The 52636-nt window shown below is 67.6% G+C and carries 56 protein-coding genes; 33 read left to right on the plus strand and 23 right to left on the minus strand.

Features of this window, described 5'->3' with window-relative positions:
- The coding region (locus tag ABIS05_RS16205) for a peptide deformylase (RefSeq protein ID WP_348009526.1) at positions 1-417 on the minus strand (417 nt) is incomplete at its 3' end.
- Positions 418-478: 61 nt separating this feature from the next.
- Between ABIS05_RS16205 and ABIS05_RS16210 the strand changes: the two genes are divergently transcribed.
- From ABIS05_RS16210 to ABIS05_RS16250, 9 genes are all read left to right on the plus strand, one after another.
- On the plus strand, positions 479-1435 hold the full coding sequence (locus ABIS05_RS16210) for an MBL fold metallo-hydrolase (protein ID WP_348009527.1): 957 nt from the start codon (positions 479-481) through the stop codon (positions 1433-1435).
- Positions 1436-1728: 293 nt separating this feature from the next.
- Entirely contained in the window at positions 1729-4263 is a 2535-nt protein-coding gene (nirB, locus tag ABIS05_RS16215; RefSeq protein ID WP_348009528.1) for a nitrite reductase large subunit NirB, read from the plus strand.
- A 16-nt stretch (positions 4264-4279) separates the two neighbouring features.
- Positions 4280-4603, plus strand: a complete 324-nt coding sequence (nirD, locus tag ABIS05_RS16220; protein ID WP_348009529.1) for a nitrite reductase small subunit NirD — start codon at positions 4280-4282, stop codon at positions 4601-4603.
- Between the two features lie 33 nt (positions 4604-4636).
- Complete coding sequence (locus tag ABIS05_RS16225; protein WP_348009530.1) at positions 4637-5452, plus strand: formate/nitrite transporter family protein; 816 nt, start codon at positions 4637-4639, stop codon at positions 5450-5452.
- Positions 5449-7170 carry a protein kinase domain-containing protein gene (locus tag ABIS05_RS16230; protein ID WP_348009531.1) on the plus strand — a complete coding sequence of 574 codons (1722 nt, stop codon included), beginning with the start codon at positions 5449-5451 and terminating at the stop codon, positions 7168-7170. The genes ABIS05_RS16225 and ABIS05_RS16230 overlap by 4 nt, the downstream gene beginning before the upstream one ends.
- 84 nt (positions 7171-7254) lie before the next feature.
- Complete coding sequence (locus ABIS05_RS16235; RefSeq protein WP_348009532.1) at positions 7255-7557, plus strand: type II toxin-antitoxin system RelE/ParE family toxin; 303 nt, start codon at positions 7255-7257, stop codon at positions 7555-7557.
- The gene (locus ABIS05_RS16240) at positions 7554-7853 is read left to right on the plus strand and encodes an addiction module antidote protein (protein ID WP_348009533.1); all 300 of its coding nucleotides are present in this window, start codon (positions 7554-7556) and stop codon (positions 7851-7853) included. Before ABIS05_RS16235 ends, ABIS05_RS16240 begins: the two co-directional genes overlap by 4 nt.
- A gap of 90 nt (positions 7854-7943) precedes the next feature.
- Positions 7944-8291: a hypothetical protein gene (locus ABIS05_RS16245; protein ID WP_348009534.1), complete on the plus strand. Its 348-nt coding sequence runs from the start codon at positions 7944-7946 to the stop codon at positions 8289-8291.
- 73 nt (positions 8292-8364) lie between these two features.
- Positions 8365-8946, plus strand: coding sequence for a DUF6988 family protein (locus ABIS05_RS16250; RefSeq protein WP_348009535.1), 582 nt, complete (start codon positions 8365-8367; stop codon positions 8944-8946).
- Here ABIS05_RS16250 and ntrC read toward each other — a convergent pair.
- The 10 genes from ntrC to ABIS05_RS16300 all read right to left on the minus strand — a co-directional run bounded on the left by ntrC (position 8922) and on the right by ABIS05_RS16300 (position 19007).
- The gene (gene ntrC / locus ABIS05_RS16255) at positions 8922-10397 is read right to left on the minus strand and encodes a nitrogen regulation protein NR(I) (protein ID WP_348009536.1); all 1476 of its coding nucleotides are present in this window, start codon (positions 10395-10397) and stop codon (positions 8922-8924) included. The two genes, ABIS05_RS16250 and ntrC, sit on opposite strands and share 25 nt — an antisense overlap.
- 33 nt (positions 10398-10430) lie before the next feature.
- On the minus strand, positions 10431-11528 hold the full coding sequence (gene glnL, locus ABIS05_RS16260; RefSeq protein ID WP_348009537.1) for a nitrogen regulation protein NR(II): 1098 nt from the start codon (positions 11526-11528) through the stop codon (positions 10431-10433).
- 32 nt (positions 11529-11560) lie between these two features.
- Complete coding sequence (locus ABIS05_RS16265; protein ID WP_348009538.1) at positions 11561-12052, minus strand: hypothetical protein; 492 nt, start codon at positions 12050-12052, stop codon at positions 11561-11563.
- A 99-nt stretch (positions 12053-12151) separates the two neighbouring features.
- Positions 12152-13567 carry a type I glutamate--ammonia ligase gene (gene glnA / locus ABIS05_RS16270; protein WP_348009539.1) on the minus strand — a complete coding sequence of 472 codons (1416 nt, stop codon included), beginning with the start codon at positions 13565-13567 and terminating at the stop codon, positions 12152-12154.
- Positions 13568-13731: 164 nt separating this feature from the next.
- Positions 13732-14523, minus strand: a complete 792-nt coding sequence (locus ABIS05_RS16275; RefSeq protein WP_348009540.1) for a molybdopterin-binding protein — start codon at positions 14521-14523, stop codon at positions 13732-13734.
- Between the two features lies 1 nt (position 14524).
- Complete coding sequence (locus tag ABIS05_RS16280) at positions 14525-15358, minus strand: EI24 domain-containing protein (RefSeq protein WP_348009541.1); 834 nt, start codon at positions 15356-15358, stop codon at positions 14525-14527.
- Between the two features lie 35 nt (positions 15359-15393).
- Complete coding sequence (locus ABIS05_RS16285) at positions 15394-16368, minus strand: sterol desaturase family protein (protein ID WP_348009581.1); 975 nt, start codon at positions 16366-16368, stop codon at positions 15394-15396.
- Entirely contained in the window at positions 16368-17144 is a 777-nt protein-coding gene (locus ABIS05_RS16290; protein ID WP_348009542.1) for a polysaccharide deacetylase family protein, read from the minus strand. Before ABIS05_RS16290 ends, ABIS05_RS16285 begins: the two co-directional genes overlap by 1 nt.
- Entirely contained in the window at positions 17141-18124 is a 984-nt protein-coding gene (locus tag ABIS05_RS16295; protein ID WP_407074820.1) for a YncE family protein, read from the minus strand. The genes ABIS05_RS16290 and ABIS05_RS16295 overlap by 4 nt, the downstream gene beginning before the upstream one ends.
- 67 nt (positions 18125-18191) lie before the next feature.
- Positions 18192-19007, minus strand: coding sequence for a TIGR00266 family protein (locus tag ABIS05_RS16300; protein ID WP_348009543.1), 816 nt, complete (start codon positions 19005-19007; stop codon positions 18192-18194).
- 105 nt (positions 19008-19112) lie between these two features.
- Between ABIS05_RS16300 and ABIS05_RS16305 the strand changes: the two genes are divergently transcribed.
- The 6 genes from ABIS05_RS16305 to ABIS05_RS16330 all read left to right on the plus strand — a co-directional run bounded on the left by ABIS05_RS16305 (position 19113) and on the right by ABIS05_RS16330 (position 22267).
- Positions 19113-19694, plus strand: a complete 582-nt coding sequence (locus tag ABIS05_RS16305) for a MarR family transcriptional regulator (RefSeq protein ID WP_348009544.1) — start codon at positions 19113-19115, stop codon at positions 19692-19694.
- Positions 19695-19764: 70 nt separating this feature from the next.
- Positions 19765-20190 carry a DUF393 domain-containing protein gene (locus ABIS05_RS16310; protein ID WP_348009545.1) on the plus strand — a complete coding sequence of 142 codons (426 nt, stop codon included), beginning with the start codon at positions 19765-19767 and terminating at the stop codon, positions 20188-20190.
- A gap of 21 nt (positions 20191-20211) precedes the next feature.
- Positions 20212-20598, plus strand: a complete 387-nt coding sequence (locus ABIS05_RS16315) for a hypothetical protein (RefSeq protein ID WP_348009546.1) — start codon at positions 20212-20214, stop codon at positions 20596-20598.
- Between the two features lie 3 nt (positions 20599-20601).
- Positions 20602-21432 carry an NAD-dependent epimerase/dehydratase family protein gene (locus ABIS05_RS16320; protein WP_348009547.1) on the plus strand — a complete coding sequence of 277 codons (831 nt, stop codon included), beginning with the start codon at positions 20602-20604 and terminating at the stop codon, positions 21430-21432.
- A 5-nt stretch (positions 21433-21437) separates the two neighbouring features.
- The gene (locus ABIS05_RS16325) at positions 21438-21794 is read left to right on the plus strand and encodes a DoxX-like family protein (RefSeq protein WP_348009548.1); all 357 of its coding nucleotides are present in this window, start codon (positions 21438-21440) and stop codon (positions 21792-21794) included.
- Positions 21791-22267 carry a DUF2269 domain-containing protein gene (locus tag ABIS05_RS16330; protein ID WP_348009549.1) on the plus strand — a complete coding sequence of 159 codons (477 nt, stop codon included), beginning with the start codon at positions 21791-21793 and terminating at the stop codon, positions 22265-22267. The genes ABIS05_RS16325 and ABIS05_RS16330 overlap by 4 nt, the downstream gene beginning before the upstream one ends.
- On the opposite strand, the gene ABIS05_RS16335 is transcribed toward ABIS05_RS16330, so the two are convergent.
- From ABIS05_RS16335 to flgA, 4 genes are all read right to left on the minus strand, one after another.
- Positions 22268-24208 carry a methyl-accepting chemotaxis protein gene (locus tag ABIS05_RS16335; protein WP_348009550.1) on the minus strand — a complete coding sequence of 647 codons (1941 nt, stop codon included), beginning with the start codon at positions 24206-24208 and terminating at the stop codon, positions 22268-22270.
- A gap of 384 nt (positions 24209-24592) precedes the next feature.
- Positions 24593-24985 carry a hypothetical protein gene (locus ABIS05_RS16340; protein WP_348009551.1) on the minus strand — a complete coding sequence of 131 codons (393 nt, stop codon included), beginning with the start codon at positions 24983-24985 and terminating at the stop codon, positions 24593-24595.
- A 13-nt stretch (positions 24986-24998) separates the two neighbouring features.
- Positions 24999-25334 carry a flagellar biosynthesis anti-sigma factor FlgM gene (flgM, locus tag ABIS05_RS16345; protein WP_348009552.1) on the minus strand — a complete coding sequence of 112 codons (336 nt, stop codon included), beginning with the start codon at positions 25332-25334 and terminating at the stop codon, positions 24999-25001.
- 138 nt (positions 25335-25472) lie between these two features.
- Positions 25473-26180, minus strand: a complete 708-nt coding sequence (gene flgA, locus ABIS05_RS16350; protein WP_348009553.1) for a flagellar basal body P-ring formation chaperone FlgA — start codon at positions 26178-26180, stop codon at positions 25473-25475.
- 146 nt (positions 26181-26326) lie between these two features.
- On the opposite strand from flgA, the gene flgB reads away from it, so the two are divergent.
- The 7 genes from flgB (at position 26327) to ABIS05_RS16385 (ending at position 31536) form a co-directional block, all read left to right on the plus strand.
- Complete coding sequence (flgB, locus tag ABIS05_RS16355) at positions 26327-26740, plus strand: flagellar basal body rod protein FlgB (protein WP_348009554.1); 414 nt, start codon at positions 26327-26329, stop codon at positions 26738-26740.
- Between the two features lie 6 nt (positions 26741-26746).
- A complete protein-coding gene (gene flgC / locus ABIS05_RS16360) occupies positions 26747-27163 on the plus strand; it encodes a flagellar basal body rod protein FlgC (RefSeq protein WP_348009555.1) in 417 nt (138 codons plus the stop codon).
- Positions 27163-27822, plus strand: a complete 660-nt coding sequence (locus tag ABIS05_RS16365) for a flagellar hook capping FlgD N-terminal domain-containing protein (RefSeq protein WP_348009556.1) — start codon at positions 27163-27165, stop codon at positions 27820-27822. The genes flgC and ABIS05_RS16365 overlap by 1 nt, the downstream gene beginning before the upstream one ends.
- A 30-nt stretch (positions 27823-27852) precedes the next feature.
- On the plus strand, positions 27853-29169 hold the full coding sequence (gene flgE / locus ABIS05_RS16370; protein WP_348009557.1) for a flagellar hook protein FlgE: 1317 nt from the start codon (positions 27853-27855) through the stop codon (positions 29167-29169).
- A gap of 25 nt (positions 29170-29194) precedes the next feature.
- A complete protein-coding gene (flgF, locus tag ABIS05_RS16375; protein ID WP_348009558.1) occupies positions 29195-29920 on the plus strand; it encodes a flagellar basal-body rod protein FlgF in 726 nt (241 codons plus the stop codon).
- Between the two features lie 28 nt (positions 29921-29948).
- A complete protein-coding gene (gene flgG / locus ABIS05_RS16380) occupies positions 29949-30731 on the plus strand; it encodes a flagellar basal-body rod protein FlgG (RefSeq protein ID WP_348009559.1) in 783 nt (260 codons plus the stop codon).
- A gap of 136 nt (positions 30732-30867) precedes the next feature.
- Positions 30868-31536, plus strand: a complete 669-nt coding sequence (locus ABIS05_RS16385; RefSeq protein WP_348009560.1) for a flagellar basal body L-ring protein FlgH — start codon at positions 30868-30870, stop codon at positions 31534-31536.
- A gap of 206 nt (positions 31537-31742) precedes the next feature.
- On the opposite strand, the gene ABIS05_RS16390 is transcribed toward ABIS05_RS16385, so the two are convergent.
- Positions 31743-31883 carry a hypothetical protein gene (locus ABIS05_RS16390; protein ID WP_348009561.1) on the minus strand — a complete coding sequence of 47 codons (141 nt, stop codon included), beginning with the start codon at positions 31881-31883 and terminating at the stop codon, positions 31743-31745.
- 490 nt (positions 31884-32373) lie between these two features.
- Between ABIS05_RS16390 and ABIS05_RS16395 the strand changes: the two genes are divergently transcribed.
- Complete coding sequence (locus ABIS05_RS16395) at positions 32374-32937, plus strand: hypothetical protein (protein ID WP_348063283.1); 564 nt, start codon at positions 32374-32376, stop codon at positions 32935-32937.
- Positions 32938-33470: 533 nt separating this feature from the next.
- On the opposite strand, the gene ABIS05_RS16400 is transcribed toward ABIS05_RS16395, so the two are convergent.
- Genes ABIS05_RS16400 through ABIS05_RS16425 form a run of 6 tightly spaced genes read right to left on the minus strand, consistent with a single transcriptional unit; the run spans position 33471 to position 39244 of the window.
- On the minus strand, positions 33471-34727 hold the full coding sequence (locus tag ABIS05_RS16400; RefSeq protein WP_348009564.1) for an amidohydrolase: 1257 nt from the start codon (positions 34725-34727) through the stop codon (positions 33471-33473).
- 36 nt (positions 34728-34763) lie between these two features.
- Positions 34764-35948, minus strand: coding sequence for a hypothetical protein (locus ABIS05_RS16405; protein ID WP_348009565.1), 1185 nt, complete (start codon positions 35946-35948; stop codon positions 34764-34766).
- On the minus strand, positions 35945-36790 hold the full coding sequence (locus tag ABIS05_RS16410) for an ABC transporter ATP-binding protein (protein WP_348009566.1): 846 nt from the start codon (positions 36788-36790) through the stop codon (positions 35945-35947). The genes ABIS05_RS16405 and ABIS05_RS16410 overlap by 4 nt, the downstream gene beginning before the upstream one ends.
- Positions 36787-37194: a GntR family transcriptional regulator gene (locus ABIS05_RS16415; RefSeq protein WP_348009567.1), complete on the minus strand. Its 408-nt coding sequence runs from the start codon at positions 37192-37194 to the stop codon at positions 36787-36789. The genes ABIS05_RS16410 and ABIS05_RS16415 overlap by 4 nt, the downstream gene beginning before the upstream one ends.
- A 47-nt stretch (positions 37195-37241) precedes the next feature.
- Positions 37242-38162 carry a hypothetical protein gene (locus tag ABIS05_RS16420; RefSeq protein WP_348009568.1) on the minus strand — a complete coding sequence of 307 codons (921 nt, stop codon included), beginning with the start codon at positions 38160-38162 and terminating at the stop codon, positions 37242-37244.
- Positions 38162-39244: a glycosyltransferase gene (locus ABIS05_RS16425; RefSeq protein ID WP_348009569.1), complete on the minus strand. Its 1083-nt coding sequence runs from the start codon at positions 39242-39244 to the stop codon at positions 38162-38164. Before ABIS05_RS16425 ends, ABIS05_RS16420 begins: the two co-directional genes overlap by 1 nt.
- A 17-nt stretch (positions 39245-39261) precedes the next feature.
- On the opposite strand from ABIS05_RS16425, the gene ABIS05_RS16430 reads away from it, so the two are divergent.
- From ABIS05_RS16430 to ABIS05_RS16465, 8 genes are all read left to right on the plus strand, one after another.
- Positions 39262-39567 (plus strand): hypothetical protein, encoded by a 306-nt coding sequence (locus ABIS05_RS16430; protein WP_348009570.1) that lies wholly within the window; start codon positions 39262-39264, stop codon positions 39565-39567.
- Between the two features lie 106 nt (positions 39568-39673).
- Positions 39674-40780 carry a flagellar basal body P-ring protein FlgI gene (locus tag ABIS05_RS16435; RefSeq protein WP_348009571.1) on the plus strand — a complete coding sequence of 369 codons (1107 nt, stop codon included), beginning with the start codon at positions 39674-39676 and terminating at the stop codon, positions 40778-40780.
- On the plus strand, positions 40780-41658 hold the full coding sequence (gene flgJ, locus ABIS05_RS16440) for a flagellar assembly peptidoglycan hydrolase FlgJ (RefSeq protein ID WP_348009572.1): 879 nt from the start codon (positions 40780-40782) through the stop codon (positions 41656-41658). Before ABIS05_RS16435 ends, flgJ begins: the two co-directional genes overlap by 1 nt.
- A 13-nt stretch (positions 41659-41671) precedes the next feature.
- Positions 41672-43651 (plus strand): flagellar hook-associated protein FlgK, encoded by a 1980-nt coding sequence (flgK, locus tag ABIS05_RS16445; protein WP_348009573.1) that lies wholly within the window; start codon positions 41672-41674, stop codon positions 43649-43651.
- Between the two features lie 16 nt (positions 43652-43667).
- Positions 43668-44969: a flagellar hook-associated protein FlgL gene (flgL, locus tag ABIS05_RS16450; RefSeq protein WP_348009574.1), complete on the plus strand. Its 1302-nt coding sequence runs from the start codon at positions 43668-43670 to the stop codon at positions 44967-44969.
- 264 nt (positions 44970-45233) lie between these two features.
- Positions 45234-46415, plus strand: coding sequence for an HDOD domain-containing protein (locus ABIS05_RS16455; protein WP_348009575.1), 1182 nt, complete (start codon positions 45234-45236; stop codon positions 46413-46415).
- A gap of 19 nt (positions 46416-46434) precedes the next feature.
- Positions 46435-48873 (plus strand): PAS domain-containing protein, encoded by a 2439-nt coding sequence (locus ABIS05_RS16460; RefSeq protein ID WP_348009576.1) that lies wholly within the window; start codon positions 46435-46437, stop codon positions 48871-48873.
- A gap of 8 nt (positions 48874-48881) precedes the next feature.
- Positions 48882-49496, plus strand: a complete 615-nt coding sequence (locus tag ABIS05_RS16465) for a response regulator (protein ID WP_348009577.1) — start codon at positions 48882-48884, stop codon at positions 49494-49496.
- Positions 49497-49533: 37 nt separating this feature from the next.
- Here ABIS05_RS16465 and ABIS05_RS16470 read toward each other — a convergent pair whose 3' ends face one another.
- Complete coding sequence (locus ABIS05_RS16470; protein ID WP_348009578.1) at positions 49534-50862, minus strand: ATP-binding protein; 1329 nt, start codon at positions 50860-50862, stop codon at positions 49534-49536.
- A gap of 143 nt (positions 50863-51005) precedes the next feature.
- Between ABIS05_RS16470 and ABIS05_RS16475 the strand changes: the two genes are divergently transcribed.
- Together ABIS05_RS16475 and ABIS05_RS16480 are read left to right on the plus strand one after the other, a co-directional pair.
- On the plus strand, positions 51006-51374 hold the full coding sequence (locus ABIS05_RS16475; RefSeq protein WP_348009579.1) for an Hpt domain-containing protein: 369 nt from the start codon (positions 51006-51008) through the stop codon (positions 51372-51374).
- A gap of 11 nt (positions 51375-51385) precedes the next feature.
- Positions 51386-52636, plus strand: a 1251-nt coding sequence (locus ABIS05_RS16480; RefSeq protein WP_348009580.1) for a diguanylate cyclase domain-containing protein, incomplete at its 3' end; no start/stop codon positions are given.

The following is a 52636-nucleotide window of genomic DNA, read 5'->3' on the forward strand; positions in this document are numbered from 1 at the left end:
GAGGCGGGCGTGAAAGCCGTCGGCGATGCGGTCAATCGGGTGACCCTCGGCGTCAACGCCCGTGTAGCGGATGCGCTCGTCGCGCTCGACGACGCCGCGCAGGCCAGGCACCGACAGGCAGCCCTCCCAGCCCTCGGTGCGGCCGCCGTCCAGCACCTCGATGACCGGGTTGATGAGCACGGTGGGCGGCACCGGCGGCGCGTCGGGGTAGCGCACGCTGTTGGTGTAGCCAAAGATGACGAGGCGCAGGTCCACGCCAATCTGCGGCGCTGCCAGGCCCGCGCCGTTGGCGGCGGCCATCGTCTCGAACATGTCAGCGATCAACGCCTTCAGTGCCGGCGCACCGAACTCGGTGACCGGCTGGGCCACGCGCAGCAGGCGCGGGTCGCCCATCTTCAGAATCTCGTGAACGGCCACGCGGGCTCCTTCGGCTATCGTGAGCGCCGATTCTAGGAAGCGAGTCCCTCGCTTCACTCCCATGCTTGATTTCATCGACGACCTCGGCCAAGGCATCTACGCCATCGACACCGGCTTCCAGCGCCCGCGCTTCGACGCGGCCTACCTGATGGTGGAGGACGGCCGCGCCGCCTTCGTCGACACCGGCACCAACCACGCCGTGCCACGCTTGCTGGCGGCGCTCACCGCACTGGGGTTGACGACAGAAGCGGTCGACTGGGTCATCCCGACCCACGTTCATCTGGACCATGCCGGCGGCGTCGGCCTGCTGATGCAGGCCCTGCCACACGCCCGCGCGCTGGTGCACCCGCGTGGCCTGCGCCACATGGTCGACCCCAAGGCGCTGTGGCTGGGCGCCTTGGCCGTCTACGGCGACGAGGAGATGCGGCGCAGCTACGGCAAACTGGTGCCGGTGCCGGCCGAGCGCGCCGAGGCCTCGCATGACGAGCAGGTCATCCACCTCGCCGGCCGGCCGCTGCGGCTCGTCGACAGCCCCGGCCATGCACGCCATCACCACGCCATCTGGGACGAGCGCAGCCGCAGTTGGTTCACCGGCGACACCTTCGGCCTGTCCTACCGCGCTTTCGACGTGGACGGCCGCGCGTGGATCCTGCCGACCAGCACGCCGGTGCAGTTCGAGCCCGAGGCGCTGAAGGCGACGGTGACTCGCCTGCTGGCCGCCGAGCCGCTGGCCATGCAGGTGACGCACTACGGCCGCGTCGGCGGCAGCGTGGACGAGGTACGGCGCCTGGCAGCCGTGATGCTGGAGCAGGTGGACGAGATGGTCGCGCTGGCCGAGTCAGTTCGGTCGGCACCCGACCGGCACGAGCAGCTCAAGGCTGCACTGTTAGACGGCTATCTGGCGCGATTGCATGCGCACGGGCACCCGGCCGGTGCCGAGGCGGCCGACTGGCTGGCCATGGACGCCGAGCTGAACGCGCAAGGCTTGGAAGTCATGCTGGACCGCCCGGCCCGCTGACGGGGCTGATTGCCCCGCTGCGGTGCATTTGATTGCACCGTGCCAGTGCTTGCCACCGGTCTGGGGCGGGTCAAACACCCGAATGGCACCTGGCTAGGCGCAGGCATGCCTCTTGCGAAGAAGAGTCTGAGAGGTCGAGCACACGCTGGCCACTTGGGAACCTTCGCCAACGGTGGCGACTCCCATACGACCGGCCCCGACCGAGCAGCCAGCTGCTTGCGGGGCCTTTTTTATTGGCGTTACCGATTGGCCTACCGCAGCCTCCCGGCGACGCCTGCTTCGCAAGGCAGTCCATGCACATCGTCCTCATCGGCCACGGAATGGTGGGTCAGAAATTTCTCGAATCCCTCGCTGAAGGGCACGCCGCCCCAGACGTGCAGGTGACGGTGCTGTGCGAGGAGCCGCGCCCGGCCTACGACCGCGTGCACCTGTCCGAGTTCTTCTCGGGCAAGTCGGCCGAGGACTTGTCGCTCGTTCCCGAGGGCTTCTTCGAGAAAAGCGGCTTCAAGCTGCGCCTGGCCGCCAAGGCCGCCGCCATCGAGCGGCGCGACCAAACCATCACGTTGGCCGACGGCGAGGTCGTGCACTACGACAAGCTGGTGCTGGCCACCGGCTCCTACCCCTTCGTGCCCTCGGTGCCCGGACGCGACCGCCCGCACTGCCACGTCTACCGCACCATCGAGGACCTGGAGGGCATGAAGGCCAGCGGCGCCGTGTCCAAGACCGGCGTCGTCATCGGTGGCGGCCTGCTGGGCCTGGAATGCGCCAAGGCGCTGCGCGACATGGGCCTGCAGACGCACGTCGTCGAGTTCGCACCGCGCCTGATGGCCGTGCAGATCGACGAGGGCGGCGGCGGCGTGCTGCGCAAGAAGATCGAAGACCTCGGCGTGCAGGTCCACACCGGCCGCAACACGCTGGAGATCACCGACGGCGCGATGGCGCGCCACCGCATGGTGTTTGCCGACGGCACCTGGCTGGAGACCGACATGATCGTGTTCTCCGCCGGCATCCGCCCGCGTGACGAACTGCCCCGCCAGTGCGTGCTGGCTATCGGCCCGCGCGGCGGCGTCGTCATCGACGACCACTGCCGCACCAGCGACCGCAACGTCTACGCCATCGGCGAGGTCGCGGCCTGGAACGAGATGACCTACGGCCTCGTCGCCCCCGGCTACGAGATGGCCCGCGTGGCCGCCCGCCACATCACGGGTGACGCTGAAGCCGCCTTCCCCGGCGCCGACCTCAGCACCAAGCTCAAGCTGATGGGCGTGGACGTGGCCAGCGTCGGTGATGCCCACGGCAAGACGCCCAACTGCCGCAGCTACCAGTACGTGGACGAGCGCAAGCAGATCTACAAGAAGATCGTCGTCAGCGAGGACGGCCAGTTCCTGCTGGGCGCCGTGCTGGTGGGCGATGCGGCCGAATACGGCACGCTGCAGCAGATGCAGCTCAACGGCATCAAGCTGCCGGCCGAACCCGAGTTCCTGATCCTGCCCAGCAGCGATGGCAAAGCCTTTGCGGGCATCGGCCCCGACGCGCTGCCCGACAGTGCCCAGCTCTGCTCCTGCAACAACGTCACCAAGGGCCAGATCTGCGCGGCCGTGGCCGACGGTGCCACCACCATGGGCGCGCTCAAGGCCTGCACCAAGGCCGGCGCCACCTGCGGCGGCTGCGTGCCGCTGGTCACGCAGGTGATGAAGTTCGAGATGGCCAAGCTGGGCATGGCGGTCAACAACCACCTCTGCGAGCATTTTCCGCATTCGCGCCAGGAGCTTTACCACCTGGTGCGCGTGGGCGGCGTCAAGACCTTCAGCGATCTGCTGGCCAAGCACGGTACCGGCCTGGGCTGCGACATCTGCAAGCCCACGGCGGCGAGCATCTTCGCGTCGTGCTGGAACGAGTTCGTGCTGGAGCCCAAGCTGGCCGCGCTGCAGGACAGCAACGACTACTACCTCGGCAACATCCAGAAGGACGGCAGCTACTCCGTCGTGCCGCGCATGACGGGCGGCGAAGTCACGCCCGACGGGCTCATCGCCGTGGGCCAGATCGCCAAGAAATATGGCCTGTACACCAAGATCACCGGTGGCCAGCGCGTGGACATGTTTGGTGCGCGGGTCGAGCAGCTGCCGCTGATCTGGGAAGAGCTGATCGCCGCCGGCTTCGAGAGCGGTCATGCATACGGCAAGTCTCTTCGCACTGTGAAAAGCTGCGTGGGCAGCACTTGGTGCCGCTACGGCGTGGACGACTCGGTCGGCCTGGCCGTGGAAATCGAGAACCGCTACAAGGGCCTGCGCGCGCCGCACAAGATCAAGTTTGGCGTCTCCGGCTGCACGCGCGAATGCGCTGAGGCGCAGGGCAAGGACGTCGGCATCATCGCCACGGAAAAGGGCTGGAACCTCTACGTCTGCGGCAATGGCGGCATGAAACCGCGCCACGCCGAGCTGATCGCCAGCGATCTCTCCAAGGCCGACCTGCTCAAGTTCATCGACCGCTTCCTGATGTTCTACGTGCGCACGGCCGACCGCCTGCAGCGCACCAGCACCTGGCGCGACAACCTCGAAGGCGGCCTGGGCTACCTGAAAGAAGTGGTCATCAACGACAGCCTGGGTCTGGGCGCCGAATTGGAAGCGCAGATGCAGGCCGTCGTTGACAGCTATCAATGCGAATGGAAGACGGCCATCGAGACGCCCGAGGTGCGCCAGCGCTTCCGCTCCTTCGTCAACAGCGACAAGCCAGACGAGCGAATCATCTTCATTGAAGAGCGCGGCCAGATCCGCCCCGCGCGCCCAGAAGAGCGCATTGATGAACCCCAAGAAGAAGCTACCGCCTGATCAAGGAGCCAACGACATGAACTTCACTTCCATCTGCGCGGTTGACGACATCCTTCCCAACACCGGCGTCGCTGCGCTGGTGGACGGCCGCCACGTGGCCGTCTTCCGTGTCGGCAGTGACCGCTTTCACGCCATCGACAACATCGACCCGCGCTCCGGCGCCAGCGTGCTGTCGCGCGGCCTGGTAGGCAACCTGGGCGACCGCATCGTCGTCGCCTCGCCGCTCTACAAGAACCATTTCGACCTCAACACCGGCGAATGCCTGGAGGCGCCCGAGCAATCGGTGCGCGCCCATGCCGTCCAGGTGCAGGACGGCCGCGTGCTCGTTGCGCTGAACTGATTCGCCCCTCACCACTGAAGAGAGACAACCCTCATGGCCTACGTCGTCCCGACCGAATTCGTCACCAAGATGGTGGACGCCGGTGAATCCAAGTTGCTGATGTCCACCCGAGACACGCTGATCCGCTCCTACATGGCGGGCGCCATCCTGGCCCTGGCTGCGGCCTTCGCCGTGACGGTCACCGTCAACACCGGCAATGCGCTGGTCGGCGCGATGCTGTTCCCGGTCGGCTTCATCCTGCTCTACCTGATGGGCTTCGACCTGCTGACCGGCGTGTTCACGCTCGTGCCGCTGGCCGTGCTGGACAAGCGCCCCGGCGCCACCTGGGGCGGGTGCTTTCGCAACTGGACGCTGGTGTTCTTCGGCAACTTTGCCGGCGCGCTGACGGTGGCTGTCTTCATGGCCATCATCTTCACCTTCGGCTTCAGCGAGGCGCCCAACGCGGTAGGCGTGAAGATCGGCCACATCGGCGAAGGCCGCACGGTGGGCTACGCGGCCCACGGCGCCGCCGGCATGCTGACCCTCTTCATCCGCGGCGTGATGTGCAACTGGATGGTCTCGACCGGCGTGGTCGCGGCGATGATGTCGACCTCGGTGTCAGGCAAGGCCATCGGCATGTGGATGCCGGTGATGGTCTTCTTCTACATGGGCTTCGAGCACAGCATCGTCAACATGTTCCTGTTCCCCTCGGGCCTGATGCTGGGCGGCAACTTCACGCTGATGGACTACTTCATCTGGAACGAAATCCCCACCGTCGTCGGCAACCTCGTCGGCGGCCTGACCTTTGTGGGCCTGACGCTGTACTCGACGCACTACAAGACCGCACCGAAGCGGGTGCTCGTCAAGTGAGCCTGCGGCTTGCCGTCGGCCAGCATTCCGAGGCCGGCCGCAAGCCACTGAACCAGGACTTCCACGGCGTTGCGCAGCCCACCGATGCACAGCGCCGCTCACGCGGCATCGCGCTGGCCGTCGCCGACGGCATCAGCAGCAGCCCCGTCAGCCAGGTCGCCAGCGCCGCCGCCGTGCGCGGCTTCCTGGAGGACTACTACGGCACCTCCGAAGCCTGGACGGTGCGCCGCGCCGCGCAGTGCGTGCTGGCCGCCACCAACGCCTGGCTGCACGCCGAGACGCAGCGCGGCGAAGGCCGCTTCGACAAGGACCGCGGTCATGTCTGCACCTTCAGCGCCCTCGTCTTCAAGGGCCGCGAGGTGCACCTGCTGCACGTCGGCGACACGCGCGTCTACCGCGTGCATGCCGGCGCGCTGGAGCAGCTGAGCCAGGACCACCGCGTACGCCTCTACGGCGGCCAGACCTACCTCGGCCGCGCTTTAGGCGTGACCGCGCGGCTGGACATCGACTACGCCAGCTGGGCCACCGAGGTGGGCGAGACCTTCCTGCTTGCCACCGACGGCGCCTACGAGTTCCTCGACGCGGCCGTCATGCAGGCGACGCTGGCCCAGCACGGCAGCGACATGCAGGCCGCGGCGCAAGCGCTGGTAGCCGCAGCGCTGGCCCGTGGCAGCGATGACAACGTCACCGTCATGCTGGCACGGGTCGAGTCCCTGCCCACCCAGACCGCAGCGCCGGTCAACCGAGAGGGCCTGCGGCTGCCGCCACACCTGTCGCCACGCCAGGAATTCGAGGGCTACCGCGTCGTGCGCGAACTGCAGCAGACGGCGCGCAGCCAGGTCGTGCTGGCTGTGGACGCCGACGGGCGCGAATGGGCCCTCAAGCTGCCCACGGCCGACCTGGCTGGCAATGCGCGCGAGCTGGACCGCTTCGCCAGCGAGGAATGGGTGGCCCGTCGCGTCGACAGCCCGCACGTCATCAAGGCCGCGCCGCCCGAGCGCAAGCGCGAGCACCTCTTCACCGCCGTCGAGTTCATCCACGGCCAGACGCTGGCGCAGTGGATGACCGACCACCCTCGCCCCGGGCTGGACGAGGTGCGCGGCATCGCCGACCAGATCGCCCGCGGGCTGCAGGCCCTGCACCGCAAGGAGATGCTGCACCAGGACCTGCGGCCCGAGAACCTGATGATCAACCGCCAGGGCACCGTCATCCTCATCGACCTCGCCTCGGCCCATGTGGCCGGCCTCAGAGAAGGCCTGGGTGACGCCCGCGCGCTGGAGCTGGCCGGCACGCTGCAGTACACGGCGCCGGAATACTTCACCGGCGATGGCGGTTCCCCCGTGGGCGAGCTGTTCTCGCTGGCCGTGCTGATCTACCAGATGCTGACCGGCGCCCTGCCCTACGGCCTGCAGGTGCCGCAGGTGCGCGGCGACCGCGACCTGCACAAGCTGCAGTACGTGCCGCTGCGCACGCGCCGGGCGGACTTGCCGGAGTGGCTGGACCGCGTGCTGAGGAAGGCGCTGCAGCCGCAGGCAGCGCGGCGGCAGCAGGCGCTGTCGGAGTTCCTGCACGACCTGCATGCGCCGGGGCCGGAGTTCATGAGGCGGGACCGGACGCCGCTGCAGGAACGGCATCCGCTGCTGTTCTGGCGGGGGCTGACGTTGGTGTTTGGGGTGGCGACGGTGGTGCTGCTGGGGTTGCGCATGAGCGGCCGTTGAGGACGACCGGCGGCGCCTCACGCCATTTCTCAAACCGCCGAACCCTGAGCTTGACTTCCGTATCCATACGGATACATTCGAGGCATGTTCACCGTCCGTCTGACCGAGGGATTCGTCGAGTGGCTCGACGCCCTGAAGGACAAGCGGGCTCAGATACGCATCGCGGCCCGGCTGCGGCAGGCAGAAGCGGGAAGCCTCGGCGACTGGCAGCCGATTGAAGGCGAGCTGTCCGAAATGCGAGTGCATTACGGGCCTGGCTACCGGCTGTATTTCGTGCGCCGCGGTCGAGTCATCGTCGTGATGCTGAACGCGGGAGAGAAGTCCACGCAGAAACGCGACATCCGCCACGCCTTGAAGCTGGCCTCTGAACTCGGAGACGATCTATGACCAAGACCAAAGCACCGCTGAAGCTCGTCGCCTTCGATGCCGCGCGCTACCTTGACGACGACGCGGCCATCGCCGAGTACATGACCGCCGTGCTTGAAGCTGACGATCCCGACTTGCTGCTGCTCGCCCTGAGCGACGTGGCACGCGCCAAGGGTATGGCGCAGGTGGCCAAGGACGCGGGGCTGGGCCGCGAAAGCCTCTACAAGGCGCTCGCGCCGGGCGCCAAGCCTCGCTTTGAGACGGTCATGAAGGTGGCGCGCGCACTGGGGGTGAAGTTCACCGCGCAGCCGGTTTGATTATGTTGTCTGATTGAACGCACTGAGTTCCGACAACTGATGTTGGGGTTCGCTTGCTTGCCCCATCAACCTATGGGCTACGAGGCGCCAATGACTGATCGCACCGCAGAACTCGTCCTAAAAAACGTGTACGGAGCTTCGACGAAGCAACTACTTGATTTGGTAATGGCCGCTGAAAAGGCGTTCGACGATTTTGGCAAGCGGTCCTTTTTCGGAAAGGACAAGGGCAAAGAGGCTGAAGGCAGGTTCACTGAGGCGCTAATTCACGCAATCATGGCACTCGAACGCGCGGGCAAGATCAGAGACTCGAAGAATGCGGAGGAATCATTTACGGCGTTGCAGAGTGCTATGACATTGGTGAGACGGGCATATCCCAATTGGCCACGCGCGCATCGGTATTGGGATGACTTTTATGCCAACACATACGAACAGCAATAGCCGCAGTCGTAAGAGCCTGATGAGTTCGTCAATGGTCTTAGCTCTCCAATGCTCAAACCGCCTTCGAAGCGATTTGGATGTCGTTGCAGGTGCAGGTGCAGCACCGAACGATCGACGCGCCACTTTGGCCCTTGCCAGCCACAGCGTAGCGTTTCAACACCATTGCGCCATCACCATACTTGTCGACAACGGTCTCCATGGCTCCGCAGCTGCTCTGTTGCGGTCGATGTATGAGGGCTGTGTGAATGGCCTATGGCTCACGTATGCCGCTGACGAGCATCACCTCAAGAAGTTTGAGGAAGACCGCTATCGTCCAGAACCATCCAAAGCGCTACGTCAGCTGCGTTCCCACGATGACGGTGAGTACATTGAGACGTTGGAACGTCTGCACAATCAGGTAATGCAGCCGCTGAACAGCTATGCCCACACCGGAGCTCTTCAAGTTGTCAGGCATATCGGTTCGGACTTTATCGGTCCAAACTTCACTGAAGTTGAGATTGAGGAGTTCCTAGAGTTGGCTGACGCTGTCCTCATCGCCTCTGGGCTTGAGCTGCCAAGACTGCTTGGGCTTCAATCCGAAGAGGGCGTGCAAGAGGCGGTTCTAAGGTACAAGTCCGGACGCTCAGGGCCTCACACATCCAACCCCAACTCCTGAATCTTCCGCGTGATCGTGTTCCGCCCGATGCCGAGCTTCTGCGCGGCCTCGATGCGGCGGCCGCGGGTGATGTCGAGTGCGGTCAGGATGAGCTGAGCCTCGAAGCGCTTGGTCAGCGCGTCCCACACGTCGGGTTCACCGGCGAGCAGGCGGGTGCGGGCATCGGTGGCCATGTCGGCCAGCCAGCCTTCGCCGCTGCTGGTGCTGGGGGGTGCAGCAGCAGCGACGGGTGCCGCAGCGGCAGCAGCCGCCTGGGACTGCGCATTGGTGGACTGGCCCAGCGACGGCGCGGCGACGTAGCCGGGCTGGATTTCGTCAGGCAGGTCCTTGGGCTCGACGGTCTGGCTGGGCGCCATGACGCTGAGCCAGTGACAGATGTTCTCCAACTGGCGAACGTTGCCGGGGAACTCGAAGTTGGTCAGCACGACCAGCGCCGCGTCGCTCAGGCGCTTGGGCTCGACACCCAGCTCGGTGGCGCTGCGTTGCAGGAAGTGGCGGGCCAGCGAGGCCACGTCTTCCTTGCGTTCGCGCAGCGGCGGCAGGCGCAGGCGGATGACGTTGAGACGGTGGAACAAGTCCTCGCGGAACACGCCCTGGCGCACGCGCTCTTCCAGGTTCTGGTGGGTGGCGGCGATGACGCGCACATTGCTGCGCATCGGGCTGTGGCCGCCGACGCGGTAGAACTGGCCGTCGGACAGCACGCGCAGCAGCCGCGTCTGCAGTTCGAAGGGCATGTCGCCAATTTCATCGAGAAAGAGCGTGCCACCGTCGGCCTGCTCGAAGCGGCCGCGACGTGAGGCTTGCGCGCCGGTGAAGGCGCCGCGCTCGTGGCCGAAGAGTTCGCTCTCCAGCAAATCCTTCGGGATGGCCGCCGTGTTGATGGCCACGAAGGGCCCTTCGCCGCGCGGGCTGTGCTTGTGCAGCGCGCGCGCCACCAGCTCCTTGCCCGAGCCGCTCTCGCCCGTGATCATCACGGTGACGTTGCTCTGCGATAACCGGCCAATCGCACGGAAGACGTCCTGCATGGCCGGCGCCTGGCCGAGCATCTCGGGCACTTGCGCGGAGGCTTCCTGTTCGCCGGCTTCGCGCTGGCTCTCTTCCTGCGCACGGCGGATCAACTCCACGGCACGGGGCAGGTCGAAGGGCTTGGGAAGGTACTCGAACGCGCCGCCCTGGAAGGCCGACACGGCACTGTCCAGGTCGGAGTAGGCCGTCATGATGATGACGGGCAGGGCCGGCAGCTTGGCCTTGACCTTGGCCAGCAGCTCCAGCCCAGAGCCACCCGGCATGCGGATGTCGGAGACGAGCACCTGCGGTGAATCGTCTTCCAGCGCAGCGAGCATGTCGCGCGCATTGCTGAAGCTGCGCACCGGCAGCCCCTCGCGGGCCAGGGCCTTCTCGAGCACGAAGCGGATCGAGTGGTCGTCGTCAACAACCCAGATGGATTTCATGCGGTTCCTCAGCCGCGCCCCTCACCTTGTGAGTTAGGGCAGCGGCAGCGTGATTCGGAAATTCGTCAGGCCCGGCTCGCTTTCACAATCGATCATGCCCTGATGTTGCTGCGCAATCGTCTGTGCAAGCGTGAGTCCGAGGCCCGAGCCGCCGTCCCGCCCCGAGACCAGGGGGAAGAAGATGCGATCCCGGATCTCGGCGGGAACGCCGGGACCGTTGTCCTCAATATGCAATTCCAGTGCCAAGCGCCAACGTTGCTTGCCAACGGTTACTTGCCGGGCCACACGCGTGCGCAGCACGATCTGCGCGTCGCCGGCGGCAATGCGTGAAGCGAGCACCTGTGCGGCGTTCTGCACGATGTTCAGCGTCATCTGGATCAACTGCTCGCGGTCACCGCGGAAGTCCGGCAGCGAGGTGTCGTAGTCGCGGGCGATGTCCAGGCCCTTGGGATGCTCGATGAGCACCAGCGCCCTGACACGCTCGCAGATCTCGTGGATGTTGACGTCACCCACGACCTGGGCCTTGCGGTGCGGTGCGAGCAGCCGGTCAACGAGGCTTTGCAGGCGGTCCACCTCGTGGATGATGACCTGCGTGTACTCGGTCAGCTCCGGGTCACCCTCCTGCAGCTCCAGCGCCAGCAATTGCGCAGCGCCGCGAATGCCGCCGAGCGGGTTCTTGATTTCGTGGGCGAGATTGCGCGTCAGCTCCTTGGTGGCTTGCACCTGATCGAGGTTGCGCTCGTCGCGGTCCTGGCGGGCCAGTTGGGCAATCTCGATGAGCTCGACCAGCACACGCGGTGCGCCGTCGTCCGCGTCGTCCATCTGCGAGACGATGACATGCACAGGCAGGCCGTCTTCATGGGCCCAGGCGCCTCGGCGCAGCACGGCATCGAAGCGGCTGCTGGAGTATTGGTTGGCGGCCACACCACCCAGGGTTTCGACCAGGCGCTGGGAGTCGTCGAACCAGTCGGGCAGTTGGGACTTCTGCACGGCGCGGCGCGACAGCCGCATGGCGTTCTCGAACGCGGCATTGGCGAACAGGCATTCGCCTTCGGCGCTGACGACGACGACCATGGTCGCGAGCAGGTCCAGGCCGGAGAACTCGTCCGGCAACAGGGAGGTATCAGTCATGGCGCGTGGGAAGCCCCGTGGCGCCAAGCGCCCTAGGACGGAAGTTTGGCGATCTCTCGCTTGAGGGCCTGCACGTCGGCCTCGTAGCGGCCGATGTTGTCCTTGAGCTCGGCCATGCGGTCGAGGTACTTCTGGTAGTTGCGCTCGTCACCGCGGCGCTCCTGGCCGGTGGCGAACTCGCGCTGGGCATTGGCGAGACGTTCCTCGGCCTGGTGAAGTTCGGTCTGCAGCACGCGGCGGCGCTCGTCGTCGCGCACGCGCTGCTGGCCAGCCTCGACGCGACTTTCAGCACCGCGAGCCTCCGCAGACGGCGCCGATGCGGAGGCACCCGTGCGCGGCCGGGGCGATTGCACGACGGTGATGGGCGTGCCTTCGATCGTGCGGCAGCCCTTCTCGTGCGCCTCCTTGGACGAAAGCGCGTCGGTGTAGAGCACCGGTGGGCCGGGGCAGCGATAGACCGTGCCCTGCGCCTGCGCGCCCAGGCTGGCCAGGACGAACAGCGGTGCCAGCAGTCGATTCAGCATGGCGGGATTGTGGATCAGAGCGCGGCGTAAAAAAGGGGCCGCAGCAGCGGCCCCCTTCACTGGGGAAGACCAAGGCAGCGGTGAGGCTGCCGCGGGTCATCACAGCGCGTAGTACATGTCGAACTCGACCGGGTGAGTGGCCATGCGGAAGCGGGTCACTTCCTGCATCTTCAGGTCGATGTAGGCGTCGATGTAGCTGTCGGTGAACACACCACCCTTGGTCAGGAAGGCGCGGTCCTTGTCCAGATACTCCAGGGCCTGGTCGAGGCTGTGGCAGACGGTCGGGATCTTCGCGTCTTCTTCCGGCGGCAGGTGGTACAGGTCCTTCGTGGCGGCTTCGCCCGGATGGATCTTGTTTTCCACGCCGTCCAGACCGGCCATCAGCAGCGCTGCGAAGCACAGGTAGGGGTTGGCCGACGGATCCGGGAAGCGCGCTTCGACGCGGCGGCCCTTGGGGTTGGCCACGTAGGGGATGCGGATCGAGGCCGAGCGGTTCTTGGCCGAGTAGGCCAGCTTCACCGGAGCTTCGAAGCCGGGCACCAGACGCTTGTACGAGTTCGTACCCGGGTTGGTGATGGCGTTCAGCGCGCGAGCGTGCTTGATGATGCCGCCGATGTAGTACAGCGCGAAGTCGCTCAGGCCGGCGTAGCCGTCACCGGCGAACAAGTTCTTGCCATCCTTCCAGACGGACTGGTGAACGTGCATGCCGGAGCCGTTGTCGCCCACCAGGGGCTTGGGCATGAAGGTCGCAGTCTTGCCGTAGGCATGGGCGACGTTGGCGACGATGTACTTCTGCAGCTGCGTCCAGTCGGCGCGCTCGACGAGCGAGCTGAAACGCGTGCCGATTTCCATCTGGCCGGCGTTCGCCACTTCGTGGTGGTGAACTTCGACGGGGATGCCGCACTGCTCGAGGATCAGGCACATCTCCGAGCGCATGTCCTGGCCGCTGTCGACCGGGGGCACGGGAAAGTAGCCACCCTTGACGGTGGGGCGGTAGCCGCTGTTGCCGTGCTCGTATTCCTTGGAGGAGTTCCAGGCGCCTTCTTCCGATTCGATCTTGAAGAACGAGCCGGACATGTCGTTGCCCCAGCGCACGCTGTCGAACACGAAGAATTCGGGTTCCGGGCCGAAGTAGGCGGTGTCGCCCAGGCCGGAGGACTTCAGATAAGCCTCTGCGCGCTTGGCCAGCGAACGCGGGTCGCGCTCATAGGCCTTGCCATCGGTCGGGTCGATGACGTCGCAGGTCAGGATCAGCGTCGGCTCTTCGAAGAAGGGGTCGATGTTGGCTGTGTTGGGATCGGGGATGAGAAGCATGTCCGATGCTTCGATGCCCTTCCAGCCGGCGATCGAGGAGCCGTCGAAGGCATGGCCCGACGTGAACTTGTCTTCATCAAAATGGGAAACCGGCACGGTGACGTGCTGTTCCTTGCCACGGGTATCAGTGAAGCGGAAGTCAACGAACTTGACTTCGTTTTCCTTCACAAGGGTCATCACATCGGCGACGGTCTTGGCCATCAATTGCTCCTACGGGATCAAGGGGTTGGTTGCCGCTACGGAGCGCTCATGCGCCCGCAGCCACGGGAGAAAGCAAAGCAGTTTGCATGCCAATTTGCACCGACATGGGTTGCGGCTTGGCAGCTCTCAACATTATCGTTCTGGGGTGAGTTACGGCGGCGCGTCTATCGCACCAGTTCAGTGCTGATTGACGCACCAAATTTGGTCACGCCCCGTTTCAGCGCATCGTAGGCCGCGATGAGGTCTGCCTCTTCGCCCTTGACGCCGAGTTCGATGCAGCGCCCCCATTGCGGGTGGTCGACGCTCGGCAGGCTGAAAACCTTGATGCCAGTGAACTCGGCCTCTACGGATTCCATCAACGGTGTGAGGCTGGCCTCCATGGCGCCCTGCACGATCAGCGAGCGCTCGACGATGCCGCGCTCGCGGTGCAATGCAGGGAAGCGGTCCAGCACCCAGGCCATCATCGGATGCGCCATCACAGGGAAACCTGGCACGAAGTGCACGTTGTCGACGAAGAAGCCGGGGATCTTGTTGAAGGGGTTGGGGATGATGCCGGCGCCTTCGGGGAAGACGCCCATCTCGAGGCGGCGCAGGCTATCTGGTTCGTCGGCGTCGACAGTCTTGCCCTGCTCGGCGGCCATCTGCTGGATGCGTTGCCAGATCAGCTCGCGCGCCTCCGGATGCAGCGCCAGCGGCCGGCCGAGTGCGGCGGCGGCGGACTGGCGGGTATGGTCGTCGGGCGTGGCGCCGATGCCGCCGCAGCTGACCACGAGGTCGCCGCTGGCAAACGCCGCGCTCAGTCGGGCCGTCAACAGCTCGCGGTCGTCGCTGAGGTATTGGGCCCAGCCAAGTTGCATGCCGCGCTCGGACAGCAGTTCGATGAACTTGGCCAAGTGCGAGTCACGGCGCTTGCCCGACAGGATCTCGTCGCCAATGATGATCAGGCCAACTTGCATTTCAAGCTCCGGGGAGGAGGACTTCGGATATCACGACCGGCTCCGCGGCTCGCCGCGCCTGCAGCGCCGCCAACGCGTAGTGCGTGAACCAGGCCGTGGAGAAGGCGAACACCAGCGTGTAGAGCCAGATGGCGAACAGCACGAGGAAGGGCGCAAGGATGACCGCCATCGCGCTGAAGGCCCAGATCAGCGACGGTGCCGCGCCGAGGTAGCCGCAGATGATGCCCATGGCCAGCATGGGCGCGCGATGCTCCTTCAGCAGCGCGCGGCGCTCCTCGGCCGAGGCGTGCTCGGCCAGCACGTCGAAGCCGAAGACGCGGTAGGTCAGCCAGCCCCAGATCAGCGGCGGCAGCACCATCACCAGCGGCGGGATCAGCCACAGCGGTATCGACAGCAGGATGAGCACGAGGGCCAGCAGCGTGGCGCCCAGCGAGGCGAGAACGCTCTGCAACAAGGTGCCGCCGCGCTTCTTCTCCAGCAGCGGGAAGCGCCGCTCGGCCACCAGGCGCACGATGGCCGGCGTCATGCACAGCGCTACCAGCAACAGGCTCAGCAGGATGACGACGGGCAGCACGCCAGCCAGCACGACGATGGCCGCGAGCGCGCTGCGGAAGGCCTGCAGGCCGTAGGAATCCAGCCAGCGCAGCAAGCTCTCGATGAGCAGCCAGTTCTCCAGCGTGGCGCGCACGCCGGCGATTGCCGATTCCCAGAAGAAAAACATGAAGCCGAACACCAGCACACCGCAGATGACCAGTGGCAGCAGCGATAGGCCGATGACGCGCGGGTGCAGGCAGTAGGCGGCGGCGCGCCAGAAGGAGTCGGCGAGACCTTGCATGCCTTGCGGGCTAGGACGACCTTGCGGAAGTTGCATCAAGCGGGCTTTCTGAATGACGTGACAAGCCGCGTGAGCCCCAGCCACTGCTGGTGCCAGAAGCCCTCGCCGTAGTCGCGGCCGCCCTCTTCGGGCAATTGGTCGCGCACACCGGTGGGGTCGAAGCGGTTGTCGAAGTTGTGGGTGCGCAGCAGCAGGTCCCAGACCGGCAGCAGCACGCCGAAGTTGTGGCCGCCCAGCGTGCCGCGCCCGCCCGATTCATGGCCGATACCGATGCTGTGGTGCAGGCGATGAAAGCGCGGGCTGACCAGCAGGCGCTCGCCGATCACGCCGAAGCTGATGCGCGCATTGGCGTGCTGCAGGCTCTCGTGCAACTGCGTGATGACGGTGATGGCGACGAACTGCCCCGGCTCCACGCCGATGAAGCGGGCCAGCAGCGCGAAGGCGGTGCCCATCAGCACGTCGTCCAGCAGATGGTTGCGGTTGTCGCTCCACATCGTCATCTGGCGCTGGCTGTGGTGCAGGCTGTGCAGGGCCCACCACCAGTTGAACTGGTGCTGGGCGCGGTGCAGCCAGTAGCCGACCAAGTCGAAGACAACGAGGTAAAGCAGCAGGCTGACCCAGGCGAGGTCCGTTACACCCGGCCACAGGCCATCGAGCTGCCAGGTCGACAGGCCGGCCAGGCGCAGTTCGCTGGACATGCTGTCCCACAACGGGTCGATGGTGAAGAACATCGCCAGGCGCACCAGGCCCAGGCGGTGGATCAGCGTGTAGAAAACATCGACATGCATGGCCGCGTGGTCGGTCACCGGCTCGACGGGCCAGCGGCGTTCCAGCACGCGGATGCCGATCAGGATGAAGGCGATCTGCAGCAGCCCCAGCAGCAGCCAGCCGGTCGCATCGAACGCGTCCTCCAGCAGGTTGCCAAAACCCAGGCCGAAGACGATGGGCTGCACGACGTTCTCGTACAGCGCCAGTTGCAGGCTGTCGAAGGTGTTGGAGATCCAGTCGATCACGGTTTATTGAACAGAAGGGCGTACCTTGGATGATCGCGCAACGGCGCGAAGCACAGGCCGCGCGCCTCAAGGCCGGTCATCAACGGCTCCAGCACGGCCGGCGCCCAGGGCTCCTGGCGCTCCCAGATGCCGAGGTGGGCGATGAGGATGTCGCCGGCCTTGATGTCGCGCAGCGCCTTGTCCAGCAGTTGCGCGTTGGGGTGCGGGCCGCTGGGCAGCTCGTCGCCCAGGAAGCCGGCGCGCGCCCAGCCCACATGCGTGAAGCCGCAGGCCTTGGCGGCGTTCAGCAGCGCTGCGGATGTGCGGCCGGCCGGCGCGCGAAAGATGGGTCCAAGCGACTTGCCGGTCATCGCCGTGAAGCGGTCGCCAACCTTTTTGAGACTGGCGCAGTACTGCTCGGCCGACAGCTCGCGCACGACGGGCGGGTTGACGCCGGCCTGGGTGCGCACCTTGAAGCGCGTGACCTTGCCGTCGGCATCGGGCAAGTCCTCCAGGAACACGTCGTGGTCCCAGGTGTGGGCGCCGAAGTCATGGCCCTCGGCCGCGCGCTCGCGCCACCACGGCGCCCAGGTGTCGTCCAGCGTCGTGCCGCCGGTCAGCGTCGGCTCGCTGGCGAGGAAGAAGGTCGCCTTGGCGTTGTGCTTCTTGAGCGTCTGCGCAATGAGCGGCGCGACGCCCATGTGGCCTGTGTCGAAGGTGAGGTAGACCGGCTTGTCGCAGGCCGGCTGCGCCACGGCTGTGGTGACCGCAAGCGCCAGGAGCCAGGCTTTCATAGACGCGGGGTGTGGTCCAGCGTCCAGATGCCATGCGGCGACTTGCCCACCTTGACCTGGCGCACGACCTTGCGCGTGACCGTGTCGATCTGCGTCAGCTTGCCGGCCCAGCGCGACGTGACGAGCAGCGTGCGGCCGTCGGTCAGCAGCTCCATGTCGTCAGGCCCGGCGGGCGCGGGGAACTGGTCGACGACGGCCATCGTGGCCAGGTCGATCTTGCTGATGGTGTTGGCGGCGCGGTTGGACACCAGCACATGGCGCTTGTCGCCCCAGGCGCGGAAGGAGTGGGCGCCGTTGCCGGTCTGGATGCGCTTAGCCAGCTTCGGCGCGACGCCGCTGACGTCCCAGACCTCGACGAACTTGTCCCCCGTCAGGCCGATGAGCACGAACTTGTCGTCGGGTGTCAGGTAAATGTCTGCCGGCATCTTGCCCACCGGCGTCTTCCACTTGATGGCCTGCGTGGCCAAGTCGATGGCCAGCAGCTCGTCGCTGTCCTGCAGGCTGACGTAGAGCGTGGTGCTCCTGGTGTCGATGTTCAGGTGGCTCGGCGTCCTGGGCGCCGGGATGCGCTTGACGAGTTGCAGGGGCTCGGCGGCCACGCTGCCCTGCCATCGGTAGAGGTCGACACGGTCGAGCCGGTTGGAGGCCGTCACGAGCCACTTCATGTCGGGCGAGAAGCGCAGGTGATACGGGTCGGAGATGCCGCGAACGACGCGTTGCACTTCCGCCGTGCGCGGGTCGACGAAGGTCAGCGTGTCGCCCAGCGCATTCGCGACGATGAGGGACCGCTCGTCGGGCGACAGGTAGAGGTGATGCGGCTCCTTGCCGGTCGGGATGCGCTTGATGACGGTGAAGCTGACGGGGTCGACGACGGCGATGTCGGCATCCAGCGAATTCAGCACAAACACAGGGGGTCGCGCCGGCTGGGCGCTGGCAAGGCCCGCCGACAACAGCAGGGCCATGAAGCCGCAACGAAACATTCCGAGTCCTCAAAAAGCAGAAAGGGCGGCAGCTGCCGCCCTCACATCTGCAGTTTACCGGCGACGCTCAGTCGTCATCGCCACCAAGGAGGCCCCCAAGCAGCCCCGCCCCGGCAAAACCACCGAGAACCGAGCCCTCTTCCTTGTGGCCACCGTTCTGCGGCGCGGCCGCGAAGATGCGCGACGCCAGGCGCGAGAACGGCAGGCTCTGCAGCCAGATCTCACCCGGGCCGGTCAGCTTGGCCAGGAACAAGCCCTCACCGCCGAACAGCGCCGTCTTGATCTTGCCGACGTACTGGATCTCGAAGCTGACGTTGGGCGTGTAGGCCACCACGCAGCCGGTGTCCACCAGCAGCGTCTGCCCCGGCTGCAGCGTGCGGCGCACGACGGTGCCGCCGGCGTGCACGAAGGCCAAGCCGTCGCCGTCGAGCTTCTGCATGATGAAGCCCTCGCCGCCGAAGAAGCCGGTCGACAGCTTCTGCTGGATGGCGATGCCCAGCGACACGCCGCGCGCGGCGCACAGGAAGGCGTCCTTCTGACAGATCAGCGTGCCGCCCAGCTGGCGCAGATCCATCGGCAGGATCTTGCCCGGGTAGGGCGCGGCGAAGGCCACACGCAGCTTGCTCGTGCCGTTGTTCGTGTAGACCGTCGTGAACAGCGATTCGCCCGTGACGAGGCGCTTGCCGGCCCCCAGCAGCTTGCCGAAGAAGCCGCCGCCCTGGTTGGCCGAGCCGTCGCCAAACACCGTGTCCATGGCGATGCCCGCGTCCATGAACATCATCGAGCCGGCCTCGCCAATGGCCGCCTCGCCCGGGTCCAGTTCGACCTCGACGAACTGCATCTCGGCGCCCTTGATCTCGAAATCCACCACATCCATTGCCATGCCGGCTCTCCACGCAAAAAAAACGACGGGATCATAGCCAGGGGCGGCAATTCAAATATCAATTTCTCTGTTGACAGAACTTTCAGACGGCGTACGCTCGGCGCCATGGAACTCACCGACATCAGCCGCCGCTTCATCGTCCACTGGGGCGAAATGGGCTCCAACTGGGGCGTCAACCGCAGCGTCGCGCAGATCCACGCGCTGCTCTACGTGCACGGCCAGCCCCTGCATGCCGAAGACCTCGCCGACACGCTCGTGCTGGCGCGCTCGAACGTCAGCAACAGCTTGAAGGAGTTGATCAACTGGCGGCTCGTCCGCGTGACCCACCTGCTGGGCGACCGGCGCGATTACTACGAGACCTCGGGCGACGTGTGGGAGCTGTTCCGCACTATCGTGCGCGAGCGCAAGGAGCGCGAGTTCGACCCCACCGTGGCCCTGCTGCGCGAGCTGTCGAGCGACCCGGCCCTGGAGAAGGAATCGCCCGCCATGCAGGACCGGCTGCGCAGCACGCTGGACTTCATGCAGACCCTGGGCAGTTGGAGCGACGAGATGCTGCGGCTGTCGCCCGCCACGCTGGAGAAGATCCTCAAGCTGGGGGCTCAGGTGCAGCGCTTCGTGCGCCCTGCCGATGCCGGGGACGCGCTCAGCGTCTTTCCCGTCACCCCACCGATGCCACCCATGGGATGACGAGGCACGCGAGGCTCCTGCGGGTCTCTTTTTTTGCCCACTAATTTCTCTTTATACAGAAACAACAGCCATGACAACCAACGCGACCCTCCACACCGTCTACTACGACGGCGCCTGCCCGCTGTGCAGCGGCGAAATGGCATTGCTGATGGCACGCAACGCCGCCGGCCGCCTCGCCTTTGTCGACATCGCCGCGCCCGGCTTCGACCCCGCACCGCTGGGCGTCAGCCTGAGCGCGATGCTGACGCTCATGCATGTGCGCCGGCCCGACGGTGGCTGGCTCATCGGCATCCCGGCCTTCGTCGTCATGTACGAGGCCACGGGTTTCGACGGCGTGGCGCGCTGGCTGCGCCGCCCCTGGTTTGCGCGCCTGGCCGCACGGGCCTACCCCTGGCTCGTGCGCCACCGCTACCAGCTGCCGCACACGCTGGTCCGCACCGCCTTCCGCATCCAGGACCGCGCCTGCCCCGCCGATGGCGCTTGCCGCATTCAATGAATTCAACCCAAGGAGAGCACCATGTCTGAGCTGAACTTTTCCATCACCCTCTTCATCGCCATCCTCGGCCCCATCGTCGCCATCGGCTACCTGCAGCCGATCCTGTTGGTGGTGCTGGATTCGCTGTGTGTGGAGCCGCTGCCCGGCAAGGTCGGCGCGCACTTCTGGGTGCGCAGCGCCTACGTGCTGGCCATTGCCGGCACCCTGGTGCTGGCGCTGACCTTCGGCGAGTTCTACGGCAGCCTGCTGGGCGCCGTGCACCGCGCGCTATGGCTGACGGCAGCGGGCTGCTTCGTCAGCATCGCCCTCATCACGCGCCGCGTCTGGGCGCCCGTGCAGGAGCGCTTGGCCAAGCCCGCCGCCGTGGCGCCCCGCGCGCCCATCGCTGCTGCAGACAGGTGGGTCTGAGCCATGAAGATCCTCGTCGTTGGCGCCGGCGGCTTCATCGGCAGCCACCTGTGCCGCGCGCTGGCCGAGGCCGGCCATGAAGCCGTGCGCGCCGGCCTGCGACCCGTCACCGACTGGGAACGCCCCGAGGCCTGGCGGCCCTTGCTGGCGGGTGTGCAGGGCGTCGTCTACGCGGCCGGCTGCCTGCGCGACCAGGCGGGCGGCGTGGCCGACCTGCTCGACCTGCTGCACCACCGCGCGCCGGTCGCACTGGCCGAGGCCTGCGAGGCCGCCGGCCAAACGGCTGACGTCAAGCGCCTCGTGCACGTCTCGGCGCTGTGCGGCGGCGTCAGCGCCTATGCGCGCAGCAAGCATGCCGGTGAGATCGCGCTGGCGGGCCGCGCCTGCATCGTGCGGCCCAGCCTCGTCGTCGGCGTGGGCGGTGTCAGCAGCCGCATGCTGGACCGGCTCGCCCGCCTGCCCTGGCTGCCGCTGCCGGCCGAGGTGGCGCGCTGCCGCGTGCAGCCCATTCGCGTGGAAGATCTGGCCGCCGGCATCGTTGCGGCGCTGGCTTCACCGCAACCACCCAGCTCGTGGACGGCGGTTGGCCCCGATGCCGCGACGGTGGCCGAATGGATCGCCCGCCGCCGCGCCGCGCTCGGTCGAGGCCCTGCCCGCCACATCGAGTTGCCACAGGCATTGACGCGCGCCTCGGCCCGGCTGGGCGACCTCGTGGCGCTCGGCCCCTGGTGCAGCACCGCCCTGGAACTGCTGGCCCACGACAGCGCCGAGCCGCATGCTCCGTCGCCACTGAGCCGGCCACTGCGCAATGCGATGGACGGGGCGTGGGTATGAAGCCGATGAACTTCGCCCGCATCTCGCTCGTGCTGCTGTGGTGGGGCACCGTGGCGGCCAGCCTGCACGACGGCGGCGCGGCCGGCATCGCGCTGCTGCAGCAAGCCACCGGCCTCGCCGCCGATGCCGCGCTGGCCCTCGTGCTGCTCGGCTGCGCCTGGGACGCCGCCATCGGCCTGCTGCTCCTGCTGCGCCCCGGCGCCCTCACCTACCGCCTCGCCGCAGCCGGTGTTATCGGCATGACGCTGCTGGCAAGCGCGCTCCTGCCCTCGCTGTGGCTGGACCCGTTCGGCGCGCTGCTGAAGAACCTGCCCGTGCTGGCGCTGCTGGCCTTGATGGCCGAGAAGGAGCCACGCATATGAACACCTACCCGCTCGTCAAATGGCTGCACATCGTCTCCAGCGTCGTGCTCGTCGGCACCGGCTTCGGCTCGGCCTTCTACCTGTTCTTCGCCAACCGCAGCGAGAGCCTCGAAGCCCGCGCCGTCGTCGCCCGCCTCGTCGTGCGCGCCGACCTGTGGTTCACCACGCCCGCCGTCCTCGTGCAACCCCTCAGCGGCGTCTGGCTGGCACACACCGCCGGCTGGCCGCTCGCCACGCCATGGCTGCTGGCCTCCCTGCTGCTCTACGCGCTGGCCGGCGCCTGCTGGCTGCCGGTGCTGTGGCTGCAATTGAAGATGGCTCGGGAGGTCGAAGCAGCGCTCGCCGGGGGCCGTCCGCTGTCAGTGCAATACGAGCGTTGGCAACGCGCCTGGGAATGGCTGGGCTACCCGGCCTTCACGGCCATGCTGGCGGTGTTCTTCCTGATGGTGAACAAGCCGGCGCTTTGGGGCTGATCAAACCTCCGCCGTCCGAAACCTCGCCGCCGCATCCCGCAACTGCCCCGCCCGGTCTTCCAGCAGCGACGCCGACGCTGCCGTCTCCTCCACCAACGCCGCGTTCTGCTGCGTCGTCGTGTCCACCTCGCGGATGGCGGCACCGAGCTGGCGGATCTGGTCGGCCTGGGAGGATGACTGGCTGCTGATGTCGCCGACGATGGCCGCCACGCGCTGGATGGCCTGCACGATGTCGCCCATGGAAGTGCCGGCCTGGGTCACGTAGGCCTCGCCCTGGTGGACGGTCTCGATGGAGGTGTTGATCAGTGTCTTGATTTCCTTGGCCGCCTCGGCTGAGCGCTGGGCCAGCGAGCGGACCTCGCTCGCGACGACGGCAAAGCCGCGCCCCTGCTCGCCCGCGCGAGCGGCCTCGACGGCGGCGTTGAGCGCCAGGATGTTGGTCTGGAAGGCGATGGAGTCGATGACCTGGATGATGTCGCCGATGCGGCGCGAGCTGGCGGTGATCTCGCCCATCGACTGCACGGCACGATTGACGATCTCGCCGCCCCGGCCGGCCAGGCCGGCGGCACCCTGCACAAGCTCGTGCGCCTCGCGGGCGCTGCTCATGTTGTGGTCGACCGTTTGCTCCAGCATGCCGGTGCTGGCGCTGGTCTGCTCGACGACGGAGGCCATCGCACTGCCGCGTGCCGACAGGTCGCGGTTGGCGCCCGAAATCTGCGTGGCCGACGTGGAGATGTGCTCGGCCCCGGCGCGCACCTCGTGCACGAGGCCGCTCAGACGATGCACGGCGTCGCGCAGCGCATTGGTCGCCAGGACGACCTCGTCGCGGCCGTCCAGCGCCTCGTTATCGCTGAGGTCGCCCGCGCCCAGCGCCTCGATGCGCCGGCCCAGCGCCACGCTGGTGGCCAGCGATGCCATGTAGTAGCTGATCAGCGCGTAAGCGGCAATGACGACGAAGACGATGGACAGCGTCATGGCCGTCCACAGGCCGCCCGCCAGGCGCCCGACACGCAGCGTGACCAGCTCGCCCAGGCGCGCCTCGGCGGCGCGCTGCAGGTTGTCCGCCGCGGCGATCTGTTCTGTGCCCAGCGCAAACCACGCGGCCGGCTCGACCTTGGGCGGCTCGCCCAGCACGAAGCTTTGGGCGAACTTCGCGCGGAAGTCCTTGCGGATGCGGTCGGCAAGTTGCAGGTCCAGGCCCTTGACGGCGTCGGGGTTGGCGGCGGCCACGCGGGTCAGCGCGCCGGTCAGGCGGGTCAGGTATTCCTCGGTCAGCGTATCGGCTTGGTGCAGTCGCTGCAGCACACCGTAGGGCGGCGTGCCCATCTGGGCGGCGGCGGCGCCAAGCGCACGCACGCGGCCGATGGCGTCCTGCAGGCGCGGCAGCGCGTCGGTGACGGTCAGCATCAGGTAGTAGGTGTCGGCATCGGGGTCCAGCGCCAGGTTGGACTCGGACGACGCCTGCTCGATGAGGGCCAGGGCCGTGTCGCTCAACGCATAGCCGGCGGTGATGACAGCCTCGGGGTCGGCCGCGCCCAGCGCCACCAGTGCCTTGGCCTTGGCGCGCGTGGCGGCGAGGCCGGAGGCCAGCTTGAGAGGGTCTTGCTGCAGGCCAATGTGCTGCTCCAGTGCCTGTGCCTGCGCATTGAACTTGGCCAGCGCGTCATCCCGCTTGGCCTCCGCACCGGGCATCTTGGCGCTCAGGCCGATGGACGCGCCGCGCAGCAGCATGGCAGCGTTGAGCAGGCTGCTGGCCTGGCGCAACTGGACGAGGCCGATCAGCTCTTTGGCCGAGAAGTCCCGCGCATCGGAACGGTCACCGGCCAGCGACCACAGCAGATAGGCCAGAGGGATGGCAAAGCACAGGCAGACGATGCAGAACTTGTGCGCCATCGGCAAGCGGCGCATCAGCCTCACGGTGGGCGAGAAGACAAGGTTCATCTGACGCATCCCAAAACCGCTGGTATCGGCACCAGCAGTGGAATGTAGTCAGCTCAAGCGGCTGGTGCGCAGGCCGGCGCTGGCGCCAACGCTCGTTTGCGGCCTAACCGTGTATTTGTTGCAACCCAACTGTGCAGTGCGCGCATGACCTCGGGGGTCTGCGCCAGTCGGAAGTACGCCGTCCATCCCGGCACGCAGTTCCACAGTTCCGCAGTGCCGCTTCGCTCCACGCTTGCTCCCCACACTCGGTCGCCCTCATGCAGTTGCGCTTCGCTTCGTTCGTCGTGACCAACTTACGGCGGGACTTGCACACCAAGAGTGCGCCCAAGCTGGGCGCACACAAAAAAGCCACCCTGCGGGTGGCTCGTTTGCAGCGGGGCCGACTCAGGCCTGGAAGCTGCCGCCGCCGACGCTACGACGTTCGGCCTTGCCGCCGGCGCCGTAGAGGCCGGTGGGTTCGCTGGGGATGAGCACGTCCAGCGCACGGTCCAGCGAGGCGTTGCCACGGGCCAGCGTTTCACGTTGCGCAGCCAGCAGGCCGCCGGCGCGCACGAGGCGGTTGCGCAGCGCGGCGGGCACGCTGCCGGTGCGGGCGGCTTCGCTGAAGCTCTGCACGGCGCGCGCCAGGTGCTGGTGCAACTCGGCCGAATGCTGCTCGATGGCAGCGGCATCGCGGCGGGCCAGCGCGTCGCCGAGCAGGTTCAACGCCGCCTCGACGGACAGCAGGGGCTGTTCGAGTTCGGGGCTGAGCGAAGTGGGCGAGGCGATAAGGGTCATGTTGTGCGGGCGTTCAGTGCTTGTTGGCGCGAGCGCTCAGCAATTCTTGCGCATTCGCGACCAGCTTGTCCGCAATCGCACTCGCGTTGATCGTGAACTTGCCCTCGGAGATGGCTTGAGAGATGCGTTGGACCTTGGCGGTATCGAAGCTGCCGTCGTCCGGGCCACCACTGGCGGCCAGTTGGGCTGCGCTGGAAATAGCGACATGGGCGCTGGCTGCAGGTGCAGGGGCGGGGGCGGCGGCGCGGGCGGTTTCAGCGGTGGCGGTGGCCTCCGGCTTGCGCGCGGCTGGGCGCTGCTCGGCCTTTGGTGGGCTGGCTGTGCCTTCAGGGCTGTTACCGATTTTCATGAGCTTCTCCAGGGTGCGGGGCGGACCCCGCTGGGGCATTGCAGGGGGAGTTTCCCCTTGTATCGGCCCCTGGCCTAGGAACTTGAGCGTGAATTGGCGGGTTTATCCCGCCAGGTCCCCCGATTCGTGGTGGTTTGCTCACAGCAGAAGCTCCACTGTTCGCTCGCCGACGGCCCGGCCGCTGGCGACTCGGCCACTCTCGAAACGCACCCTGACTTCCTGGCCCTCGATGCCAGCGCTCATGGCCTGAGCCTCCGACGCGATGGCAAAGCCCTCGCCGACCACCTTCACCTGCACGGTCTCGCCTGCGGCAAACCACTGGCGCGACTTCAGCGCCGGCGCGCGCACGGCTTCGGACGCAGCGAGCGGCCGGGCGAGCGTGCGCCCGACCAGCAGGCTGGCATCGGTAAAGACGGCGCCGCGTTCGGCTGCGATGTCGATATCGGCCATCGCCAGCTGGTCTTGAGACAAATTCACGCCGGCCGGCAGCGGCGCGTTGGCGACGACGACGCGGCCGAAGACGGACACACGCACGGGCAAGGTCACATTCCAGCGCGCCACGCCGTTGATGCAGCGCAGGCCGATGCGGCTCTTGCCCCAGGCCGACATGCCGGGTGGCAGATAGGGTTGGACCTGCTGGCAGGGCGCCAGGCGCAAGCGGGCGTCCAGCGCGCCGATCTCGACGGCCACGCGGGTGCCGGGCGGCGCGGTGGCGCGGGCGGCGGCCTCGGCGAGCTGGCGCACGCGCTCGATGAGCGCGGGGTCGAGCACTGTCTGGGCCTGGGCCAGGGGGCCGGTCAGCAGCAGGCAGGACACGCAAAGAAGGAACGCAAGTCGACGCAGCATGGCCGCCACTCTAGAGACGGGGCGGCGCTCGCTAGGTCGGAATTGACCTGCTTTGCTGCCGCTAATCCCGCTCATGTTTTCGGCGCTGCTCCAGACAATTTGTGCAAGGAGCCAACCCGGCTTCGCTCCTCGAAAGAGGCCCCGAGATGTTGAACCGACTCACCGACACGCTGAACTTCCAGACCCAGGCTTTGACGCTGCGGTCGGAGCGCCAGCGCCAGCTCGCCAGCAACATCGCCAACGCCGACACGCCGGGCTACCAGGCCCGCGACATGGACTTTGCCCGCGCCCTGCGCGAGGCGACCGGCGAGGTGGGCACACCCGGGGCGCTTGCCACCACGCAGCGCGGCCACATGGCACCGCTGGCCGGTGCACGCGGCGAGAGCGGCAAGGAATACGCGCTGCAGTCCCAGACCAGCCTGGACAACAACGGCGTCGACATGGACCGCGAACGCGCGAGCTTTGCCGACAACGCGGTGAAGTACGAGGCGACGCTGCGTTTCATCAGCGGGTCGGTTCGCACGACCCTCGACGCGATGAAGTCGCACAACCAGGGGTAATGCGCCATGTCGATGTTCCAGATCTTCCATGTGTCGGGCAGCGCGGTCAGCGCGCAGAGCCAGCGCCTCAACGTGGTGGCCAGCAACCTGGCCAACGCCGACACCGTGGCCGGCCCGGACGGCCAGGCCTACAAGGCGCGCCAGGTGGTCTTCCAGACGCAGCTGATGGGCGCAGGCGACGACAGCGGCAACGCCGGCGTGCGCGTGAGCAACATCAGCGAAGACCAGACGCCCGGCCGCCGCGTGCACGACCCCAAGCACCCGCAAGCCGACGCCGATGGCTACGTGACCTATTCCAACGTGAACCCGGTGGAGGAGATGGTCAACATGATCTCGGCCTCGCGGTCCTATCAAAACAACATCGAGGTCATGAGCACGGCGAAGAACCTGCTGCTCAAGACACTCCAACTGGGTCAAAGCTGATGGACATCTCCGCACTCAACGGCAGCTCGACGAGCACGCCCACTGTCTCGGCCAAGAACGCGCAGGAGACGCAGGACCGTTTCCTGAAGCTGCTCGTCGCCCAGATGAACAACCAGGACCCGCTCAACCCCATGGACAACGCCCAGGTGACGAGCCAGATGGCGCAGATCCAGCAGGTGACGAGCCTGTCCACGCTGGACACCAGCATCAAGAGCCTGGGCGGCCAGCTCGGCCAGATGCAGGCGCTGCAGTCCATCTCGCTGGTGGGCCGCGAGGTCAGCGTGCCGAGCGACAAGATCGAGGTCGTCAAGGGCGAGACCGAAGGCAGCCTGGGTGCCGTGGGCAGCTACGAGCTGGACGGCGCCGCCAGTGCGGTCAAGCTGGAGATCCTCGGCCCCGCCGGCAATGTCATCGACACCCAGCAGCTTGGCGCCCAGGGCTCCGGCCGCCAGACCTTCAGCTGGAATGCCGGCGCTCTTGTCCCCGAAGGTACCGAGGTCAAGTACCGCATCACCGCAGCCAACGGCACCGCCGCCGTCGGCGCGACGACCTACGCCTACGACACGGTGGACGCCGTCTACAGCGAGGGCGGCAGCCTCAAGCTGAACCTGGCTCGCCTGGGCCCGGTGGACTACACGTCCGTCTCGGCCGTCAACTGATTTTTCTCCGCACGACAGCAAGGACTCCAAATGAGCTTCCAGCAAGGCCTTTCCGGCCTCAACGCCGCCTCCAAGAACCTGGACGTCATCGGCAACAACATCGCCAACTCCGGCACCTACGGCGCCAAGTCCTCGCGGGCGGAGTTTTCGGACGTTTACGCCGCTGCGCTGAACGGCGCGGGTGCCAACCAGATCGGCATCGGCGTCAGCCTGCAGGCCGTCGCCCAGCAGTTCACGCAGGGCAATATCTCGACCACCGAGAACCCGATGGACCTCGCCATCAACGGTGGCGGCTTCTTCCAGGTCAGCGACGGCAACAACCCCACGCGCTACAGCCGCAACGGCCAGTTCAAGGTCAGCAAAGACGGCTTCATCGTCAACAACGACGACCTGAAGCTGATGGGCTACCCGGCCAACGGCGCCGGCGTCATCCAGCCGGGCACGGCCCAGCCGCTGCAGCTGCCCACGGGCGGCATCCCGCCCGCAGTCTCATCCGACATCGAGATGGAGTTCAACCTCGACTCGCGCCTGGTCACCACCGCCCCGGGCGGCGGCACCGGCACGGGCATGGACCTGGCGGACAGCGCCACCTACAACAACGCCACGTCCATGACCGTCTACGACGCCAAGGGCCAGGACGTGGCCGTGACCTTCTACTTCCAGAAGACCGCCCCGGCCGCCGACGGCAGCGATAGCTGGAACGTCTACGCCACGGCCAACGGCACGCCCTTCGATACCGACGCTGCCGGTGGGGCGATCGCGCTCGACGCCTTCGGCAACCCGACGACGCCCTTCACCACGCTCACCTTCCCGCCCACCGGCGGCTCGCCGACCTTCCCGACCACGGCCATCAACATGAGCGTGCCGGCCGGTGTCAGCGCACGCGGCAACCCGACGCTGGCCATCCCCAACATCCAGCTCGACATGACCGGCGCCACCGAGAACGGCAGCAGCTTCGCCGTGACCAACCTGACGCAGGACGGCTACGCGCCGGGCCAGCTGACCGGCATCCAGGTCGCCAACAACGGCATCGTGCAGGCGCGCTATTCCAACGGCCAGAGCAAGCCGGCCGGCCAGGTGGAGCTGGCGACCTTCCGCAACCCGCAAGGCCTGCAGACTATGGGCGGCAACGTCTGGATCCGCACGGTGGCCTCGGGTGACGCGGTGGTGGGCGTGCCGGGCGACGGCAACATGGGCGCGCTGCAATCCGGCGCACTGGAAGAAAGCAATGTCGACCTGACCGCCGAGCTGGTCAACATGGTGACGGCCCAGCGCGCCTACCAGGCCAACGCGCAGACGATCAAGACGCAGGATCAGGTCCTGCAGACGATCGTGAATCTGCGCTGATCGCAACACAGGCTGAGGACGCGCGATGGACCGCATGATCTACCTGTCGATGGCTGGCGCGAAGGCGGCCATGCAGCGCCAGGACGTGCTCTCACACAACCTGGCCAACGTCACGACCAATGGCTTCCGTGCCGAGCTGCAGGCCTTTCGCGCGGTGCCGGTGCGGGGCGACGGCGCGTCCACCCGCGCCTATGCGCTGGAAACCACCATCGGCTACAACGACGCCCAGGGCCCGTTGACGCCGACCGGCCGCAACCTCGATGTGGCCATGCAGGGCAAAGCCTGGCTCGCGGTGCAGAGCAATGACGGCACCGAGGCCTACACGCGCGCCGGCTCGCTGGACGTGAACGCCGAGGGCCTGCTTGTCATGCGCAACGGCATGCCGGTGCTGGGCGACGGCGGCCCCATCAACGTGCCGCCCAACAGCGAGGTGGAGATCGGCAGCGACGGCACCCTCAGTGCCAAGTCGCCCAACCAGAAACCCACGACGATTGGCCGGCTCAAGCTCGTCACGTCCGAGGCGCCGTTGACGCGCGGCGACGACGGCCTGTTCCGCGCCGCCGACGGCGACCTGCCCGCCGACGCCACCGCCCGGCTGCAGGACGGCGCGCTGGAAGGCTCCAACGTCAGCGCCGTCGAAACCATGGTGGCCATGATCTCCGCCGGCCGCCAGTTCGAGCAGCAGATGAAGCTGATGCAGATCGCTCAGACCCAAGGCCAGCAGTCGGCCAAGCTGCTCGGATCGACATGACACGACACGAATTTGAAGGAGAACGACCATGATGCGTTCACTGTGGATTGCCAAGACCGGCATGGAAGCCCAGCAGACCCAGCTGGACAACATCTCGCACAACCTCGCCAACGTGGCCACCAATGGCTACAAGCGTTCGCACGCGGTGTTCGAGGACCTGATCTACCAAAACATGCGCCAGGCCGGCGCCAACAGCACCGAGCAGACGACGCTGCCCACCGGCCTGCAGGTGGGCCTGGGCGTGCGCCCGGTGGCCACGGCGCGCATCTACACGCAGGGCAACCTGCAGCAGACCAGCAACAACCTGGACCTGGCCATCAAGGGCGACGGCTTCTTTCAGATCCAGCAGCCCGATGGCACGACGGCGTACACGCGGGACGGCTCGTTCCAGCTCAACGCCAACGGCCAGATGGTGACGAACAACGGCTACACGCTGCTGCCGGGCGTCACCATTCCCCCCAACGCCCAGAGCCTGACCATCGGCAACGACGGCACGGTCAGCGTCACGCTGCCCGGCCAGGCCACGCCGCAGACAGTCGGCCAGCTGCAGCTCGCCACCTTCGTGAACCCGGCCGGCCTGGACCCCAAGGGCCAGAACCTCTTCACAGAGACCGCCGCCAGCGGCACGCCCAACACCGGCGCACCCAACAACAACGGCATCGGCGCGCTGCAGCAGGGTTTCGTGGAAACGTCCAACGTCAACGTCGTCGAAGAGCTGGTGCAGATGATCCAGACCCAGCGCGCCTACGAGCTGAACTCGAAAGCGGTCCAAACATCGGATCAGATGCTGCAGAAGCTGGCCCAGATCTAGCGAACTGAAACGCAACCACAGAGGCACAGAGGCACAGAGACACAGAGACACAGAGACACAGAGGAATTTCCTTCGTGGTTGCCTTCTCCGTGCCTCTGTGCCTCTGTGGTTGCATTTGTCTTTCAAGGAATCGTCGATGAAGTTCTTCCTCGTCCTCGCCGCATCGGCCCTGCTCGCCGGCTGCGCCGCGCCTTATCCGCAGCCGCAGGTGGAGCTGGCGCACACGCCCGTCGTCGACCTGCCGCCGGTGCAGCCGTATGCCGCCACCAACGGCTCCATCTACCAGGCCGCCAGCTACCGCCCACTGTTCGAGGACCACCGCGCTCGCCTGGTGGGCGACACGCTGACGGTCAACATCACCGAGCGCGTGTCGGCCTCACAGACGAGCACCAGCGAGCTGAGCAAGACCGGTAGCCTGTCCGCCGGTATCAGCGCCGTGCCCGGCATCTCGCCCAAGGCCTTCGCCCGCGCCACCGCCACGGCGGAGTCGGCCAACGACAACAAAGGCAAGGGCAGCAACCAGAACACCAACGAGTTCACCGGCGCCATCACCGCAGTGGTCACCGCCGTGCTGCCCAACGGCCACCTGATGATCAGCGGCGAGAAGCAGATCGGCGTGAACCGCAATGTCGACGTGCTGCGCTTCTCCGGTCAGGTCGACCCGCGCATGATTGCCCAGGGCAACGCGGTGCCGTCGACATCGGTGGCCAATGTGCGCATCGAGCAGCGCGGCAGAGGTGCGACGGCCGATGCCCACTCGGTGGGCTGGCTGTCACGCTTCTTCCTGAACATCGCGCCGAGCTGATCGAGCATCGTGGGCGCTCGCCAGGGGCGCCAGCCATGACCCGGATACAGATCGACCGAAGCGACTGCGCTAGCTGCGCGGGACGCCGTCGGGAAGGACGGCTCTGCAGCGTTATGCACAGGTCCCGGTTATGCACAGTCGGTCCGGCAGCGTGACGCCGCCGCCCTCGCAGGAGGACGGCGATCGCGCTTTGGAACTGCGCATAGTCACAGGATCTTGAGGAACTTCAACAGCTCGTCGTCTGCCCGGAACCGACGTGCGACGACGTTGGGATCCTGAAGCCTGGCCAGCGGGCCATCGAGCAGCCAGGCGCTACTCATTGGATGCATTGAACGGATCAAGTCCATGGTGATCTCCAGTCGTGAGATCTTCACCCATGCGCCTGCCAAGAAATTATGTCCAGTTCACCAGCACGCTCCCGCCTCGCACCCCACAGCGGATCACGGCCGCTGGACGTTTCGGCTCCAGCACCTGTTCATAACTGCGTCCTGTGCATAACGCTGCTTATGGAGAGCTTTCCATAAGCAGCGGAAGCGGGCATTCAGACCGTCGGTCGAGCACGGGCCTCCAAAGCTTGGAGATGCCGCCGGGCGATCCTTAGCCTCGCTGATCTAGTAGAGCTGCGGCAGCTAGATAAACGCAGCCTTCTTAAAAAAAATTCGCCACTGCGCAGTTATTGGCGAACGCCCGTTGCTCCCGACTCCGCTCCCTTTGGAGCTCCCACAAAATGTTGCAGTGCTGACGAAGGGCGTTCCCTCGGGAGCGAGTCAGCGGAGAAAACAGGGAAGAACTATGCGAAGAATTAGAGCAGCAGCTTTGATAGCGGCGGCGAGTCTGATGTTGACTGCGTGCGCATTCAATGAAGCATCAGGAGAGCGTGTCGGAGGCGCCAGCGCGAAGGCGATGTTTCAGTCAGTCGACATCGTATTCATGGACGCGCCGGCCCTGTCTCAGGGCGGACTTGGCGCCCTCGTCGGCGCGCCGACGAACTACGGGCTGATGTCGAAGGCTGGAACTGACGTTCGGACGGCGATGAGAGAGTTACGCGACGGTGCCGATGCCGCATTGATAGCGAGTGGAGTTCCGGGCCGGGCTGTACTGCTTTCTGAACGAATGCCACGAGGCGTAGCAGCCACCGTTCTCACACACGTCGTCATGGTTTCAATGAAGTCAGCCACGGCCGGCACTCAAACCGGAACCTCGATCGTGTTGAACGTAGAAGTTGCCGAGTTTGCAAGCCGCCAGAGCCTTTGGAAGGGCACGGCAAGGGCCTATCCCGGCGGTGCGGGTTTCGGCGTCCAGGCCATGGAGAAGGATCGCATCGAGAAGGGCAAGATCTTTGGCGAGAGCCTCATCAAGGCGATGAGAGACGCTGGCGTACTGCTGTCCACGAAGCATTGATAGGGTCAAAGGATCACGAATGAATAAGACGAGCTTGCTCCGCGTCGCGGTGATCGTCGCCGCGCTCACGGCGGCGGCGGGTACAAGCGGCTGCGGTGGCGGTGGTGACAGCGCAGAAGCACCGTGCTCTAGTGCCTCAGCCTTGGCGCTCAAGTTGTCGTGGGTGTCTAACGGCGTACCGACGGGTACTTGGGTGGAGGGTAAGGTTGGCCAACGCCTTGTGGCCGACCCGGTGATTACAGGACTTCCTGCTTCGTGCGCGGGAAAGGTAACTTTTTCCTTAGGCGTCAACTCGCTCCCTTCTGGTCCGAGTGCCCTGCCGCCCGGTCTGACGCTGGATGTCAGCAGTGGACGTGTCAGCGGGACCGCAACCCAGCCTCTCGGCGTCAGCGGCCCACCCTTGACCATCCATCCTCAAGGCTTCAGCCCGACAGACTTCATCTTCAATATCTCTATCGTGCCGTGATCCATGCTGGCAAAGGTGCACGCAGCAACATCTTGGTGTGCGGCTGCTCTCAGCCTATCAAAGCCACTCAACCCTTGATCGAGCCCAAATAGTCGACAGCCAGATTCGCCAAAGCCCGTACGCCGACCTCCAGCCCGCGCTCGTCCACGACAAAGCGCGGTGAGTGGTTGGAGTAGGCCTTGCTCGGCTCGATCTCCGGTGGCGTCACGCCGATGAAAAAGAACAGGCCCGGAATCAGCCGCTGGAAGAAGGAGAAGTCCTCCGCGCCAGTCGCCTTGGGCACGACCTCGATGCCCATCGGTCGTGGGCCGGTGCTGGCCACGCGCGTGAGCGTGGGCACCATGGCTTCGGTCAGCACCGGGTCGTTGCGGGTGACGGGGTAGTTCTTGGTGATGCAGACCTTGCAGGTCGCGCGCGACGCGGCCGAGATGCCCTCGGCCATTAAGGTCACGCGCTCGTGGATGGCGTCGCGCATGCCTTCGTCGAAGCTGCGGATGGTGCCGCGCATCTCGACCGAGTCGGGAATGATGTTCTCTCGCACGCCGCCCTTGATGGCACCGATGGTGACGACCGCCGGCTCGCGGTTCAGGTCCAGCGTGCGGCTGACGATGGTCTGCAGGCTCAGCACGATCTGCGCGGACGTGACGATGGGGTCCACGCCCAGCCAGGGCGCCGCGCCATGCGTCTGCTTGCCTTGCACGGTGATCTTGAAATAGTCGCTGCTGGCCATCGTTGGCCCGGGCCGGTAGCCGATGACGCCGGCCGGCTGGCGCGACGTGACGTGCAGGCCGAAGATGGCGCCGGGCGTCGGGTTCTCCAGCGCGCCCTCCTTGATCATCAGCGCCGCGCCGCCCTCCTCACCCACGGGTGGCATCTCCTCGGCGGGCTGGAAGATGAACTTCACGGCGCCGGGGATGTCGGCGCGCAGGCCGGCCAGGATGCTAGCCACGCCCATCAGGATGGCGACGTGGCAGTCGTGCCCGCAGGCATGCATGACGCCGACTTCCTCGCCGTTCCAGACGGAGCGGGCCTTGGAGGCGAAGGGCAGGTCCACTTCCTCTGTCACGGGCAGGCCGTCCATATCGGCGCGCAGTGCGACCACACCGCCGGGCTTGCCGCCCTTGAGCAGGCCGACGACGCCGGTGTGGGCCACGCCGGTCTTGACGTCGTCGAAGCCCAGGGTGCGCAGATGGTCCGCGACGATGCCGGCGGTGCGGAACTCGCGGTTGCCGAGTTCGGGGTGTTCATGCAGGTCGCGGCGCCAGGCGATGACCTGCGGTTCCAGGGCCGTCGTGGCGGTTGCGATGCGGTCGGCGAGAGTCATGCGAGAGCCCGTTTGCGATGCGCTGCAAGTATGGCGTCAGGCGGGCGGCGCCAGCCGGTTCAGGTCTTGCCGCGCCCAGGCGCGTTGCGCGGCCACCGCACACCCCATCGCCAGGGACAGCTCGACGATCATCAGCGCCAGGCCGCGCTGCGGCGTGAAGCCGAGCACCTGGGCGGCACCCAGCAGCAGCACGGTCGCGACACCGAGGCCCAGCACGGCGATCAGTTGGCTGACGCCGCCGTTGTTGCTGCGGCCGCGTAGCCACAGTGTGCAAGTCACGATCAGCAAGGCATCGGCGACGACCGGTGCCCAGGCCGTGAGCTGAACGGCCCGCACGTCGGGCGCGCTGACGGCCATGCCAATCATCAGGGCGACGCTGATCCACACTGCGGCATTCAGCATCGACCCGGCCACCATCCGGCGCGCCCACGCCGCTGGCGACTGCCCGCCCGGCGCCAGCCGCGCCCGCCAGTGCAGCGGCGGGCCGATGACGGCTGCATTGACGAAGAGGCCCAGGGCGCACATCCACAGGCCCGCCCAGCACAGGTCCCAACCGCTGGTCAGCGTCTGCCCCCAGGCATGGAAGCGCCAGTGCGGTGCCTGAATCAACGTCTGCGGCAGCATCATTGGCCAGAGCCACAGAGAGCCGCCGCGCTGCGCGAGGTCGATCTCCTGCTGGGTCGGCACGTGGCGCCAGCGCCGCTGCCCACCGGTCCAGCGCCATATCCGCACAGAGCCCGGCGCGCCCTTCCACGTCGTCAGCGTGCGGTGCACTCGTGAGCCCAGCACCACACCGGCCAGCAAGGCGGCCACCAGCGCCAGCGCCACCTCTGCGGCCAGGGCCAGGGCGCCCCGCCCGGGCTGCAGCCAGGCGATGCTGGCGACCATCAGCAGCGGGCCCACCAGCGCGATGCCGGCGAGTCGCGCCAATTGCGTCAGGTACAGCCGCCTGACGCGACGCAGCGAGGCTGAAGGCGCCACGCGCCGCTGCCAACAGTTGAGCGCCGAGGCCCGACTGCCGCCGATACCGGCCGCAGCGGCCAACGTCAGCGGGACCTGGAACGCGACGATCAGGCCCAGCGGCATCGCACTGCTTTCGCCGGCCAGCGCCAGTGCCCAGGCCAGCACCGCCGCGAGCAACGACATCACGGCAGGCAGCAGGAAGGCGGGCGCGAGACGACGCCCTTCGGCGTCCGACAGGCTCATTGCGGCGGCTCTCATGAGTTCAGCAGCTCCAGCAGGTCTTCCATGCCGAGTGCGGGCGCGCTAGCGGCCTGAGGATGCTGGCGGGCGTCCACCAGCATCTGGCCGGTGGCCCAGTGCAACTCGCCAGGCGCCAACTGCGGCGGTCGCTCGGCGCGTGGCAGGCAGCGCAGGTGCTCGACCGCCTCGTCCCACTCGACAAACAGCTGCAGCCGGCCTTCGCGCAGGAACATCACGTGGCTGACGACCCGCTCCAGGTCGCTGAGCAGGTGGCTGGATACCAGCACCGTGCGCGGCCCCGGCTTGCGGCGCATGGCGAACAAGGCACGCATGAAGTCGCGACGCGAGATCGGGTCCAGGCTCGCCACCGGCTCGTCCAGCAGCAGCAGGTCGGGGTCGTGGGCCAGCGCCAGCACGACGGCGAGTTTTTGCTGGTCACCCAGCGACAGCAACTGCGCCCGCTTGCCGAGGCTCAGGTCGAGCCGGCAGGCCAGCGCAACAGCGTCCGGCTGGTGCACATCGGGATAGACGGCCGCCATCTCCTCCAGGTGCTCCCAACCGGTCATCCGCGGAAAAAGGTCGGGCGTCTGCGCCGCGTAGCCGAGGCGCTCGAGCACAGAGTCGGGCAGCTTGCGGCTGGGCGCACCCAGCAGCCAGGACTCGCCCTCGTCCGGCGTCGTCAGGCCCAGCAGGCAGCGCATCAGCGTGCTTTTTCCCGCGCCGTTGCGGCCGACGAGACCGACCACGGCGCCCTCCGGAATGCTCAGGTCAATGCGCTCCAGCACGTGTTGGTGGGCGGCGCCCCAGGCGTTGTCGGGCTGGCGCAGGCCGAGCTGGCGCGCCTCGATGGCGGGATTCATGGGATGTCCTTGTCGATGGATTCAAGCGCACGCGCCAGCGCCTTGAGGGCCTGATCGGGCGTGATGCCGAGCTGGTGCGCCTGCCGGGCCAGGGCCAGCAGCGCGGGCTCCAGCAGCGCGAGGCGGTCCTGGCCCTTGCGTGCGGGTTGGGCACCGGCGGCCACCACCATGCCCACACCGCGGCGCCGCTCCAGCAAGCCCTCGGCCTCCAGCAGGCTGTAGGCCTTGCTGACAGTCATGGGGTTGATGGCGTGCCGCTCGGCCACGGCGCGTACGCTGGGGAGTTCGTCGCCCGGGCGAAGTTGGCCGCCAGCAACGAGGCGCTGCACCTGCTCCACCACCTGGCGGTAGATGGGCGTGGCGAGTTGCGGCTGGACGTCGAAGAGGGCCTGGGGGCTGGGCATGCGTATCAGTGTATTGCTCACGCAATACACATGACAAGCCCTTTTATTCAGCCCATCAGCCGTCTCAGGCGCCGCTTGAAATCCAGCCACTGCTTGCCGCGCGAGCGGTCGATGCGCTTGACGTCGATGAGCGTGAAGGCGTCGCCGCAGCCGTTCAGCGTGTGCAGGCCGGCGGTGTGGCTGTGGCTAACGAGGTTGCCCGTCAGCCGCTCGGTCGCGGCTTCGATGACGACTTGCTCCGGGGTCAAGACCGGAAAGCGCAGCAGCCTTGTGGCGCTGCCGTAGCCGGTCGAGCTGTCCTGCACAGGCAACGTCAGCACACAGTCACGACCGATGAAGGGCCGGCCAGCTGGGCGAGCGCCGTCGCGGCTGACGCGCACGGGGTTGATCGCCAGCGGCGTCCACGGCCCGGTCAGCGCGGGCGCGTGGGCGACGTGCAGTTCGCGCTGGTCCCGCGCGTTCGGCCCGACCAGCGTGTAGAACATCCACCAGCGCCCGCCATGTTCGATGAGCGAAGCATCGGCTCCGGGCAGGCCGGCGAGCAGCGCGCATTCGCGCTGCCAGTGGTTCAGCGAGCCGTCGGTCGCGCGGTAGAGGGCGACCTCGCCGGCCTGGTAGCTCTCCGGCACCATCCAGGTCTCGCCGCCGTGCTCGAAGACCTGCGGGTAGGACAGGTGGAAGGGTTGCTCGAGCACCGTCGCCTGGCCGCGCCAGCTCAGGTCGGCCAGCGCGAACTCATGGCGCTCGATGTGGGCGCGCTTGATGCGGTAGTCGAAGGCCTCGACGAAGACATGCAGCGCGTCGCCGCGCACCAGGCCGAACGGGTCGGCCAGGTAGCGCCAGCGGCCCGCCTCGGGGAGCCAGGTGATGCGATCACGCACGGCGCTCAGGGTGCTGGCGCCAACGTCTTGAATGGGAAGAGGAGCGATGCCAACCTGCCAGAAGTCGGTGCGGGGCCGCTTGATCATCAGGCGATGATCGCCGCTTCCTCATCCTCGAAGTGTTGAGCCTGGGCAGCCTGGCGCAGCAGCACGTCGCCGTAGAAGCCCAGCGTTCGGGCCACCGCGTTGCCACGGTCGTAGGCGGCCGTTGCGTAGCTCACGGCGCGGGCCTCTGGCGCCAGGATGCGCAGCCGGGCAAGTTCCTCGGCGATAGCGCGGCCGAGCAGGTCGGCATCACCCACCGGCACGAGGCGCGCCGGCTGGCCGGCCAGCATCTCGCGCGGGCCCTGCGTGGCCGTGGACAAGACCGGCCGGCCGGCGCGCATGGCTTCCAGGATGGCCAGCGGGAAGGCTTCCTCGCGCGACGGCGACACGAACAGGTCGAAGGACTTCAGCGCCTGATCGACATCACTGCGGTAGCCCAGCAGGTGGATGCGCGAGTCGCCGGCCGCCAGCGCCTTGAACTGTGCTTCGCCCGGGCCTTCGCCCAGGATGGCCAGCACGGCGTCGGCCGGCGCATGCGCCTTGAACGCGCTGATCAGCAGGTCCATGCCCTTGCTGACATGCAGGCGGCCGACACTGCCCACCAGCAACTGGCCGGGCGCCAGGCCCAGCTCCGCACGCAGGTCGGTGGGGCGGGCGGCGGCCGAAGCGTCGAGCTCCGGCGCCCAGTTGTAGATGACGCTGGCCAGCGCCTCGCCCTGGGGCAGGCCTTCATGCTGGGCGCGGTTGACGCAGACGAGGCCGTCCAGCCGCGCATGCTGGTGAGCCTTGTAGCCCACGTGCAGGGTGCCGATGCGCGCGGCAGGGCGGGCGTGGGCGACGGCCTTGCAGGCGGGGCCGAGGTGGCCATGGCAAACGTCGGCGCCCAGTTGGCGCGCCAGCGCGGCGACGCGCCAGCCGCGCAGCAACGGCAGCTTCAGGCCATGGAAAGTCACAGCCGGAGCCAGCGCACTGGCCACGGCGGAACCGGCCGAGCCAATGACGTGGACGCGGTGGCCGAGGGCGGCCTGGGCGTTGGCGAGGTCGATGCAATGCCGCTCACCTCCCGCGATCCGGGACGAAAACACGACGTGAACCAGGGTCAACGGCTCGAAAGGCGGGTGCATGGCAGGCTTGCAAATAAATGCAGTACGGACTCAATACTCAAAACTTTACCGATGCACACATTCAGAAACCTGTCGAATCCCCCACATTGGGGCGTCAGAAAGTCAGGCCATTTGGCGAAAAGTGCAGTCAAGTCAATGCGTTCTACGGGGAAACACCCACAACGCAGCGCGACGAGCTTGCTGGCAGCGCCTTCCGTTGCCCTGTTTCGGTGCGCATCAACATGCCAGCATTGGGATTGACACGTTTACATGCCACGCCGCTAACCATCCTGATCGGCAGCTTGCGCGGGCGCACCCGCAAGCCGCCTGCAAGCAGGCCGTGAGGCACCCAGGACAACTTGCGGCCAGCCGACGCCGGTTTGGAAAAGCGGGGCGGTCCACGCCCTTTTCCGCGGCTTCGCGGGCTCAAGCATCCGCAGAATCTGCCGAGTGAAGTCCCTGCAAGCCCTCCTCCTCGCCCTGGCCCTCGTGCTGGCTCCCGTTGCACCGGCGCAAGCCGCTCGCATCAAGGAAATCGCATCCGTCGCCGGCGTGCGCTCCAACCCCTTGACGGGCTACGGCCTCGTCGTGGGCCTGGACGGCACCGGCGACCAGACGACGCAGGCGCCATTCACCGGCCAGAGCCTGGCGGCCATGCTGCAGCAGTTCGGCGTCATCCTGCCGCAGGGCGTGACGATGCAGCCGCGCAATATCGCCGCCGTCATGGTGACGGCCTCGCTGCCGCCCTTCGCCCAGCCCGGCCAGCAGCTGGACATCAATGTCTCCTCCATCGGCAATGCCAAGAGCCTGCGCGGCGGCACGCTGATCGCCACGCCCCTGCGCGGCGCGGACGGCCAGATCTACGCCATCGCCCAGGGCAACCTGATCGTCGGCGGCGCCGGTGCTGCGGCTGGCGGCTCCAAGGTGCAGATCAATCACCTCAGCGCCGGGCGCATCCCGGCGGGCGCGCTGGTAGAGCGCTCGGTGCCCACGCCGCTGGCCCAGGGCGACAGCATCCAGCTCGACCTGAACAGCAGCGACTACGCCACCGCCCGCGCCGTGGCGCAGGCCATCAACAAGGCCAAAGGCGCCGGCATTGCCCAGGCGCTGGATGGCCGCGTCGTGCGCGTGACGGCGCCCACCACGCCGGACGAGCGCGTCGGCTTCCTGGCCGATGTCGAGAACCTCGTCATCGACCTGGCCGCGCCGGCCGCGCGCATCGTCATCAACGCACGCACCGGCTCCATCGTCATGAACCAGGCCGTCACGCTGTCGTCCTGCGCGGTGGCCCACGGCAGCCTGTCGGTGACGATCAGCTCCACGCCCGTCATCAGCCAGCCTAACGCGCTGTCCAGCGGCCAGACGGTGGTAACCGAAAAGGCCGACATCTCGATTCGCCAGGAACCCGGCAGCCTCATCCAACTCGCAGCCGGCGCACGGCTGGCGGACGTCGTCAAGGCGCTGAACTCGCTCGGTGCCACGCCCCAGGATCTGGTCGCCATCCTGCAGGCTATGAAGAGCGCGGGCGCCTTGAACGCGGAACTCGAGGTGATCTGATGGCCAACAGCTTCCAATCCGTCTCCGGCCAAAGCCTGGGCAGCGTCGACGCGCTGAATGGGCTGAAGGCGCAGGCCGCGCGCGACCCCAAGGCGAGCATCCGCGAGACGGCCAAACAGTTCGAGTCGCTCTTCATGGCGGAAGTCATGAAGAGCATGCGCGCTTCCACGATGTCCAGCGGCATGCTGGACAACAGCACGACGCAGATGGGCACCGAGATGCTGGACACGCAGTTCGCTGGCAAGATGAGCGGCCTGCCCGGCGGCTTGTCGGAAGCCATCCAGAAGCAGCTGCAGCGCCAGATGGGCATCCAGGACCTGTCGCCCGAGAGCGTGAAGAAGGCCAGCCAGACGACGCTGGCCCAGGCGCTGCCGGCGCTGGCCACCAAGGGCATTCCAAACCATGTGCAGAGCTTCATCCAGCAGCACGACGCGGCGGCCAAGTCGGCATCGGCGGCCACCGGCATCCCGGCCAGCTTCATGGTGGCGCAGGCCGCCCACGAGAGCGGTTGGGGCAAGCGCGAGATCACCGGCACCGACGGCAGCAAGAGCCACAACATCTTCGGCATCAAGGCCACACCGGGCTGGACGGGCAAGACCGTCGACGTGCGCACCACCGAGGTCATCAACGGCCAGGCCCACAAGGTGACGGCCAGGTTCCGCGCCTACGGCAGCTACGACGAGGCCTTCAAGGACTACGCCCGCCTCATCAGCAGCAGTGACCGCTATGCCAAGGTCGTGGCGCAGGCTCAGGACGGCAACGCGGCCGGCTTCGCGCGCGGCCTGCAGCAGGCCGGCTATGCCACCGACCCGGCCTATGCCGAGAAGCTGGCCAAGACCATCCAAACCACCCAGCGCGTGCAGAGCACGCTGGCCTAAGGACTGACGACAAATGGCCGGCCTGCTCTCCCTCGGTGCCCGCGCGATGTTCGCCAATCAGGCGGCGTTGCAGACCATCGGCCAGAACATCGCCAATGCGAACACGGTCGGCTATTCGCGCCAGTCCGTCGTGCTGACGACCTCGCCGGGCCAATACACCGGCGCGGGCTTCTTCGGCAAGGGCGTGGACGTGCAGACCGTCGTGCGCTCGCACAACGACTTCCTGACCAAGGAAGCCTCCAGCTCCAAGTCCACCGCCTCGGCGGACGCGACGCGCGCCGAGCAGCTGTCGCGCATGGAAAAGGTGTTCCCGCCCGGCACGGACGGCCTGGGCTACGCGGCCAGCCAGTTCCTCAACGCCATGGTCGACGTGGCCAGCCGGCCCAGCGACCCCTCGGCCCGCCAGGTGGCGCTGGGCCGCGCCAGCGAGCTGGCGGTGCGCTTCTCCAACGGCGGCCAGCAGCTCACCGATCTGCAGTCCGGCGTCGTCAGCGACCTCAAGGCCTCGGTCACCGTCGTCAACCAGCTCGCCAAGCAGATCGCCAACGTCAACGAGCAGGTCGCCAAGTCACGCGGCAGCGGCCACACGCCCAATGACCTGCTCGACCAGCGCGAGCGCCTGATCTCCCAGCTCGGCGAATATGTCTCCGTGACGACGCTGCCGGCCGACGACGACACCGTCGGCGTCTTCATCGGCGGCGGCCAGCGCCTCGTGCTGGGCAACCAGGCCTCGTCGCTGCAGGTCTCCGCCGATTCCTACGACTCGCAGCGCGCCGTGCTGTCCGTCAGCGAAGGCGGCATCAACCGCGCGCTGGACGAAAGCGTGCTGACCGGCGGCTCCATGAGCGCCCTGCTCGCCTTCCAGAACAAGGACCTGCAGGACGCCCGCAACATGCTCGGCCAGCTGGCCGCAGCCATCGGCACCCGCGTCAACGACCAGAACTCCCTCGGGCTGGACCTGTCCAACCCGCCCGGCCAGGGCGCCAACATCTTCAACGTGGCCGCACCGCGCGTGCTGTCGGCCGCCACCAACGCGCGCGATGCGGGCGGCGCCTTCGTCAGCGGCGTGACGGCCAGCATCGTCAACGCCGGCCAGCTGCAGGCCAGCAGCTACAAGCTGACCTCCAGCGCCCCCGGCGCCTACGAGCTAACGCGGCTGACCGACGGCCTAGTGCGCAGCGTCAACGACGGCGACACCCTCGACGGCTTCCAGATCAGCTTCAACCCGTCGGCGCCGGTGCCGGGCGAGAGCTTCCTCATCGAGCCCGTCGGCGCCGCCGCCGTCGAGATGCGCCGTGTGCTCGACAGCCCCAACGGCATCGCCGCCGCATCGCCACTCACCGCCACGGCGGCCGTCAACAACACCGGCACGCTGACCGTCGACAGCATCTACGCCGTCAACGCCAATGTGGACGCCAGCCAGGCACCCGTCACCGTCGATTTCGGCACGCCCGACGCCACCACCAAGACCGTGCCCTACACGCTGACGCTGGCCGACGGCAGCACCTTCGCCGGCACCTGGAGCGCCGGCCAGCCCATCGGCAACCAACCGGCGGCCGGCATCGACCTGGGTTTCGAGCTGCGCACCAACGGCGTGCCGCGCCAGGGCGACAAGATCACGCTCGAAAAAACCGTCTACACCGCGACGAACAACGGCAACGCCAAGGCCTTCCTGAACATCCAGGCCGAAGCCTTCGTCGGCCGCCAGCTGCTGCCCGACGGCAGCATGACGGCCGGCTCGACCATCAACGACACCTACGCCAGCTCGATGAGCGAGGTTGGCTCGCGCGTGCAGAGCGCCACCTATTTGTCCGGCGTGTCCACCACTGTCGCCAGCAACGCCGAGACCAGCCGCTCCGGCCAGGCCGGGGTCAACCTCGACGAGGAGGCCTCGCGGCTGATGCAGTTCCAGCAGAGCTACCAGGCCGCTGCCAAGGTGCTGCAGACCGCCCAGACCCTGTTCGACGAACTGATGCGCATTGCTGCACGTTAGCCACCCGAGGTAGACCATGAGACTTTCCACCGCCAACCTCTACGACGCCTCGATTGCCAACCTGCAGCGCCGCCAGAGCGCGCTGCAGAACCAGCAGAATCAGCTCACCTCCGGCAAGCGCGTCGCCCAGGCCAGCGACGACCCCACCGGCGCCGCGCGCGCCGAGCGGGCGCTGGCGTCGATCGGCCGCGTCGAGGCCAACCAGCGCGCGCTGGAGGCCAGCCGCAACAGCATGACGCTGGGCGAGTCGGCCCTGGGCGACGCCAACGAACTGCTTCAGCAGGCCCGAGAAACCATGGTCTCGGCCGGCAACGCCACCTACTCCGACGCCGAGCGCACCGGCCTGGCCAACAAGCTCAAGGGCATCCGCGAGCAACTCCTCTCCATCGCCAACCGGCCCGACGGCTCCGGCGGCTACCTGTTCTCGGGCCAGGGCTCGTCCAGCCCGCCTTTCCTCGACCAGGTTGGCGGCGTGTCCTACGTCGGCGTGTCCGGCACCATCCAGACCGGCAACCTCGACAACTTCCAGCTCAGCATCGATGGCCGCAGCGCCTGGGAGCAGTCGGCCAGCGGCAACGGCAGCTTCGAAACCGCGCCCAGCGCCGTGCTGCCCGACCCCGTGACCGGCAAGCCCACCGTGCAGCTGATCGACCCGGGCGCGTCCGCGGCGGCCGGCACGCCCGTGGCCCTGCTCAACCCCGTGAGCGGCAAGGCCGCCTCCGGCTGGATCGACAGCGGCCGCGTCGTCGACCCGTCCCTGCTGACCGGCCACAACTACCGCATCGACGTGGCCGGCACCTCGCCCGCCCAGACCTACACGCTGACCGACCAGGACCTCGGCGGCGTCGTGTCCAGCGGCAGCTTCAAGCCCGGCCAGGCCATCACGGCCGATGGCATGGCGCTGATCGTGTCGGGCACGCCCGTCGACGGCGACGCCTTCGCCGTGGCCGGCTCCACGCGCAGCCTCAAACTCTTCGACGCCATCGATCAGGCCATCGTCGACCTCAACACGCCGCAGCGCACGGCCAACCAGATCACCCAGGGCAACGCCGTGGCGCTGCGCAACCTCGACGCCGTCATGGGCAATCTGCAAAGCGCGCGCAGCCAGGTCGGCGAGCGCTTGAACAACCTCGACGGCACCGAGACCCGCCTGGCCGCGCTCAAGCAATACAGCGAAGCGGAGAAGAGCGCCGCCGAAGACCTGGACATGGTCCGGGGCATCTCCGACTTCCAGAACCAGCAGACCGGCTACGACACGGCGCTGAAGACCTACGCGATGGTGCAGAAGATGTCGCTGTTCCAGTACATCACCGGATGAGATGGAGCCCCTCGCCCAGTCTTGCGCCGCTGAACGCGGGCAAGCCTAGTCGGTCCCCCAAGGGGACGGCGATGCTCGCGGCATCGAGCCGCGAGCACATCGCCTACCGGGCCGGCTTGGGAGCGGCCCGGCGCTCGGCCCGAAGACCATGCCGTTGACGTTTCATCAGCTGCGGTGGCGCGTGAAGCTGTCACGATTTGCCGTCATGGAGGTCGGGGCGGCGTGGCAGACTGCCGCATTCCCCGCCAGCCCCAGCGCCGTGCCATGTCCGACAACATCCCAGCCGCTCTCGATCACGCCCTCTTGCCCGGCATTGCGCTGGGTTACTCGCCCGTCATCGACCGCCAGCGCGCCATCGCCGGCACGCGGCTCACGCTGGTGCCGCTGCGGCCCGACGTCAAGGTTGACCACGCCCAACTGTTGGCCGCGCTGAGCGCCACCTTCCCCAAGGGCGGCGCCGTCATCAGCGCCCAGGGTGAGGCCCTGCTGGCCGCCCTGCTGGCCCAGCCGCCGGTCGAGCCCTCGCGGATCGAGGTGCCCGCCTTCATCGCCGCCGACCCGACCCACGCCGAGGCCATCGCCGCGCTGAAGGGCGCTGGCCACCGTGGCCTGCTCAAGGGCCAGCCCAACGAGCCGCTGCCCGCCGCGGTCGCCGCCGTCTTCAAGCAGATCGTGCTGGAACCCGGCCAGACGGCGCCGGCCGGCGTCGAGCTGGTCTGCGCCGGCATCCGCGGCGCCGACGCCGTCGACGCTGCCTTCAAGGCAGGCGCGCACCAAGTCATCGGCTGGACGATGGACGATGCCTATGAGCCCACCAGCGGCAGCAAGACGGAGATCGCGGCCGACCTGCAGGTCATCATGGAGCTGATGGCCCGCGTCGACGAAGGCGAGGACGTCGAGCGGCTGGAGCAGACGCTCAAGCGCGACCCCAGCCTGGCCTTCAAGCTGCTGCGCTACATGAACTCGGCCGCCTTCGGCCTGCCGGTCGAGGTGTCGAGCTTTCGCCACGCCATCATGCTGCTGGGCTATGCCCGGCTCAAGCGCTGGCTGGCCCTGCTGCTGACGACGGCCAGCAAGGATCACAGCATGCGCCCCATCATGTACGGCGCCGTGCGCCGCGGCCTGCTGATGGAGGAGCTGGCGCAAGGCATGGACGAGCGCGAGCAGCGCGACGAGATGTTCATCTGCGGCCTGTTCTCGCTGCTCGACCACATGCTCAAGCAGCCCTTCGACAAGCTGCTGCAGAGCATCCCCGTGCCCGAGCGCGTGCGCCAGGCCCTCGTCGACGGCACCGGCCCGTTCCTGCCCTACCTGCAGCTGGTGCGCGCCATCGAGGCCGAGAGCGTGTTCGACTACCGCGAGTGCGCCGATGCGCTGATGCTGAGCGCCGGCGAGATCAACGCCTGCGTGATGCGGGCGCTGAGCAAGGCGACGCAGCTCGAATGACGGCGTCTCACGGCTGAGCATGTTCGGCCAGCACGCCTCCGCTGCGCTGCTCGACCTCGTTGGCGACCCGGTCCTGACGCTGCGGGCCGACCTGTCCGCGCTGCGCGCCAACCCGGCCGCACGCGAGTGGCTGGGCGCTGACGCCGCCGACGGCTGGCGCCTGCTGCGCCAGGCCGCCGGCAGCCGGCTGGAAACCTGGCTGCGCGACGCGGCGCAGGCCATCGACACCGGCCGCCTGGCCCCGCCTTCGCCGCCGCTCAAGCTCGCCGACGGCCAGCGCGCCACGCTGCACCTGCTGCGCGACCGCCCCAACTGGCTGCTGCACGCCAGCCTCAGCCCTTCCGACATTGGCGAACCGCCGCTGGTGGAGTGGCTGGCCCTGTCGCCCCAACCCGCCGCGCTGGCCGACGCCAGCGGTGGCGCGCTGCTGCGCCGCAACGCCGCCTTCGAGGCCCTCTGCCCCGGCTCGCCACGCCACCTGAACGAGCTGCCCGACCTGCTGCAGGCCTTGCTCGGCTGGCACCGCGGCGCGCCTCTGCCGGCGCTGACGGCCCAGCGCCTGCAGGACCCGCCCCTGCTCATCGAGGCCGAGTTCGTCGACCCCCAGGGCCGCCAACGCTGGCTGCAGGCGCGGCTGCGGCTATGGCGAAGCAACGGCCGCGCGCTGCTGCTGGCGCAACTGGAAGACCAGAGCATCCTGCACGAGCGCGACCTCGCCCACCAGCAGCTCGACGCGCTGATGGACACCGCCGCCGTCGGCCTCGCCACCTTCCAGCCCGAGGCCGGCTGGCTCAAGCCTCACCGCAAGGGCTCGCCCTTTAAGACCGGTGGGAAGCAGCCCGTGGCCTCGCTGCAGGGCATCAACCGCGAGATCGTCGAGCCGGCCTCCTTGCCCGAGTTCGAGCGCCTGCAACGCGCGCTCAAGAAGGGCGACCCGGTCGAGGTGCGCTATGCCGTGCGCCACCCCGAGCTGGGCCGCCGCTGGCTGCTCACGCGCGTGGCACCGGGCCTGCTGGCCGGCGGCCGGCGTTCGACGTCGGTCGTCACGCTGGACGTGACCGCCCAGGCCCAGGCCGAGAACGCGCTGCTGCTGCGCGCCGAGAGCGAGCGAGCCGTGCTGGACTCGGTGCTCGTCGGCATCGTCACCGTCGGGCCCGGCGGCATTGAGTGGATGAACCGCTCGGCCCGCCGCATGTTCGGCTGCGAGCTGCAAGACGTGCTGGGGCAGCCCATGGGCGTGCTGGCACCGGAGGACGACGGCCACGCCTTCCACACCGAGCCCGGCACCGACGTGTTTGAGTGCCGGCTGCGCGGCCGCGACGGGCGCGAGTTCTGGGTCATCGGCAACGCGGTGCAGACACCGCGCGAGCACGGGCAGACACAGACGACTTACGCGCTGCTCGATATCGACCGCCGTCGCCAGGCCGAGGCACAGAGCCGGCTGGCGCAGGCGTCGCTGGCCCGCATCATCGAAGGCGCGCCGCTGGCCATCACGCTGCACGAGGCGCAGAGCTTGCGTATCGTCAAGCTCAACCAGGCCGCCGCCATGCTGGCCGGCCGGCCCGAGGCGGCGCTGCTGGGCGGCACGCCGGTGCAGCTGTTCGGCGCCGAGCAAGGCGCCAAGGTCGTCGCCGACATGCGCGAGGCACTGGTGTCACAGACCGTCGTGCAGCGCGAGTACCACGTGCCCGCCGGCTCCGCCACGCGCATCTGGGACGCGCGCCTGCTGCACCTGGCCGCCGGCAACGACTCGCCCGAACTGCTGCTGATGGTGGCCAGCGACGTGACCGACCAGCGCGCGGCCGAGGAGGCCCGCCTGCAAGCCGCCATCTCGCAGCGCGAGCTGCTGGTGCGCGAGGTGCACCACCGCATCAAGAACAACCTGCAGGGCGTGGCCGGCCTGCTGCAGCAGATCGCCGTGCGCCGGCCGGAGGTGGCCGGCGTGCTGAAGGAGGCCGTCGGCCAGGTGCAGGCCATCGCCCAGGTCTACGGCCTGCAGGTGGGCGCCACCGGCCCGCTGGTGCTCAAACGCGTGTTCGATGCCATCGTCGGCTCCGTGCAGCGCATGCAGGGCCGCGTCATCACCACTGCGGCCGAGGGTGGCGCGCTGATGGACGACTGGTGCCTGCCCGAGGCCGAGGCCATTCCCATCGCACTCAGCCTCAACGAGCTGCTGGGCAATGCGCTCAAGCACAGCAACGAGGCCCAGGTGCGCTGCCAGCTCATCTGCGACCCGGCCGGCGTGACGGTCGAGATCGCCAACCCGGGTCGATTGCCCGAGGGCTTTGCGCTGCAGAACGTGAAGAGCGGCGTCTCGGGCCTGGGCCTGGTGCGCGCGCTGCTGCCGCGGCGCAGTGCCATCCTCAGCCTGGAGCAGCGGGGCGACGATGTGGTTTGCCGGCTGGAACTGATTCCACCGAGCGTGGTTCACAATCCGGCGACAAAACCAAATTTCTGAGGGGCACGGTGAGCAAGGGCAAGATTCTGGTCGTCGATGACGACAGATTGGTGCTGGCGACGCTGAGTTACGGGCTCACGCAGGCCGGCTTCGAGGTCATCGACGCCGACAACGGCGACGACGCCATCCTGCTCGCCCGCGAACACCGGCCCGAGCTGGCCCTGCTCGACATCCGTATGGAAGGCCTGACCGGCTTCGACGTGGCCGCCTACCTGCGCGAGTTCCTGCAGACGCCCTTCATGTTCCTGTCCGCCTTCGCCGACGAGGCGACGGTCGCCAAGGTCAAGGAGCTGGGCGCCGTCGCCTACCTCGTCAAGCCGCTGGACATCTCGCAGATCGTGCCCGCCGTCGAGGCCGCCTTCGCGCGCTCGGCCCCTGTGCCCCAGCCCGTGCCCGTGCCCGCGCCTGCCGCAGCGCCTGTCCCACCGCCGTCTGAACTGCCCGCGCTGCTGGACCCGACGGCCATGGCCGTGGGCGTACTGATGCACCGCTACTCGCTGCCACGCGACGAGGCGCTGTCCCGCCTGCTGAACCTGGCTGCGGCCGATGGCCACAGCGTGCCGGAGCAGGCGCGGCGCATCGTCGATGCCGTCGAGCTGCTGGCCCGCCCAGGGCAGAAGTAAGCCCTCATCCTTGGGAGCGGCCCGGCGCTCGGACCGTTCAGCTCAAGGTGAAGTAGAAGCGCGAGCCCTCGCCCACGGCTGACTCGGCCCAGATGTCGCCGCCATGCCGGCGCACGATGCGCCGCACCAGCGCCAGGCCTACGCCCGTGCCCTGGAAGTCGCTGGCGCTGTGCAGCCGCTGGAAGACGCCGAACAGCCGCTCGGCAAATCGCATGTCGAAGCCGGCGCCGTTGTCGGACACCACCAGCACCCGCCGCCCGTCCTGCTGAACGCTGCCGAAGCGGATCTCGGTGCGATCAGCCTTGGCGCTGTACTTCCAGGCATTGCCCAGCAGGTTCTCCAACACCATGCGCAGCAGCGTCGGGTCGCCCTGCACCGTCAGGTCGGGCTCGATGTCCAGCACCAGCTCGCGCTGCGGCGCGCTGCGCTTGAGCTCCTCCATCACATAGCCCGCCTGCTGCGAAAGGTTGACCGGCTGGCGCGCCAGTGGCCGCGTGGACAGCTGGCTGAGTGACAGCAGCGCGTCGATCATGCTGTTCATGCGCGCAGCCGCGCTCATGACGCGGTCGAGGTGGTCGTTGCCGACACGGTCCAGCCGGCCGCCGTAGTCCTCTTTCAGGATGCGCGCAAAGCCCTCCACGACACGCAGCGGCGCACGCAGGTCATGGGAGACGGTGTAGCTGAATGACTCGTGCTCGGCCGCCAGATCGGGCTGTGCCGGCGCGGCCGCAGGCAGCAGCGCCGCCTCGGGCGGCCGCGCCGTGCCGACATAGCCGGCGAAATGGCCGTGCGAGTCGATGCACGGCAGGCCACGCAGGCACCAATGCGCATCGCCATCGGCGGCGGCCAGCTCCAGCTCAGCAAAGGACTGATGGGCCGCCAAGCGTTCGCGCAGCTCGGCTGCGGATCCTGCCGGCGCAAAGCGTTCCCACAGCAGCTGCGTGCCCGCGCCGGCGCCCATCCAGCTCGACGCCGGAGCGCCCTGCGGCGCCTGCCAGCGCACGAGGCGGTGCGTCGCGTCGGTGGCCCATTGCCAGTCGCGCTGCAACTGGGCCTGCATCAGCAATTGTTGGCGCACCTCACGCAGCGGTTCGCTCAGGCGCTCGCGTGTCAGGCGCACGCCGACATGCCAGCCCAGCGCCGCAGCCGCCAGCACCATGACTCCGGTGAAGAAAGCCGTCAGCACCAGCGCCGCATGCACGACACCGATCTCGCCGCCCCAGGCCCGCATGAGGGCCAGCACCACCAGGGTACCCAGCACCAGCAGCAGCAGCACGACCCCGCCCAGACCCAGCACCAGCAGCCGCATCGGCAGCCGCCGCTCCAGGCGGTGCGATAGCGCGCTGTCGTCGCTGAGGCTCTTCATGCAGTTCATTGTAGGCAGCGGTTCCACGTGCCCAGGTACCTATGCGCCACCCTGTGCACGGCGCCAAATCTGTGCATTTCTTCGCGCTACCCCCCCTCCCTGCCCAAGCTACATTTGCGGTGACACCGAGCGCCTCGCCACTCATGACTGCCTCCCCACCCGCCAACCTGCTCGACCCCGAGGCGATCCGACGCCTGCGCGAGCTCGACCCGAGCGGTGGCAACAAGCTGTTGGAGCGTGTCGTGGCAGCCTTCTCCAGCTCGCTGGACCGCTTGCTCCCCGACCTGGCCCGCGCCCGTGAAGGCGACACCATCGACCTCACCGTTGTCCGCCACGTCAGCCACACGCTGAAGTCCTCGTCGGCGAGCCTGGGCGCGATGGCGCTTTCCACGCGTTGCTCGGACATCGAAACACTTGCGCGGGAAGGCCGAAGCGAAGGCCTGCCCGAGCTGTTGGACGCTATGCTCAACGACACCCAACAGGTACGCGCGGCGCTTGCCGCGCTGCTTTGACACCGAGCCTCATGCTGCCCACCGGTCAAGCCCTCGACGACCTGCCCTCGCGGCCACGCGTGCTGCTCGTTGACGACGACGAGGTCAACCTGCTGCTGACCGCAGCGGCTCTGCGCGAGCGCGGCTTCGATATCACCGAGGCGCCCAGCGGTACCGAGGCGCTGGCCCAGCTCTCCGTGCGCGCACCCGATGTCGTCGTGCTCGACGCGCTGATGCCCGAGCTGGACGGCTTCGAGACCTGCGCGCTGTTGCGCGCCACACCGGGCTTCGAGTCCCTGCCGGTGCTGATGCTGACCGGTCTCGACGACGAGGCCTCCATCAACCGCGCCTACCAGGCCGGTGCGACGGACTTCTTCGTCAAGTCATCGCAATGGAGCCTGCTGGACGGCCGCCTGCGCTACCTGCTGCGCAGTTCGCGCACACGCCACGAGCTGGAGCGCAGCAAAGCCAAGCTGGCGCGCGCGCAGGATCTGGCCCGCATGGGCAGCTTCGAGTGGAAGCGAGACATCACGGGCAGCTTCGCCATCTCCGCCGAGGGCCTGCGCGTGTTCGGCCGCGGCCCGCAGGACCGGCTGGACTTCATCAGCGTCATGCGCATGGTGCCGGCCGACGACCGGCATGTCTTCCTGCGCCTGCTGCGCGACGTCATCGCCCACACGTCGGTGCTCATCACCGACCTGCCGCTGACGCTGCCCGACGGGCGCCAGCGTGTCGTGCACATCGAGGCCGAGCCGGAATTCAACGAGCAGGGCGGCGTGCACGGCTACACCGGCATCCTGCAGGACGTGACCGACCGCCGCCAGGCCGAGGACCGCATCCGCCAGCTCGCCCACTTCGACGCGCTGACCGGCCTGCCCAATCGCCGCCAGTTGATCTACCGCGTCGAGCGCGCCATTGAAAGCGCGCGCCGCGGCGGGCACGAAGTCGGCCTGCTGCTGATCGACCTGGACCGCTTCAAGGTCATCAACGACACCCTTGGCCACGCCGCTGGCGATGAACTCCTCGTCGAGGTCGGGCGCCGCCTGCGCAGCTGCGTGCGCCATTCCGACCAGATCCTCGAAGGCGTGCTCGATGGCCTGGGCAACCGCAGCCACCGCGGGCTTGAAGCCGTGGGCCGCCTGGGTGGCGACGAGTTCGTGGCCCTGCTGCCCGAAGTGGCCGACGAGCGCGACGCCGAGCGCGTGGCCCAGCGCGTGCTCGACGCGCTGCGCGAACCCATCTTCGTGGGCGGCCAGGAATGCTTCGTCACGGCCAGCGTCGGC

Origin of the sequence: Roseateles sp., assembly GCF_039929605.1 — a bacterium.
Lineage (GTDB): Bacteria > Pseudomonadota > Gammaproteobacteria > Burkholderiales > Burkholderiaceae_C > Pelomonas.

What these genes read in the sequence shown, in the direction of transcription:
- ABIS05_RS16210 (WP_348009527.1), top strand. Translation starts at nt 479, where the DNA reads ATGCTTGATTTCATCGACGACCTCGGCCAAGGCATCTACGCCATCGAC.
- nirB (WP_348009528.1), top strand. Translation starts at nt 1,729, where the DNA reads ATGCACATCGTCCTCATCGGCCACGGAATGGTGGGTCAGAAATTTCTC.
- nirD (WP_348009529.1), top strand. Translation starts at nt 4,280, where the DNA reads ATGAACTTCACTTCCATCTGCGCGGTTGACGACATCCTTCCCAACACC.
- ABIS05_RS16225 (WP_348009530.1), top strand. Translation starts at nt 4,637, where the DNA reads ATGGCCTACGTCGTCCCGACCGAATTCGTCACCAAGATGGTGGACGCC.
- ABIS05_RS16235 (WP_348009532.1), top strand. Translation starts at nt 7,255, where the DNA reads ATGTTCACCGTCCGTCTGACCGAGGGATTCGTCGAGTGGCTCGACGCC.
- ABIS05_RS16240 (WP_348009533.1), top strand. Translation starts at nt 7,554, where the DNA reads ATGACCAAGACCAAAGCACCGCTGAAGCTCGTCGCCTTCGATGCCGCG.
- ABIS05_RS16245 (WP_348009534.1), top strand. Translation starts at nt 7,944, where the DNA reads ATGACTGATCGCACCGCAGAACTCGTCCTAAAAAACGTGTACGGAGCT.
- ntrC (WP_348009536.1), bottom strand. Translation starts at nt 10,397, where the DNA reads ATGAAATCCATCTGGGTTGTTGACGACGACCACTCGATCCGCTTCGTG.
- glnL (WP_348009537.1), bottom strand. Translation starts at nt 11,528, where the DNA reads ATGACTGATACCTCCCTGTTGCCGGACGAGTTCTCCGGCCTGGACCTG.
- ABIS05_RS16265 (WP_348009538.1), bottom strand. Translation starts at nt 12,052, where the DNA reads ATGCTGAATCGACTGCTGGCACCGCTGTTCGTCCTGGCCAGCCTGGGC.
- glnA (WP_348009539.1), bottom strand. Translation starts at nt 13,567, where the DNA reads ATGGCCAAGACCGTCGCCGATGTGATGACCCTTGTGAAGGAAAACGAA.
- ABIS05_RS16275 (WP_348009540.1), bottom strand. Translation starts at nt 14,523, where the DNA reads ATGCAAGTTGGCCTGATCATCATTGGCGACGAGATCCTGTCGGGCAAG.
- ABIS05_RS16280 (WP_348009541.1), bottom strand. Translation starts at nt 15,358, where the DNA reads ATGCAAGGTCTCGCCGACTCCTTCTGGCGCGCCGCCGCCTACTGCCTG.
- ABIS05_RS16290 (WP_348009542.1), bottom strand. Translation starts at nt 17,144, where the DNA reads ATGAAAGCCTGGCTCCTGGCGCTTGCGGTCACCACAGCCGTGGCGCAG.
- ABIS05_RS16295 (WP_407074820.1), bottom strand. Translation starts at nt 18,124, where the DNA reads ATGTTTCGTTGCGGCTTCATGGCCCTGCTGTTGTCGGCGGGCCTTGCC.
- ABIS05_RS16300 (WP_348009543.1), bottom strand. Translation starts at nt 19,007, where the DNA reads ATGGCAATGGATGTGGTGGATTTCGAGATCAAGGGCGCCGAGATGCAG.
- ABIS05_RS16305 (WP_348009544.1), top strand. Translation starts at nt 19,113, where the DNA reads ATGGAACTCACCGACATCAGCCGCCGCTTCATCGTCCACTGGGGCGAA.
- ABIS05_RS16310 (WP_348009545.1), top strand. Translation starts at nt 19,765, where the DNA reads ATGACAACCAACGCGACCCTCCACACCGTCTACTACGACGGCGCCTGC.
- ABIS05_RS16315 (WP_348009546.1), top strand. Translation starts at nt 20,212, where the DNA reads ATGTCTGAGCTGAACTTTTCCATCACCCTCTTCATCGCCATCCTCGGC.
- ABIS05_RS16320 (WP_348009547.1), top strand. Translation starts at nt 20,602, where the DNA reads ATGAAGATCCTCGTCGTTGGCGCCGGCGGCTTCATCGGCAGCCACCTG.
- ABIS05_RS16325 (WP_348009548.1), top strand. Translation starts at nt 21,438, where the DNA reads ATGAACTTCGCCCGCATCTCGCTCGTGCTGCTGTGGTGGGGCACCGTG.
- ABIS05_RS16330 (WP_348009549.1), top strand. Translation starts at nt 21,791, where the DNA reads ATGAACACCTACCCGCTCGTCAAATGGCTGCACATCGTCTCCAGCGTC.
- ABIS05_RS16335 (WP_348009550.1), bottom strand. Translation starts at nt 24,208, where the DNA reads ATGAACCTTGTCTTCTCGCCCACCGTGAGGCTGATGCGCCGCTTGCCG.
- ABIS05_RS16340 (WP_348009551.1), bottom strand. Translation starts at nt 24,985, where the DNA reads ATGACCCTTATCGCCTCGCCCACTTCGCTCAGCCCCGAACTCGAACAG.
- flgM (WP_348009552.1), bottom strand. Translation starts at nt 25,334, where the DNA reads ATGAAAATCGGTAACAGCCCTGAAGGCACAGCCAGCCCACCAAAGGCC.
- flgA (WP_348009553.1), bottom strand. Translation starts at nt 26,180, where the DNA reads ATGCTGCGTCGACTTGCGTTCCTTCTTTGCGTGTCCTGCCTGCTGCTG.
- flgB (WP_348009554.1), top strand. Translation starts at nt 26,327, where the DNA reads ATGTTGAACCGACTCACCGACACGCTGAACTTCCAGACCCAGGCTTTG.
- flgC (WP_348009555.1), top strand. Translation starts at nt 26,747, where the DNA reads ATGTCGATGTTCCAGATCTTCCATGTGTCGGGCAGCGCGGTCAGCGCG.
- ABIS05_RS16365 (WP_348009556.1), top strand. Translation starts at nt 27,163, where the DNA reads ATGGACATCTCCGCACTCAACGGCAGCTCGACGAGCACGCCCACTGTC.
- flgE (WP_348009557.1), top strand. Translation starts at nt 27,853, where the DNA reads ATGAGCTTCCAGCAAGGCCTTTCCGGCCTCAACGCCGCCTCCAAGAAC.
- flgF (WP_348009558.1), top strand. Translation starts at nt 29,195, where the DNA reads ATGGACCGCATGATCTACCTGTCGATGGCTGGCGCGAAGGCGGCCATG.
- flgG (WP_348009559.1), top strand. Translation starts at nt 29,949, where the DNA reads ATGATGCGTTCACTGTGGATTGCCAAGACCGGCATGGAAGCCCAGCAG.
- ABIS05_RS16385 (WP_348009560.1), top strand. Translation starts at nt 30,868, where the DNA reads ATGAAGTTCTTCCTCGTCCTCGCCGCATCGGCCCTGCTCGCCGGCTGC.
- ABIS05_RS16390 (WP_348009561.1), bottom strand. Translation starts at nt 31,883, where the DNA reads ATGGACTTGATCCGTTCAATGCATCCAATGAGTAGCGCCTGGCTGCTC.
- ABIS05_RS16395 (WP_348063283.1), top strand. Translation starts at nt 32,374, where the DNA reads ATGTTGACTGCGTGCGCATTCAATGAAGCATCAGGAGAGCGTGTCGGA.
- ABIS05_RS16400 (WP_348009564.1), bottom strand. Translation starts at nt 34,727, where the DNA reads ATGACTCTCGCCGACCGCATCGCAACCGCCACGACGGCCCTGGAACCG.
- ABIS05_RS16405 (WP_348009565.1), bottom strand. Translation starts at nt 35,948, where the DNA reads ATGAGAGCCGCCGCAATGAGCCTGTCGGACGCCGAAGGGCGTCGTCTC.
- ABIS05_RS16410 (WP_348009566.1), bottom strand. Translation starts at nt 36,790, where the DNA reads ATGAATCCCGCCATCGAGGCGCGCCAGCTCGGCCTGCGCCAGCCCGAC.
- ABIS05_RS16415 (WP_348009567.1), bottom strand. Translation starts at nt 37,194, where the DNA reads ATGCCCAGCCCCCAGGCCCTCTTCGACGTCCAGCCGCAACTCGCCACG.
- ABIS05_RS16420 (WP_348009568.1), bottom strand. Translation starts at nt 38,162, where the DNA reads ATGATCAAGCGGCCCCGCACCGACTTCTGGCAGGTTGGCATCGCTCCT.
- ABIS05_RS16425 (WP_348009569.1), bottom strand. Translation starts at nt 39,244, where the DNA reads ATGCACCCGCCTTTCGAGCCGTTGACCCTGGTTCACGTCGTGTTTTCG.
- ABIS05_RS16430 (WP_348009570.1), top strand. Translation starts at nt 39,262, where the DNA reads ATGCAGTACGGACTCAATACTCAAAACTTTACCGATGCACACATTCAG.
- flgJ (WP_348009572.1), top strand. Translation starts at nt 40,780, where the DNA reads ATGGCCAACAGCTTCCAATCCGTCTCCGGCCAAAGCCTGGGCAGCGTC.
- flgK (WP_348009573.1), top strand. Translation starts at nt 41,672, where the DNA reads ATGGCCGGCCTGCTCTCCCTCGGTGCCCGCGCGATGTTCGCCAATCAG.
- flgL (WP_348009574.1), top strand. Translation starts at nt 43,668, where the DNA reads ATGAGACTTTCCACCGCCAACCTCTACGACGCCTCGATTGCCAACCTG.
- ABIS05_RS16455 (WP_348009575.1), top strand. Translation starts at nt 45,234, where the DNA reads ATGTCCGACAACATCCCAGCCGCTCTCGATCACGCCCTCTTGCCCGGC.
- ABIS05_RS16460 (WP_348009576.1), top strand. Translation starts at nt 46,435, where the DNA reads ATGTTCGGCCAGCACGCCTCCGCTGCGCTGCTCGACCTCGTTGGCGAC.
- ABIS05_RS16470 (WP_348009578.1), bottom strand. Translation starts at nt 50,862, where the DNA reads ATGAAGAGCCTCAGCGACGACAGCGCGCTATCGCACCGCCTGGAGCGG.
- ABIS05_RS16475 (WP_348009579.1), top strand. Translation starts at nt 51,006, where the DNA reads ATGACTGCCTCCCCACCCGCCAACCTGCTCGACCCCGAGGCGATCCGA.